The sequence below is a fragment of the Pseudomonas sp. JQ36 genome (assembly GCF_053851495.1).
On record NZ_CM132642.1, the window covers coordinates 5,635,001 to 5,692,671 of the forward strand.

Genomic DNA, 57,671 nt, shown 5'->3' on the forward strand with positions numbered 1-57,671 from the left:
GGTTCTGTATGGAAGGGCCATCGCTCAACGGATAAAAGGTACTCCGGGGATAACAGGCTGATACCGCCCAAGAGTTCATATCGACGGCGGTGTTTGGCACCTCGATGTCGGCTCATCACATCCTGGGGCTGAAGCCGGTCCCAAGGGTATGGCTGTTCGCCATTTAAAGTGGTACGCGAGCTGGGTTTAGAACGTCGTGAGACAGTTCGGTCCCTATCTGCCGTGGACGTTTGAGATTTGAGAGGGGCTGCTCCTAGTACGAGAGGACCGGAGTGGACGAACCTCTGGTGTTCCGGTTGTCACGCCAGTGGCATTGCCGGGTAGCTATGTTCGGGAAAGATAACCGCTGAAAGCATCTAAGCGGGAAACTTGCCTCAAGATGAGATCTCACTGGAACCTTGAGTTCCCTGAAGGGCCGTCGAAGACTACGACGTTGATAGGTTGGGTGTGTAAGCGCTGTGAGGCGTTGAGCTAACCAATACTAATTGCCCGTGAGGCTTGACCATATAACACCCAAGCAATCTGAATGCTCGAAAGAGACCAGATTGCGGTGTGTGAAGACGCAATGAACCGAAAGTTCGCGCTGCTCACAAACACCTGTATCACATACCCGATTTGCTGAAGCGAGGCCAACGTGCCACGAGTCAGTACCCGAATTTCTTGACGACCATAGAGCGTTGGAACCACCTGATCCCATCCCGAACTCAGAAGTGAAACGATGCATCGCCGATGGTAGTGTGGGGTTTCCCCATGTGAGAGTAGGTCATCGTCAAGATTAAATTCCGAAACCCCAATTGCGAAAGCAGTTGGGGTTTTGTTTTGCCCGCAGGAAAGTTCCTACAGCATGCGGTAGGCCCTTCCGGCTGTCACAGCCTGCCGACAGTGCTAAGGTTCTGCCTTGGCTTTTGTACTTTTCCAAGGAAGCTTTTATGCCGGACGCCTCGTCCCTCAACGCTGCATTCATGGTGGTTCAGAGCAATAGCCTGGACGAGCTGCGCAGCCTGGTGGTCAGCATCATGCGGCGTTACCCATTGGCCCCCTTGGAGAATGAAATCGCTCTGGTTCAAAGCAACGGTATAGCCCAATGGCTCAAACTGGCTTTGGCGGAAGATCCTGAAGAGGACGATCTCGGTGGTTGCGGAATAGCCGCTGCCATCGATGTGCAACTTCCAGGCAGTTTCATGTGGCAGCTCTACCGTATGGTCTTGGGCCGAGACGAAATCCCCGCCACATCCTTGCTCGACAAGGCTCCGCTGACCTGGCGGCTGATGCGCCTGTTGCCGCAAGTGATTGATCGCCCCCATTTCGAACCGCTACAACGCTTCCTCACCCATGACACCGACTTGCGCAAGCGCTACCAGTTGTCCGAGCGCCTGGCAGACCTGTTTGACCAATATCAGGTGTATCGGGCCGACTGGCTCGAGGATTGGGCCGAGGGCCGGCATCAGTTACGTAATGTTCGAGGCGAGATAAAGCCACTGGCTCCAGTCAGTTGCTGGCAGGCTGAACTCTGGCGTGCTCTTTTGGAAGATGTCGGTGAGCAAGGCATGGCCCAGAGCCGGGCCGGCGTTCATCAACGATTTATCGAGTGCATAAACTCCCTCGAACATGCACCAGCAGGACTACCCTCGCGGGTGATCGTGTTCGGTATATCCTCGTTGCCCGCCCAAGTGCTTGAAGCGTTGGCCGGACTTGCACGTTTCAGTCAGGTGCTGTTGTGTGTACACAACCCTTGCCGACACCACTGGGCCGATATCGTCGCCGACAAGGATCTGCTACGTCATCAATACAAGCGTCAGAGCCGCAAGAACGGCATGCCGGTCGTACTCGATCCTGAAACGTTGCACCAACATGCTCATCCGCTGCTCGCCGCCTGGGGCAAGCAAGGCCGCGACTATATCAACCTGCTCGACAGTTACGATGACCCCAACAGCTATCGCGCGGCGTTTCGTGACGGTCGCATTGATCTGTTCAGCGAAAATCAGCCACATAACCTGCTCAACCAACTTCAGGACGACATCCTCGAGTTGCGGCCACTCAATGAAACGCGCGAGCTCTGGCCTGCCGTTGACTTGACGCTGGATGGGTCAATCCGCTTCCACATCGCTCACAGTGCCCAGCGCGAGGTGGAAATCCTTCACGACCAGTTACTCGCACGCTTCAGCGCCAATCCGGATCTGCGCCCGCGCGATGTAATTGTGATGGTGCCGGACATCGACAGCTACGCGCCGCATATCCGGGCGGTATTCGGGCAGCTGGATCGACATGATCCACGCTTCATTCCATTTACCTTGGCCGACCAGGGCCAGCGGGGCCGCGATCCGTTGCTGATTGCTGTCGAGCACCTGCTGAAGCTGCCAGATAGTCGTTTCCCGGTGAGCGAGATCCTCGATTTGCTCGACGTCCCTGCGTTGCGCGCCCGATTTGGCGTGCAAGAGCGTGATTTGCCTACTTTGCATCGCTGGATCGAAGGAGCAGGCGTGCGCTGGGGAATGAACGCCGAGCAACGTGCGGGACTGGGTTTGCCGGATGAGCTTGAACAGAACAGCTGGCATTTCGGTCTGCGGCGAATGTTGCTGGGGTACGCAGTTGGCAGCTCCAGCGCCTGTGCCGGTATCGAACCCTATGATGAAATCGGTGGTCTGGATGCTGCGTTGATCGGCCCGTTGGTTGCCCTGCTCGATGCATTGGAACTGGCTCATCACGAACTCACTCAAGTCGCTCAGCCGAAGGTGTGGGGGCAGCGTCTGCAAATCCTGATGCAGCTGTTTTTCAAGGCCAGTAACGAGCACGACGATTATCTGCTCACGCAACTTGAGGAGTTGCGCGAAACCTGGCTGCAGACCTGTGAATCCGTTGGGTTGGTCGATGAATTGCCGCTGACGGTAGTTCGCGAAGCCTGGCTCGCGGGGCTGGATCAGGGGCGTCTGTCCCAGCGTTTTCTCGCCGGCGCAGTAAATTTTTGCACGCTGATGCCCATGCGGGCGATCCCGTTCAAGCTTGTCTGTTTGCTGGGGATGAACGATGGCGATTATCCCCGGGCGCAACCGCCACTGGACTTCGACCTCATGGGCAGTGACTACCGGCCAGGGGACCGTTCCCGGCGTGAAGACGATCGCTATCTGTTGCTCGAGGCGCTCCTGTCTGCGCGCGATCAGCTGTACATCAGTTGGGTCGGACGCAGCATTCGCGACAACAGTGAACGGCCTGCTTCAGTGCTGATCGGCCAGTTGCGCGATCACCTCGCCAGTGGCTGGCGGTCGCTCGATGAGCAACAGGATCTGTTGACCTCCATGACCGAGGAGCACCCCCTGCAACCGTTCAGTTCGCGCTATTTCCATGAAGGCGATCAACTATTCAGTTATGCCCGTGAATGGCAGGTTTTGCACCAGGTGCATGCGCCACAAGATGAGGCGGATCTACTCGCGCCCCATGTTCAGGAGGAGCCGCTGAGTCTGGCTCTTCTGCAGGATTTCTTGCGTAACCCGGTCCGGCACTTTTTCACGCAGCGCCTCAAAGTGTACTTCGAGGCCGCCGAGGCGCCCCTGGCTGACGAAGAACCGTTCGTGCTGGACGCATTGCAACGCTACACACTGAGCGACAGCCTGCTCGAAGCCGCACTCCGGCAGCCGGACAATATCAATCGGGCACTCGAAGATCAGGCGCGGCGTTTGCAAAACAGCGGATTGTTGCCCATGGCCGGCTTCGGCGAATGCCTGCAACGAGAGTTGATCGAGCCGTTACCGGACTTGCTGCAACGTTACCAACAACTTCTGGTGTTATGGCCGACACCATTGACCAGCGCGCTCCCCGTCAGTCTTGACTTGCAGGGCGTGCGTGTTGAAGGCTGGCTCGCCGGTTTGCATCAACGCGCTGACGGTGGCGTGTTGTCGGTCACGACCATTCCCAACAGCATCGGCTCGATCAAGAGTCGAAAATGGCATCGATTGATCAAGCCCTGGGTCAATCACCTGGTGGCCTGCGCCAGCGGACTTACCCTGACCACGGCACTGGTGGCGAGTGACGATACGCTGTTGCTTGAGCCGCTGGAGAAGGATCGAGCGGTTCGTTTTCTGGGTGATCTGCTGCTCGCCTGGCAGGCCGGCATGCGCCAGCCGTTACCGATCGCGGTCAAGACAGCCTTCGCCTGGCTCGCGCAGACTGATCCGCTCAAGGCTGAGGCGGCTGCCAGAAAAGCCTACGAAGGCGACGGCCAGACCAGTGACGGTGAGCGCCGTGAAAGCCCTGCGCTGTCACGCCAATTCGCCGACTTTGACGCATTGATTGCCGACGAAACATTCTCCGGTTGGTGCGACGCGTTGTATCGCCCCCTGTTTGAGGCGCCATGGCGCTCATTGGCCAGCGAAGGAGCGCGCGCATGAGTACCAAAACACCGCTGGCTCTGGCCTTCCCGCTGCACGGCAGTCAACTCATCGAAGCCAGTGCCGGTACCGGCAAGACCTTTACCATTTCTGCCCTCTATCTGCGGCTGATCCTTGGCCACGGCGGCGAATCGAGTGGCTTCGGCCGTGAGCTGCTGCCCCCGCAGATTCTTGTGGTGACCTTCACCGATGCCGCCACCAAGGAGCTGCGTGAAAGAATCCGTACGCGGCTGGCCGAGGCCGCGCGGTTTTTCCGTGAAGAAACCCCGGCGCCGGATGGCTTGATTGCCGAGCTGCGCGAGCAGTTTGACCCGGCACAATGGCGCGGTTGCGCCAATCGCCTGGACATCGCTGCGCAATGGATGGATGAAGCGGCCGTCTCCACCATCCACAGTTGGTGCCAGCGCATGCTGCGCGAACACGCGTTCGACAGCGGCAGCCTGTTTACCCAGTCCCTGGAAACCGATCACAGCGATCTGCTCGGTGAAGTGCTGCGCGATTACTGGCGACTGTTCTGTTATCCGATGCAGGGCGACGCGCTGAACTGGGTTCGCGCTAACTGGGGCGGGCCGGCAGCGTTGTTGTCACGAGTGCGCGGCCTGTTTGGCAGCGAGCGCGACAGTGATGACGGCAAGGCCCCCGCAGAATTGATCAATGAGTGTCTGCAAGAACGGCGTGCCGCGTTGCTCGAGCTGAAGATGCCGTGGCGTCAGTGGGCCGATGAGCTGCTGGTGATCTGTCACGAAGGCGTTGCGAGCAAAGCCGTCGACGGACGCAAGATGCAGGCGCGCTACTTCGAGCCCTGGTTCGAGAAACTCAAGGCGTGGGCCGAAGACGAGGCCATGGAGCAACTGGACATCGGCACCGGTTTCACCCGATTGACCCCTGACGGAATGGCCGAAGCCTGGAAGGGCCAGGCACCGAGTCATCCGGGTCTCGACGCGATGCCGGAGCTCAAGTCGAGCCTCGACGCGCTTCCCACCCCCGATGCCGCCGTATTGCAACATGCGGCGAGATGGGTGGGCGCGCGTTTTGAGGAAGAGAAGCGTCGTCGTGCGGAAATGGGTTTCGACGACATGCTGTTGCGCCTCGATGCGGCGTTGCAATCCGACAGCGGCGAGCGCCTTGCTGCGGTGATCCGCGAGCAGTTTCCGGTTGCTCTGATCGATGAGTTTCAGGACACCGACCCGGTGCAATACCGGATCTTCGAGAGCATCTACCGCATCGAGGACAACAGTCCGGAGACCGGTCTGTTTCTGATCGGCGACCCCAAGCAGGCGATTTACGCGTTCCGTGGCGCCGATATCTACACCTACCTGCGTGCGCGTCAGGCCACTACCGGCCGCCTGCATACGCTGGGCACCAACTTCCGCTCCAGCCATGGCATGGTCAACGCGGTCAATCACGTATTCGAGCGCGCCGAGTCCCGCGAGCAGGGACGCGGCGCGTTTTTGTTTCGGGAAAAAACCGGGGAAAATCCGGTGCCGTTCCAGCCTGTTGAGTCTCAGGGGCGCAAAGAGCGGCTGCAGATCGCCGGCCACGATGTCGCGGCACTGAATGTCTGGCACCTGTCGACGGATCAGCCGTTGTCGGGCGCATTCTATCGCCAGCAGTTGGCCGCGGCCTGTGCCAGCGAAATCACTGCATTGCTCAATGGCGGGCAAACCGGTGCGGCGGGATTTGTCCGCGACGGAGAAGACTTCAGAGGCTTGCGGCCCTCTGACATTGCGATTCTGGTGCGCGACGGCAAAGAGGCCCAAGCCGTACGCGCAGAACTTGCGGCCCGTGGCGTGCGCAGCGTTTACCTGTCGGACAAGGACTCGGTGTTCGCCGCCCAGGAAGCGCATGATCTGCTGTCCTGGCTCAAGGCCTGCGCGGAGCCGGATGTCGAGCGCTCTCTGAAGGCTGCGCTGGCCTGCATCACCCTCAATCTGCCGTTGGCTGAACTGGAACGATTGAATCAGGACGAGTTGGTCTGGGAAGCCCGGGTCATGCAGTTTCGTGGCTATCGCGAACTGTGGCGCAAGCAAGGTGTGTTGCCGATGTTACGGCGCCTGCTGCACGACTTTCACCTGCCGCAAACGCTGATCGCGCGCAGTGATGGCGAGCGGGTACTGACCAACCTTTTGCATTTATCGGAACTGATGCAGCAGGCTGCCGCTGAGCTTGATGGCGAGCAAGCGCTGATTCGTCATCTGGCCGAGCTTCTTGCGTTGTCCGGTCAGGCCGGCGAAGAGCAGATATTGCGTCTGGAGAGTGACGAGCAATTGGTCAAGGTCGTGACCATTCACAAATCCAAAGGGCTTGAGTATCCGTTGGTGTTCCTGCCGTTCATCTGCTCGGCAAAACCGGTGGATGGCAGTCGCTTGCCGCTGCATTACCACGATGCCTCCGGCAAAGCCCAAGTGACGCTTAAGCCGACTGCCGAATTGATCGCCCTGGCGGATGACGAGCGTCTGGCCGAGGACCTGCGTCTGCTCTACGTCGCCCTGACTCGCGCGCAACATGCCTGCTGGCTGGGTGTCACGGACCTCAAACGCGGTAATAACAACAGTTCGGTGCTTCATCTTTCGGCGCTTGGCTATCTGCTGGGTGGCGGCGCAAGGCTGGATGAGTCAACCGGCCTGAGCCGTTGGCTGCAGGATTTGCAACAGAACTGCACGGCCATCAGCTTGGGTGAGTTGCCTCAAGCCACTCAGGAGATCTACCGGCCCGAGCGCAACGAAGCGATCCTCAGCGCTACATTGGTGCCCAAGCGCAAGGCCAGCGAAAACTGGTGGATTGCCTCCTACAGTGCTTTGCGCATCAGTGACGTGTTGAGCGTGGGCAGCGATGAGGCGCCGGACAGCCCACAAGCGCAAAAACTGTTTGATGATGAACGTCTCGACCCGGATGCACCGCGCGAGATCGTGGCCGGTGGCGCCGATATTCATCGTTTTCCTCGCGGCCCGAACCCGGGCACCTTCCTCCATGGTCTGCTGGAATGGGCTGGAGACGAAGGTTTTGCCGTTCCTTTTGAAACGCTCAAGGATGCGATTGGCCGGCGCTGCAACCTGCGCGGTTGGGAGGGGTGGATCACTACGCTGAGTGACTGGCTGCAACACTTGCTCAAGTCGCCGCTGCCAGCAGGTGGCGGACAGCCTCCGGTGGTTCTCGAGCAACTCAGACAGTATCGCGTCGAGATGGAGTTCTGGTTCGCCAGCCACAAGGTCGATGTTCTCAAACTCGATGAGTGGGTGCGCCAGTACACCCACAACGGCGTGGCACGAGTAGCCGCCGAGCCAGTACAGCTCAACGGCATGTTCAAAGGCTTCATCGACCTGACCTTCGAACACGAGGGGCGCTACTACGTGGCCGACTACAAATCCAACTGGCTGGGTGTCGACGATGCGGCCTATACCGAGCAAGCCATGGAGCGCTCGATCCTCGACAACCGTTATGACCTGCAATACGTGTTGTATCTTCTGGCCTTGCATCGACAACTGAAGGCGCGGTTGCCTGACTACGATTACGATCGACATGTCGGTGGTGCGTTGTATGTGTACCTGCGCGGGACCCGGGCAGACAGTCGCGGCGTGTATTTTGCGCGGCCGCCGCGCGAACTGATCGAGCGCCTGGATCGCCTTTTCCAGGGCAAGCCTGAACCCAAGGCCGAACCCGCATGGGAACAGGGAGTCCTGCTATGAACCGTACCTTCGCCGATCTGCCATCGGCTATCGACAACCCGTCGAGCCTGGCGCCACTGACCAGTGCCTCGGATCTGCTGATCCTGCTTGATCGCTGGGTCGAGCGAGGCTGGCTTCGTTCGCTGGACAAGGCCTTTGTCGGTTTTCTGTACGAACTCGCGCCCCAGTCCGACCCACTGGTGTTGCTCGCTGCCGCACTGACCAGCCATCAACTGGGGCACGGGCATGTCTGCCTCGACCTGTTCGAAACCCTCAAGGCCCCGGATTTCGCCCTGTCTTTACCTCCCGAAGGTGATGTGCAAAGTGGTGTCTTGCTGCTGCCTTCGCAGTTGCTTGAAACGCTGGATGGCGCCCATTGGTGCAAGTCATTGGCGAGCAGCGCTCTGGTTGCCCTGGCTGCGGACAATAGCGAAGCGGCGCATCAGCGACCGTTGGTGCTGTCCGGCAAGCGTCTGTACCTGCGGCGCTACTGGGCATATGAGCGGCGTATCGATGCGGCGTTACGCACACGTCTGGCGCAAGGCGAAACGCCGCCCGATGACCTGCCCCAGCGTCTCGATGAATTGTTCGGCGCCGCCAGGCCGGGAGCAGTGATCGACTGGCAGAAACTCGCCTGCGCGCTTGCCACTCGGGGAGCCTTCAGCATCATCACGGGCGGTCCGGGAACCGGCAAAACCACCACGGTGGTGCGTCTGCTCGCGCTGCTCCAGGCGCCGGCGGTCGAGGCTGGTCAGCCGTTGCGCATTCGTCTGGCGGCGCCCACGGGCAAGGCTGCTGCGCGGTTGACCGAGTCCATCAGCCAGCAAGTGCAGTCGCTGAAAGTCGCTGAAGCCGTGCGCGAGAAAATCCCTTGTGACGTGACAACCGTGCACCGCCTGCTTGGCAGCCGGCCCGGTACTCGCCACTTCCGCCACCATGCCGGTAACCGCTTGCCGCTGGACGTGCTGGTGGTCGACGAAGCGTCGATGATCGACCTCGAGATGATGGCCAATCTGCTTGATGCCTTGCCATCACATGCGCGTCTGGTATTGCTCGGCGACAAGGATCAGCTCGCTTCGGTGGAGGCCGGTGCAGTGCTCGGCGATCTGTGCCGCGATGCCGAGGCAGGCTGGTATAACCCGCAGACCCGGCAGTGGCTGGAGTCGGTCAGTGGAGAGTCCTTGCAGGACAGTGGCTTGCACGAGGACCGCGACGGCTCGCATCCGCTGGCTCAGCAACTGGTGATGCTGCGCCATTCCCGACGTTTCGGTGAAGGCAGCGGCATAGGTCAGCTGGCGCGGCGGGTCAATCAGCAGTTGCCGGAGGAGGCGCGCCAGTTGCTGACGGCCGGTCACTACGATGACGTGTTTTCCCTGCCGCTCAAGGGCGAACACGATCACACGTTCGAGCGGCTGCTGCTCGACGGTCATGGGGAGGGTCCACAGGGTTATCGTCACTATCTGAATGTCCTGCGCCAACAACGGCCGCCAGCGGATAGACCGCTGGAGCATCCGGACTGGATCAACTGGGCGCGGGAGGTGTTGCAGGCATTCGACACCTTCCAGTTGTTGTGTGCCGTGCGCAAGGGGCCTTGGGGCGTTGAAGGGCTGAATCTGCGGATCACCGAAACGCTGGTCAAGGCACGCCTGATCGAGCATGACCAGCAATGGTACGAAGGCCGGCCGGTGCTGATGACCCGCAACGATTACGGTCTGGGTCTGATGAACGGCGATATTGGCATTGCCCTCAAGTTGCCCGAGCGCGAAGGCCCGGACGCCGGTAAACCGGTGCTGCGCGTTGCCTTTCCGCGTAACGACGGGCAGGGCGGTGTGCGTTTCGTGCTGCCGAGCCGGCTCAACGATGTGGAAACGGTGTACGCGATGACGGTGCATAAATCCCAGGGCTCGGAGTTCGCCCACACCGCGCTGATCCTGCCGGATGCCTTGAATCCGGTGTTGACCAAGGAATTGATCTATACCGGTATTACCCGGGCCAAACACTGGTTCACTTTGATCGAGCCCCGGGCCGGCGTGTTTGAAGAGGCGGTACAGCGCAAGGTCAAGCGCCTGAGCGGATTGATGCTGGAACTGGAGGAAGGTAGCGAGGCTCGGGAATGAAATAACCCGATGTTCGGTACCGATTACTGACCAACTGGTCAGCAGCTGCTGTCTCGCTGGTGTTACTGCGCTGTGCTATCGTTGCGGCATCATTTCGGTACGATCCAAGAGAATCCCTGCATGAAGGTGGCTGTCTGGGCGACAGAGCGCGTGGTTCGCTGCAAGCACGCATTGCTGGTCGGTCTGCTCTGTTTGCTGACAGGCGTTGCCATGGCTCAGCCACAAACGCCCGTGGGCATGGCCGAGCAGCGTGCCCAGTCGGTGACGCAGGTTGTGCTGGGCATCCTCAGTTACGCGCGCTGGCCGGTGGAACCCGCACAATTGCATCTGTGCATCGTCGGCCCCACCGAATACACCGATGACCTGGTCAAAGGCACCACGCAAGCCACTGGTCGTCCGGTCGCTGTGCGCCGACTGCTGGCCGACAACCCGGCGATCGTCAGCGAATGCGATGCGGTGTACATCGGCAAACTCACCGCAGATGAACGCAGTCGGCTGTTCACTTCATTGATCGGCCATCCGGTGCTGAGCATCAGCGAAGGTGGCGATCAGTGCACGGTCGGCAGCCTGTTCTGCCTGCGGGTCGGCGATCAGCAAGTATCCTTCGAGGTCAATCTCGACTCCGTCGCCCGCAGCGGCGTACGCATTCACCCAAGCGTACTGCAGTTGTCGCGCCGCAAACCGGCGGCACCATGAAGCTGTTTCGTTCCAGGAGCCGCCCCACACTGGGCTCGGTCATCGGCCGCGGCCATTTGATTGTCGCGCTGGTGGCCGTGACGATGGCCAGCGTGTCGCTGACCCTTCTGGGCGTTCTCGCACTGCGGGTGTACGCCGATCACAACCTGCACCTGATTGCACGTTCGATCAGCTACACCGTGGAAGCGGCGGTGGTGTTCAACGACAAGGACGCCGCCACCGAAGCGCTGGCCTTGATCGCGTCCACCGAAGAGGTGGCGGATGCCCAGGTGTTCGATACACAGGGGCAGTTGCTGGCGCGTTGGCAGCGGCCCGAAAACGGTCTGTTTTCCCAACTGGAAATGCAGGTTGCCCGGACCATTCTGGAAAAGCCGATCAGCCTGCCGATCGTGCATCAGGACCGTGAAATCGGGCGTATTCTGCTGGTCGGTCACGGCGGCAGCCTGATGCGCTTTTTGCTCAGCGGTCTGGCGGGGATCATTCTTTGCACCGCGATCAGTGCCTGGGTCGCGCTGTATCTGGCGCGCCGGCAGTTGCGCAGCATTACCGGCCCGCTTCGCAGCCTCGCGGCGGTGGCCCACGCCGCCCGCAGCGAGCGTGCGCTGGATCGCCGGGTTCCACCGGCGCAGATCGCCGAGCTCGACAACCTCGGCAACGACTTCAATGCCCTGCTCGACGAGCTCGAATCCTGGCAAACCCACCTGCAAAGCGAGAACGAAACCCTCGCCCATCAGGCCAGCCACGATAGCCTCACCGGTTTGCCCAACCGGGCGTTTTTCGAGGGCCGATTGGTTCGTGCGTTGCGCAACGCCGGCAAGCTCAATGAGCGGGTCGCGGTGATGTTTCTCGACAGTGATCGTTTCAAAGGCATCAATGACAACTTCGGTCACGCCGCTGGCGATGCGGTGCTGGTAGCGGTCGCCAATCGGATCCGCGCGCAACTGCGTGAAGACGATCTGGTGGCGCGGCTTGGCGGCGACGAGTTCGCCGTACTGCTCGCGCCGCTGCACAAGGTCGAAGACGCCGAGCGCATTGCCGACCAGATTCTCGCCAGCATGGACATGCCCATCGCGCTGCCGGGCGACACCAGTGTGGTGACGTCGCTCAGTATCGGCATTGCGGTTTTCCCCGATCATGGCGCCACGCCAAGTGCCTTGCTCAACGCCGCCGACGCCGCGATGTACCAGGCCAAGCGCCTGTCGCGTGGCGCTCAATTCACTGCCGGGTCGGAGAGCCCGGTCGTCAATCTGCAAACCAGGAGCTGATTCCGTGTTCACATTTCCCGCTCGATTGTTTTCCGCCTTGCTGATGATCGCCGTACTGGCGCTGACCGGGTGCCAGACTGCACCGCAAAAAGGCCTGACCCCGGCGCAGATCGCCGTCCTCAAGCAACAAGGCTTCGAGGCGACCGACGAGGGCTGGGAGTTTGGCTTGTCCGGCAAAGTGCTGTTTGGCAGCGATATCGAAAGCCTGAACAACCAGAGCACGGAAATCGTCGAACGCATCGGCAAGGCGCTGCACGGCGTCGGTATCGAGCGCGTACGCGTCGACGGACATACCGATGCCTCGGGCAAGGAAACCTACAACCAGCAACTGTCGCTGCGTCGGGCCAAAAGTGTGGCCAAAGTGCTGACCACCGTCGGCATGAAGGAAGAAAACATTCAGTTGCGCGGACTGGGCAGCAGCGAGCCGGTGGCGTCCAACAATACCCCGGCAGGACGCACCGAAAATCGCCGGGTGTCGATTGTGGTCAGCGCCGATTAATCGGCAAACCGCATCTCGCGGGTCTGCCCCATCAGCAGGCCCTGATTGCGCTCGGTCACCTCGCGGATGTAATCCCACAACAGGGTGATCCGCTTCAACTTCCTCAGATCCTCCCGGCAGTACATCCAGAACTGCCGGGTGATGTCGATTTCTTCGGGCAGCACTGGCAGCAGGCGCGGATCCTGCGCCGCGAGGAAGCACGGCAGAATCGCCAGTGAACGCCCTTGCTGCGCTGCGACGAATTGCGCGATCACGCTGGTGCTGCGCAGGTTTGCGCTGGCGCCGGGCAGCACGTTCGCCAGGTACAGCAGCTCCGAGCTGAACGCCAGGTCATCCACGTAACTGATGAATTGATGCTTGCCCAAATCGGCCGGGCGGCGGATCGGTGGGTGCTGGTCGAGATAGTCCTGGGTCGCGTACAGCTGCAAGCGGTAGTCGCAGAGTTTGCAGCACACGTACGGCCCATGCTCCGGGCGCTCCAGGGCAATGACGATGTCGGCTTCGCGTTTGGACAGGCTGATGAAGTGCGGCAGCGGCAGGATGTCCACCGAGATCGCCGGGTAGGCGTCGACGAAGTGGCTCAATTGCGGGGTGATGAAAAAGCTGCCGAAACCTTCGGTGCAGCCCATGCGTACATGCCCGGAAAGCGCCACACCAGAGCCCGAGACCTGCTCGCAAGCCATGTGCAACGTGCTTTCGATCGACTCGGCATAACCCAGCAGGCGCTGGCCTTCGGTGGTCAGCACAAAACCGCTGGTGCGTGATTTCTCGAACAGCAGCGTACCCAACGCCGCTTCCAGCGAACTGATGCGTCGCGACACGGTGGTGTAGTCGACGGCGAGCCGTTTGGCCGCGGTGCTGGCCTTGCGGGTGCGGGCGACTTCGAGGAAAAACTTCAGGTCGTCCCAGTTCAGCGACCCCAGGGAGGTGATGTTTTTTTGCATGATGGACGGGCTTATATGTGCGTTCTTATTAGAAGTTTGCACATCTATACTCCAAAAACAGTCCGACAACCAATTCGTGACACACGCCTCATCTCAAGGCGAACCCTTTCGCCTTGGCTCCTACGATAAAAACAAGTTTCGGAGACCAGCATGAACGCATCGCTTACGCCCAACGAAACCACGGTCCAGAAGGTCAAGCTGCTGATCGACGGCGAGTGGGTCGAATCGCAGACCACCGAGTGGCACGACATCGTCAACCCGGCGACCCAGCAATTGCTGGCCAAGGTGCCGTTCGCCACCGCCGCTGAAGTCGATGCCGCCATCAGCGCCGCGCATCGCGCGTTCCAGACCTGGAAACTGACCCCGATCGGCGCGCGCATGCGCATCATGCTCAAGCTGCAGGCGCTGATCCGTGAGCACTCCAAACGCATCGCCGTGGTGCTGAGCGCCGAGCAGGGCAAGACCATTGCCGACGCCGAGGGCGACATTTTCCGTGGCCTGGAAGTGGTCGAACACGCCTGTTCCATCGGCACTCTGCAAATGGGCGAGTTCGCCGAAAACGTGGCGGGCGGCGTCGATACCTACACTCTGCGCCAGCCGATCGGCGTGTGCGCCGGCATCACCCCGTTCAACTTCCCGGCGATGATTCCGTTGTGGATGTTCCCGATGGCGATCGCCTGCGGCAACACCTTTGTGCTCAAGCCTTCGGAACAGGATCCGCTGTCGACCATGCTGCTGGTGGAGCTGGCGATTGAGGCGGGCGTTCCGGCGGGCGTGCTCAACGTCGTGCACGGCGGCAAGGACGTGGTTGATGGCCTGTGCACCCACAAGGACATCAAAGCCGTATCGTTCGTTGGTTCGACCGCCGTCGGTACGCACGTTTACGACCTGGCCGGCAAGCACGGCAAACGCGTGCAATCGATGATGGGCGCGAAGAACCATGCCGTGGTGCTGCCGGACGCCAATCGCGAGCAAGCGTTGAATGCCTTGGTCGGCGCCGGTTTCGGTGCAGCCGGGCAACGGTGCATGGCCACTTCGGTGGTGGTGCTGGTCGGCGCGGCGAAACAATGGCTGCCGGACCTGAAAGTGCTGGCGCAGAAACTCAAGGTCAACGCCGGCAGCGAGGCGGGCACCGATGTGGGGCCGGTGATCTCGAAGAAAGCCAAGGCGCGGATTCTCGAGCTGATCGAAAGCGGCATCAAGGAAGGCGCCAAGCTTGAGCTCGATGGTCGCGACATCAAGGTGCCGGGCTACGAGCAAGGCAACTTCGTCGGCCCGACCCTGTTCTCGGGCGTGACCACTGACATGCAGATCTACACCCAGGAAATCTTCGGCCCGGTGCTGGTGGTGCTGGAAGTCGACACCCTCGATCAGGCCATCGCGCTGGTCAACGCCAACCCGTTCGGCAACGGCACGGGCCTGTTTACCCAGAGCGGTGCGGCGGCGCGCAAATTCCAGAGCGAAATCGACGTCGGCCAGGTCGGTATCAACATCCCGATTCCAGTGCCGGTGCCGTTCTTCAGCTTCACCGGTTCCCGTGGTTCGAAACTCGGCGACCTCGGCCCGTACGGCAAGCAAGTGGTGCAGTTCTACACCCAGACCAAAACGGTCACGGCGCGCTGGTTCGATGACGACAGCGTCAACGACGGCGTGAACACCACCATCAACCTGCGCTGAGGACTGGCCATGAAAATCGCATTTATCGGTCTGGGCAACATGGGCGCGCCGATGGCGCGCAACCTGATCAAGGCCGGCCATTCACTGAATCTGGTCGACCTGAACAAGACGGTGCTGGCGGAACTCAAGCAACTGGGCGGCACCATCCGCGCCTCGGCCCGGGAAGCAGCCGAAGACGCCGAACTGGTGATCACCATGCTCCCGGCGGCGGTGCATGTGCGTAGCGTCTGGCTCGGTGAGGACGGTGTGCTGGCCGGTATCGGCAAAGGCGTGCCGGCGGTGGATTGCAGCACCATCGATCCGCAGACCGCCCGCGATGTGGCCGCCGCTGCCGCCAAACAAGGCGTGGCCATGGCCGATGCACCGGTCTCCGGCGGTACTGGCGGCGCGACTGCTGGCACGCTGACCTTCATGGTCGGCGCCACCCCGGAACTGTTCGCTACCCTGCAACCAGTGCTGGCGCAGATGGGCCGCAACATCGTGCATTGCGGCGAAGTCGGCACCGGGCAGATCGCCAAGATCTGCAACAACCTGCTGCTGGCGATCTCGATGGTCGGTGTCAGCGAAGCCATGGCGCTGGGCGATGCACTGGGGATCGACACCTCGGTGCTGGCCGGGATCATCAACAGCTCGACCGGGCGTTGCTGGAGTTCGGAAATGTACAACCCGTGGCCGGGCATCGTCGAAACGGCGCCGGCCTCGCGCGGTTATACCGGCGGGTTTGGTGCCGAACTGATGCTCAAGGATCTGGGGCTGGCAACCGAAGCGGCGCGTCAGGCGCACCAACCGGTGGTGCTCGGCGCGGTGGCGCAGCAGTTGTATCAGGCGATGAGCCAGCGTGGGGACGGCGGGAAAGACTTCTCGGCGATCATCAACAGCTATCGAAAACTCGAATAGTTATTTCAGATCAGGAGTCATGCGTAAAGCAAGGCTCCTGAGAATCTGAGTGCGATATTGTGCCGTTAAATACTTTCTTCTAAAGAATCATTCAGAGTATTTATAAACCTGGAGACGGATGTCAGATTCAAGTCCTCTGCCTTGTCTAAGAAACTGTCGAGTTTTATCAGCGCTGGCGCAATTACTGGGTTGGTGGTGCATAGTGCCTCTTTTGCAGATATGAAACGCAGCAAATTTAAGCATAAGTGCTTGCCCTGAGGTGTTATTCCTCTATAAATCGAAAAAGCCGTTCCATTGGTTTCAATTCTAAAAAATCTGACATGGCTGTTGTATTCGTGGAAGCGAGGGTGGAAGAAGTCCTCAAAATCCGTAGGCCGGGGGTACGCGAGATCTGTGGGGCTAATATTTCCCCAAGCATGATCACCTTTTTTGCGATTACAGTCGGCACAACAAATACTGAGATTCCAATAGTAAAGTGAAAATTGTGGAAAGGTTTGTCTTGGTAAAATATGCTCGATGGGTTTAGCAGATCCATGGCTCAAAAGTAGCCTTCGGCAATAGCAACAACGGTGCTCTTGCTGTGGACTCAGGAAGTCACGGAATGCGGACTTGATACCTGCCCCATTCAAAGCAGATACGCCTTTTATTTTGGGAGTTGTATAGGCGGACAAAGCCGGCCAGTTATCAGCTTTATTTTTTTTTGAGTCTTTCGCCCAGTTTGTTAAAAGTTCTACGGTCTTGGATATGTGCTTTTTAGTGGCGTGCGATTTTTTTAAGTAGCTCTGGACTTCTTGTCTACGTGCATCTCGGCAGAGTAGCTCGGCTTTTAGCATGCCCTATTAAACCTCCAATTCGTTGAGACGAGACAATTCCTGGATCGCTAGTTTCGCCGAGGAGACGAGTGTTATTTGTGAGTGTGCTGAATAGCTCTTGGCAGGCTCCATTAGCTTTATTATTCTTATGATGTCGTCTAGTTCGGCGATGGCTGAGGAAAATACATCATTGAGTGGGTTTCTGCTGTTGGCTTGTTCTATAGCGTTGGAAACTAGTTGGGCGCAGCGCTCAGGAATTTTTCTGTTGTTTGGTGTGTGTGTTTTAAAATTATCAAAGAGAACACCCTCAACCGTCTTTTTTGATTCTATGGGAAGTAATTCCAGTTTTTGTTTTTGTGCGACAAAGCAAAAATCTTGGGGATAGTTGGCACTCGCTATCAATAATGGAGAGTGTGTCGCCACCACAAAGTCACATTTGAAAGAAGTTGAAATTTTTTCGAGTATAAAAGGTATCGAGTTCTGCCAGCTTACGTGCAGGCTAATTTCGGGTTCGTCAATAAGGAATGTAATGTCTTTTTGTGCGTAACTTAAAACTTTTACAATTAAGCTCAAAATTTGCTGTTCGCCTGAACTCAACTCTAAAAATGGAGTTACCTGGTTGTCGTCCGTCTCTCGCATTAATCCAAGCGTATGGCGCGGACTGGAATAAGTGAATACATCGGCATTGTCAATGGGGTCTGAGCTCAGGGGGAGAAGTATCGGTTCACGACCTCTTACTACTGTTTGCTTGTGCGGTCCGATCAAGTAGTAGTTTCCGGAAAATCCCAGTTCGCTTAGGATGCTGCTGAAGCAAATAAGCTTTTCTTTGTTGCAAAAAATTCCCTTGATGAGTTTGGCTAAGTTTGATGAAGACGAGCTTGTCGATTTGCTTCTGTTTTTTGCGCCAGCGTAGGTGAATGCTGGGTATCTGTAGGGCGGAGTTTTTTCCAGTGGAAATCTGTCAACCATGGCGAATGCTATTCCAACTGATCGTAGTTTAAGCTTGCACAGTTCTTCGACTAGATCGAAAAGTAACAAGCTTTTACCTTCCCCATTGTTTCCTATGACATAGATTCTTTTGTTGTTGTTGTTGTTGTTGTTGTTGTTGTTGTTGTTGTTGTTTGTTTTTTTCAGAAGTTTCTCTACAACTGGAGCAGGGTTGATCTTGGAAAGTATCTTGCTTTCTTTGTCGAGATCGCCAATATGGGATTTCGCAGCGAGTTTGTAGTCGTTATTCCTTATTTCATCTATTTCTACCTCTTTGCAAAGGCCGGGGATGTTTTTATACCCATCGCCGAACTCTCTTTCGAAAATATTGGATGCGATCTTGCTTGAGCGACCTGGTTGGTTTTCAAAGTGGTAAGCACCGCCCTGAGGCCATAGCTCTAGCGCCCAAGATTTTATAATTTCAGCAGAGAACTCCATGTAGCTAAAGTTCTCGCTCTTGTCTAGGCTGCGGAGTGCGGTAGCATCTATAAAAAGTATGGAGTTTCGGTGGTGGTGGGTTTTGTGGGATGTGACAAGTGCGGTTACCAATATCTGCTTTCCAGCTCGATTGAAACTGCTGAACTCGACAACTGCCAGAATTTTTCTACCATCAATCAATCGTTGGCGTAGGTCTCGAGTTATGCCCGGCTTTGTACAGTCAGTCCTAGGGACGATAGTGACAGCGATATCGTAGGAGGTTTTTTTAGTTATTTTTATTAAAGTTTCCAGCGCTGATTTCGGATGTTGGTCAGAAAAAATAAGAGACGAGCCTGTAAGCGGCGCAAAAGGGGGGTCGATAAGTACAAATTGCTTCTGTGGCGAGAAAATGCCCGACAGACTCTGTGTGGTTGTTTTTATATCGAAAGTTGAATATTTCAGATGTAAGTAAAATGCGGTCGAAGTATTGGTTTTTATGATGTCATAGAATTTTGATTCTAAGGACATGAAGTTGCTGCCGGCAGAGCGAAAGAAAAGATCTCCAGCAGTTGGATTGACTTCTGAGATGTAGTCGAATCCAGCTGTAAGTGGAGCTGCAAGATCCGCGGTAAGCGCAGAGTGTTTTCGGATTGCTAGTCCTTCAAATTCAATGGCTAGAGAAATTCCATAATCTAAAGTGTGGCGTATGAATTCATAGGGTAATTGTGCTACTTCGCTTTTTAGTTTGGTGAGCGTCTCTGGTCTGATTAGATCAGGAAGGTTTGCTTTGTAGTTGCAGTCGGGGAAGAACTCCTCAAGAGATTCAAGGAACTCCATCAGCGCTGGATATATGCTTTCGTGGTGGCACTCGTCAAGTTTTGAAGCGGCTATTGCATAGCGATCGTAGGTGAGTTCTTCCGATTGTGCATAATTATGGCGCACGGAGATCATTTTGGCCGACAGCAGAGGCAGTGTCAGCCGTAATATATCAATTGAATCGCGATTGTTGTTTTCAAGTGAGACGTTCAGTGACTTCCAGAATTTAATTGCGTTTTCTACTCGGAGATCTAGCATGTTTCAATCCGTTGAACGATAGGGAGGTATCAAACAGCTGCAGCTGGATAGTTCAGCTTCTAAAAATAGAAAGCGTAGATTATCTGACGATTGCCTCTTCTCCTAGGGCGGGAAGTGGCGATAAGGATTCTTTTCAAGCGATGTCCGTGGAGGAAAATTGTACCGTTGAGGGAGGGGGGCGTAATTGTTGGGGATTATGCTAAACGTAAGTGTCATCTGCTTCCATTGCATTGAGCGCCGGAGGAGGGTAGAAGCGAACCAAATGTATTTCAGCCAATTTGGTTCGCGATTAATTTGTCGGATTTTGAAGTCGGGAAGTACCGTTTTTTAGGCGAAGACGAAGTATTTGCGCACGGTCTCGACCACTTCCCAGGTGCCTTTCATCCCCGGTTCAACCACGAAGATGTCGCCGGCACGCAGGTGGATCGGCGCCATGCCATCCGGGGTGATGATGCAGTAGCCTTCCTGGAAGTGGCAGTACTCCCACTTCACATAATCGACCCGCCACTTGCCCGGGGTGCAGATCCAGGTGCCCATGATCTTGCTGCCGTCTTCGCTGGTGTAGGCGTTGAGGTTGACGGTGTGCGGGTCACCTTCGAGTTTTTCCCATTTGCAGGCATCGAGTACCGGCAGCGGGTGGGTATCGCGCAGAACGGTGATGGGGGCGGTCGCGGTCATGAGAACTCCGGGCAGTGGGCTGATGGCAAAGAAACCAAGTCGCACCCTATAGCGCCCGGTTGCCGCTCAGTTGTCTGTGCTCGACATCGAGCTGCTCAGAAACGCGCAAACCGTCAAAGGTTTTCCAGCGGGCATTCGACCCGCGCCCGTTCAAGGTCGATTTCGAAACCTTCCAGTTGCGCGTATTGCCGCGTCAGCTCAGCGATGCTGCTGTTGATCTCGCGTTTTTTTGCCTCGATAGCCTGTTGGGCCAGATCCCATGGCATGGCCTCGCCATGATGCGCGGCAAAAATCGTCTGCAATTCCCGGAGCCTGAAGCCCATCTCTTTTGCGCATTTGATGAAGATCAGCAGTTCGATGCTTTGTTGGTCGTAGAGGCGATATTTACCTTGGCGCCGGGGCGTGGGCAGCAGACCGATCGACTCGTAGTGGCGAATGCTTTTGATGGTGGTGCCGGCACGTTGCGCGGCTTGGCCGATGTACATAAAAGTCCTTTTTCAATGTGAAACCGTGCGGCGCATTATCGGCAGACTTAGCGGCGGGCGATAGCGTGCGCCTGTTGCAGCCAGCGCTGGCGCTGCCGGTCGCTGGACTTAAGCAGCGGGCCGAAGGTCAGCGTGCGCAGGGGGTTGATACCACAGAACTGCAGGGTGGTCTTGCGCACCTGATGCAGTCCCGGCATCCGGTAGATCCAGCGGTAATACCAGAGTGGCGTGTCCATCGTCACCAGCAAATGCGCGGTGCGCCCCTTGAGCAACTGATCGGGAAAGGGTTTGCCTTTTCGGTATTTGAAGGCGAATCCCGGCAGCAACACCCGATCAAAAAAACCTTTGAGCAGCGCTGGAATGCCGCCCCACCAGATCGGGTAGACCAGCGTCAGATGTTCGGCCCAAAGGATGTCGGATTGCGCGCGGCTCAAGTCTTCTTCCAGCGCTTGAACCTGTTGATACCCCTGGCGCAACACCGGGTCAAAAGCCATCTCTCCCAAGCGTAGCTGACGCACCTGGTGTCCGGCATCGAGCGCTGATTGTGCATAGCGCTCGGCGAGTGCGGCGCAGAAACTCGTCGCGCCGGGATGGCCGAGAATCAGCAGAATGCGTTTGCCCATGGTCATGCTCCTTGCCGTTGAACGCCAAGGATGAAGTCTGCCCCCCAGGGGAGAGTCAAGGCTTGCAGCAAGGCTTTGGCATAACCGGGCAGGACGCTGAAGTCCCGGGCGCAGAGCATCAGCGTGCGGCGGGCCCATGGCTCGTTGAGGGCGATGCTGTTGAATGAGCGCGGCGTCGCGCGTTCAATGGCCGCCAGCGGCACGATGGCGAGGCCGGCGCCTCGGGCGACCATGCGCAGCACCCCTTCGAAACCGTCGGCGCGGATCCGCACCTGCATGCGCGAGCCGCTGTGCAGCGCCTGTTCTTCGAGGTAGATCGCCAGCGCGCTGTCGGTGCTCAGACCGACGAAATCGTAGTGCAAAGCGGCGCTGAAACTGACCTCGGCGGCGTCGGCCAGTGGATGTCCGTGCGGCGCGATCAGTCGCAACGGGTCGTCGCGAAACGGATGGGTCTGCAGATCGGTGGTGTCCACTGCATCGGAGACGATGCCGATATCGGCTGCGCCCTGGCGCAAGGCGTGGATGATGCGGGCGCTGGGCAGTTCCTGCAGATCGATGTCGAGGTTGGGATGCTCGCGCAAAAAGTCCGCGAGCACTTCCGGCAGGTATTCGGTGATCGCCGTGGTGTTGCACAACAGTCGCACCTGTCCTTTGACGCCCTGCGCGTAGTCGGCCAGATCCTGCTGCATGCGTTCGGCCTGTTGCAGGAGGATGCGCGCGTGGTGGGCCAGTGCCTCGCCAGCGGGCGTCGGGCTCACGCCACGGCGGCCGCGCTGCAGGAACTCGGTGCCCAGCGAGGCTTCCATGGCGCGAATACGCGCACTGGCGGCGGCGAGTGACAGATGGCTGCGGGCGGCGCCGGCGGTGATGTTGCCGGCGTCGAGGATGTGCAGGTAGAGGCGCAGGTCGGTGAGGTCGAAGTGCATGGGGCCGCCTGTGGTTTTTGTGGTGTCTGGGCGGGCCTCTTCGCGAGCAAGCCCGCTCCCACAGTGGATCAGTGGTGAATCCAAAACTGTGGGAGCGGGCTTGCTCGCGAAGGGGCCATCAGCCGCAACGCAATTAACAGCCTCTTGTACCGGCAGAGGCAGCCTCAGTATATGGCAGATTTTCAGCGCACCCGCCAAAGCGCACAGTAGCGCCATGAACGCACTCGCAGATTTCTATCAAAACCTCGGCATGGCCCTGTCCCTGTTGGTCATCGCCACCTTCATCATGGCCGGGCTGGTCAAAGGCGTGATCGGCCTCGGCCTGCCCACCGTCGCCATGGGCCTGCTTGGTCTGGCTATGGCGCCGTCGCAGGCAGCCGCGTTGCTGATCATTCCGGCGACGCTGACCAATGTCTGGCAACTGGCGTTCGGCGGGCATTTGAAAGGACTGCTCAAACGCCTGTGGCCGCTGTTGCTGATGATCTTCCTCGGCACCGCCGTCGGCACGTTGTCGATCGGCATGGCGGGTGGGCATTGGGTGGTGCGTGGGCTGGGCGCGGCGTTGCTGCTGTATGCGTTGAGCGGGTTGCTGCTGCCAACGCTGCAGGTCAATCCTCGGCATGAACCGTGGCTCGGTCCGCTGTGCGGGCTAATCACCGGGGGCATCACTTCGGCCACCGGCGTGTTCGTGATTCCGGCGGTGCCGTACCTGCAGGCGCTGGGTTTGCAGCGCGATGAACTGGTGCAGGCGCTGGGCCTGTCGTTCACCTTTTCGACCCTGGCGCTGGCCGGCGGCCTGTTCTGGCGCGGCGCACTGGGCAGTGGCGAATTGAGTGCCTCGCTGCTGGTGCTGATCCCGGCGATGCTGGGCATGGGGTTCGGCCAATGGCTGCGTCAGCGCATCAGCGCCGTGCTGTTCAAGCGGGTGTTCTTTATCGGGTTGGGCGCACTTGGCGCCCATTTGCTGATCAGCGGCTAGCCGACGACGCGCTGAGCATGTCGATCCGACGGATATCGAAATCGCGCTCCAGATACGTCATGCGGTTGTCGAAAAACTCGCGCATGTGCGGCAGGTTCGAATGCACGTCCAGGTGCGCCTGGCTTTCCCAGATCTCGTAGAAGATGAACAGCGTCGGGTCTTCCTTGTCGCGCAGCATGTGGTACTCGATGCAGCCGGGCTCGGCGCGGCTCGGTTCGACATAGGCGCGGAACAGCGCTTCGAAAGCCTCGGCTTTCTCCGGGCGGGTCTTGGCGTGCAGGATGAAACCGTGGCGTTCACTCATCAAAACAACTCCTCAAATGCAGATGGCCGGGAATGCTATTGCAATAATCGGCATTCGATTCGTGCTTTTTGGTCAAATGTATTTTGCGCCGACGCGGCTTATTCCGCGCGAGATGGATGGTTAACCTGCCGCCATTCGTTTTCCCATCTTTCTCCAGCCCAATGGCTGTGCGAGGCGTTCTGATGAAAAAAGTGTTGTTGCTCAATGGTGGCAAGAAATTCGCCCACTCCGACGGTCGTTATAACGCCACCCTGCACGAAACCGCGCTGAGCGTGCTGGACCGCGGCGGTCTGGATGTCAAAACCACGTTCATCGACGAGGGTTACGACGTCGCTGAAGAAGTGGCGAAATTCCTCTGGGCCGACGTGATCATTTATCAGATGCCGGGCTGGTGGATGGGCGCGCCGTGGACGGTGAAAAAGTACATCGACGAAGTCTTCACCGAAGGCCACGGCAGCCTCTATGCCAGCGATGGTCGTACCCGTTCCGACGCGTCGCAGAAGTACGGCAGCGGCGGCCTGATTCAGGGCAAGCAATACATGCTGTCGCTGACCTGGAACGCACCGCAGCAGGCGTTTGATGACCCGAGCGATTTCTTTGAAGCAAAGGGTGTGGATGCGGTGTACTTCCCGTTCCACAAGGCCAATGAGTTTTTGGGCATGAGCGGGTTGCCGACGTTCCTCTGTGTGGACGTGATGAAGCGCCCGAACATCGAGAATGATGTGGCGCGGTATGAGCAGCATCTGAAACAGGTGTTTGGCCTCAAGGCTTGATGGATTTCAGGCTACTATCGAATGGCTTGGCCTGATCCTGTGGCGAGGGAGCTTGCTCCCGCTGGGCTGCGCAGCGGCCCTCGCTTTTACCTGAACCGCAGGGCAGCGCTTCGCACTCCAGCGGGAGCAAGCTCCCTCGCCACAATGAGTACGCATTCGATTAGAGAGTTTCCGTGAAAGCCAGATCCGATGAGTTGCAGATTTTCGTCTGCGTGATCGAGTGCGGTTCGATTTCCGCTGCTGCCGAGCAGGTCGGGCAGACCCCTTCGGCGGTCAGCCGCACCCTGTCGCGGCTGGAGGCCAAACTCGACACCACGCTGATCAACCGCACCACGCGGCGCATGGACCTGACCGAGGAGGGCAAGTATTTCTTCGAGCAGGCCAAGCTGATTCTCGATCAGATGGATGCGCTCGAAGAGCGACTGTCCTCACGCCAGCAGACCCCGTCCGGACGCCTGCGAATCAACGCCGCGTCGCCCTTCATGCTGCACGCCATCGTGCCGTACATCGACGAATTCCGTGGTCTGTACCCGGACATCCAGCTCGAACTCAACAGCAATGACCTGATTATTGACCTGCTGGAACAAAGCACCGACGTCGCCATCCGCATCGGCACTCTTGCCGATTCCACATTGCATGCGCGCTCGCTGGGTTGCAGTCCGCTGCTGATCGTCGCCAGTCCGGCCTATCTGGAAAAGCACGGCGCGCCGCAGCAGGTCGCCGACTTGAGCGAACACACCCTGCTTGGCTTCACCCACAACGAAGGCCTCAATCAGTGGCCGCTGCGTTACGTGCACGGTGACCGCTGGCCGATCACCCCGGCGATCAGCGCCTCCAGCGGCGAGACCGTGCGCCATCTGGCACTGGAGGGCCAGGGCATTGCCTGCCTGTCGCACTTCATGACCATCGACGACATCCGCACCGGGCGCCTCAAGGTTTTGCTGGCGGAATTCAACAGCGGTTACCGCCAGCCGATCAACGCGGTGTACTACCGCAACTCGCAACTGGCGCTGCGTATCCAGTGCTTCCTCGACTTCATCCAGAGCAAACTCGCGGCGTACGCCAGTGCGGATTTCAAGGGTTGATTCGTGATCCCTGCGCAACAGTGATTTGGGCGAGGGCGGGTTTTTCCATCGGGGTGACCGGTCGATACTCGCTGCATCACTTATTCACGCAGGGAGTTTCTCCATGAACGTATTCATCACCGGCGCTGCCGGTTTTATCGGCGGCTCGATCGCCACCGGTCTGGTCCAGGCCGGGCACCGTGTCACGGGCCTGGTGCGCAGCGCCGAACAGGCCGATGAGCTGAAAGCTTTGGGCATCACCCCGGTGATCGGCACCCTCGAAGACAGCACATTGCTGGCTGAACAGGCCCGCGCCGCCGATGCGGTGATCAACGCCGCCAGCAGCGACCACCGCGGCGCGGTCGAGGCCTTGCTCGATGCCCTGCGCGGTTCGAACAAAGTGTTCCTGCACACCAGCGGTTCGAGCATCGTCGGCGATGCCTCGGGCGGCAAGTCCAGCGACGTCATCTACTACGAAAACAACCTGCCGGAACCCACCGTCGACAAGGCTGCCCGTGTGGCCATCGACAACCTGATCCTCGCCGCCGCGCAGGACGGTGTTAACTCGGCAGTGATCTGCAACACCCTGATCTACGGCCACAGCCTGGGCGTCAATCGCGACAGCGTGCAGTTGCCGCGTTTGCTCAAACAAGCGCGCAATAGCGGTGTGGTGCGCCATGTCGGCACTGGCCAAAACATCTGGTCCAACGTGCACATCGACGACGTCGTCGCCCTGTACCTGCTGGCGCTGACCAAGAACGTGCCCGGCACCTTCTACTTTGTCGAGAGCGGCGAAGCCTCATTCATCGACATGACCACCGCCATGGCTCAGGCCCTCAATCTTGGCCAGCCACAAGACTGGCCGCTGCAAGACGCCGAAGCCGAGTGGGGCTACGAAATGGCCAACTACGGCCTCGGCTCCAACAGCCGCGTACGCGGCAAACACGCCCGTGAATTGCTGGGCTGGGCGCCGAAGCGCACGTCGGTGGTGGACTGGATTCGTAACGAAATGGTGTGAGTTCACGTTGCACCGCGTGAAGCCATTCGCGAGCAAGCTCGCTCCCACAGGTTGACCGCATTCTTGCTGAAAGAATGCAATCAAACTGTGGGAGCGGGCTTGCTCGCGAAAGCGGCGTGTCAGTCAAACAATCGTGTTTTGACACACCACTATCGCGAGCAGGCTCACTCCTACAGGGCTTTGGGTTTGCGCGAGAGCCATGTAAATCCCGCCCCTCAATTTTCATTAATCGCGACAAGACATACCCGGCAGCGACACGCCTTACCTCTCCACGAAAATTACTTTCATGCGGTTTGAAAACTCGATCTCGAAATGATTTATGAGTTTCACAACCCATTCGAACGTGACCCTTTCGAGGAGTACCGCATGACGCCTTTCTTCGGCTATTGGCTGCTGATCTATGCCGCCGTCGCCATCATCGCCTTGATCGTGCTGATTGCGCGTTACCGGCTCAATCCGTTCATTGTCATCACCCTGATTTCCATTGGTCTGGCGCTGGTGGCGGGGATGCCGCCGTCGGGCGTGGTGGGGGCGTATGAGGCCGGGGTGGGCAAGACGCTGGGGCATATTGCGCTGGTGGTGGCGCTGGGGACGATGCTTGGCAAGATGATGGCCGAGTCCGGCGGCGCGGAGCAGATGGCCCGCACTTTGATCGAGAAGTTCGGCGAGAAGAACGCGCACTGGGCGATGGTTTGCATCGCGTTTCTGGTCGGCTTGCCGCTGTTCTTCGAAGTCGGTTTTGTATTGCTGGTACCCATCGCCTTCACCGTGGCGCGGCGGGTAGGCGTGTCGATTCTGATGGTCGGCCTGCCGATGGTCGCCGGTCTGTCGGTGGTGCATGCGCTGGTGCCGCCGCATCCGGCGGCGATGCTCGCGGTGCAGGCGTATCAGGCCTCGGTCGGGCAGACCTTGCTGTATGCGATTGCGGTCGGTATTCCGACGGCAATCATCGCCGGGCCGTTGTACGCCAAATTCATCGTGCCGCGTATTCAACTGCCGGCGGATAACCCGCTGGAAAAACAATTTCTCGACCGCGAACCGCGCGACAAGCTGCCGGGTTTCGGCATCACCATGGCGACTATTCTGTTGCCGGTGGTGCTGATGCTGATCGGTGGCTGGGCCAACCTGATTTCCACGCCGGGCAGTGGTTTCAACCAGTTCCTGTTGTTCATCGGCAACTCGGTGATTGCGCTGTTGCTGGCGACCTTGCTGAGTTTCTGGACGCTGGGCATCGCCCAGGGGTTCAATCGTGAATCGATCCTCAAATTCACCAACGAATGCCTGGCACCGACCGCCAGTATCACCTTGCTGGTCGGCGCCGGCGGTGGTCTGAACCGGATTCTGGTGGACGCCGGGGTCACCGATCAGATCGTCGGTCTGGCCCACGAATTTCACCTGTCGCCGCTGATCATGGGCTGGCTGTTCGCCGCGTTGATGAGGGTAGCCACCGGCTCGGCCACCGTCGCGATGACCACAGCTTCCGGCGTAGTTGCCCCGGTCGCCATCGGTCTGGGGTATCCACACCCGGAATTGCTGGTGCTGGCGACCGGTGCCGGCTCGGTGATCTTTTCCCACGTCAACGACGGCGGCTTCTGGTTGATCAAGGAATACTTCAACATGACGGTCGCGCAGACGTTCAAGACCTGGACCGTGCTTGAGACTTTGATCTCGCTGGTCGCTTTCGGTCTGACCGTCGGCCTTTCTTATTTGCTGTAACCGGAGCCAGTCGCCATGGATATCCTTTATCAGATCCGCGCCCGCCAGGACTCCTTCAGCGCGGGCGAGGGCCGCATCGCCCGGCTGATGCTCGACGACGTCGGTTTTGCCGCCTCCGCCAGCCTCGAACAGCTGGCGCAACGGGCCGAGGTCAGCACCGCCACGTTGTCGCGTTTCGCCCGCACGGTGGGCTGCCGCGACCTGCGTGATCTGCGCCTGCAACTGGCTCAGGCCAGCGGCGTTGGCAGCCGTTTTCTCGACCCGGCGGGCACACCTGAACAGTCGGCGTTCTACGGGCAGATTGTCGGCGATATCGAAACCACGCTGCGCCAGCATCTGGCCGGGTTTGACGAATCACGCTTCGCCGATGCGGTAAAAATGCTCGGCCAGGCGCGGATGATTCATGCGTTCGGCATGGGCGGTTGCTCGACCCTGTGCAGCGACGAGTTGCAGGTGCGCCTGGTGCGCCTCGGCTACCCGATTGCGGTGTGCCACGACGCGGTGATGATGCGCGTCACCGCCGCCAGCCTCAATGCCGAGCAAGTGCTGATCGTCTGCTCGCTGACCGGCATCACCCCGGAGCTTTTGGAAACCGTCGAACTGGCGCGCAACTATGGCGCGCGCATTCTGGCCATCACCCGCGCCGACTCGCCGCTGGCCGAATTGGCCGACATCGTTCTGCCGCTGCAAGGCGCGGAAACTTCGTTCATCTACAAACCGACGGCGGCGCGCTACGGCATGCTGCTCGCCATTGATGTGCTTGCGACCGAGCTGGCGCTGGCCAATCCTGAAGACAATCAAGAGCGTCTGCGGCGGATCAAACTCGCCCTCGACGAATACCGTGGCGGCGACGATCACCTGCCGCTGGGAGACTGAGATGCTGTACGACACGCTGATCCGCAACGCCACCGTCATCGATGGCAGCAACACGCCCGGCTACCGCGCCGATGTGGCGATTCTCGACGGGCGTATCGAACGTATCGGCGACTTGCACGATGCCCGCGCCACGGAGGAAATCGACGCCGCCGGCCGCGTGCTCGCCCCGGGGTTCATCGACGTGCACACCCACGACGACACCGTGGTCATCCGCCAGCCGCAGATGCTGCCCAAGCTCAGCCAGGGCGTGACCACGGTGATTGTCGGCAACTGTGGGATCAGCGCCTCGCCCGTGACGCTGAAAGGCAATCCGCCGGACCCGATGAACCTGCTCGGCAGCGCGGCGGCGTTCGTCTATCCACGTTTCAGCGATTACCGCTCGGCCGTCGAGGCGGCGAATACCACGTTGAACGTCGCCGCACTGGTCGGCCACACCGCACTGCGCAGCAATCACCTCGACGACCTGTTGCGCACCGCCACGCCTGACGAAATCGCCGCGATGCGCGAGCAATTGCGTGAAAGCCTTGAGGCCGGCGCGCTCGGTTTATCCACAGGCCTGGCCTACGCCAGTGCCTACAACGCCTCCACCGACGAAGTGAAGCAACTGACCGAAGAACTGACGGCATACGGCGCGGTGTACACCACCCACCTGCGCAGTGAATTCGAACCGGTGCTGGAGGCGATGGAAGAAGCGTTCAGCATCGGCCGTCACTCACAGTCCCCGGTAATCATTTCCCACCTCAAATGCGCCGGTGTCGGCAACTGGGGGCGTAGTCCGCAGTTGCTCGCATCGCTGGAAGCAGCGGCGAAAACCCAGCATGTGGGCTGTGACTGCTATCCCTACGCGGCGAGCTCTTCGACGCTGGATCTGAAGCAAGTCACCGATGCCCACCGCATCACCATCACCTGGTCGACGCCGCATCCTGAAGTCAGCGGCCGCGACCTGATCGACATCGCCGCCGAATGGAGCGTGCCACTGCACGACGCCGCCAAACGCCTGCAACCGGCGGGCGCGGTGTACTACGGCATGGACGAGGCGGACGTCCGAAAAATCCTCGCGCATCCGCTGTCGATGGTCGGTTCTGACGGACTGCCGGAAGACCCGTTCCCGCATCCACGCCTGTGGGGTGCTTTCCCACGAGTGCTCGGACATTTCAGTCGTGATGTCGGACTGTTTCCGCTGCACACCGCCGTACACAAGATGACCGGTCTGTCGGCGGCGCGATTTGGCTTGAAAGAGCGCGGCGAGATTCGTGAAGGGTATTGGGCGGATCTGGTGTTGTTCGATCCTTTGACGGTGCGCGATGTGGCAGATTTCACTGATCCGCAGCGGGCGGCGCAGGGGATTGATGGGGTGTGGGTCAATGGTGTGTTGAGTTATTGCGACGGGCAGGCGAATGGTCGCAGGGAAGGGCGATTTCTGGCACGCGAAGGTGATCTGCGCGAAGGATTTCATTGATGGTGATGGCGCCAAAAGATCGCAGCCTGCGGCAGCTCCTACAGGAGATCGCATTCCAATGTAGGAGCTGCCGAAGGCTGCGATCTTTTGATCTGCGTCTCATAGTGGCACTCTGAGATTAAAGAATGTCGAATCCAAGCCGAATTGCTGACATCCAGCCCAGCTAAACTCTTGGGCCAACCAGTCAGGGAGCACCCCATGAGCTTCGGCAAAACCACCCCGATCCTGCGGATCTTCGATGAAGCCAAGGCGTTGGAATTTTACGTCGACTTCCTCGGCTTCAAGATCGACTGGCAGCATCGTTTCGAAGCGAACTTCCCGCTGTATCTGCAGGTGTCGCGTGGCGAGTGCGTGCTGCACCTGTCCGAGCATCATGGCGATGCGACGCCGGGCTCGGCGTTGCGCATCGAGACCGACGAGCTGGAGGCGTTTCAGCAGCAACTGATGGCCAAGGAATACAAGTTCTCGCACCCGCAGATTCAGGCGATGCCGTGGGGCAGTCAGGACATGACCATTGCTGATCCGTTTGGTAATCGACTGGTGTTTACCAACGCGATCAGTGTTTGAGCTGAGAAGAGCCCCTCACCCTAACCCTCTCCCAGAGGGAGAGGGGACTGACCGAGGTGTCTTGCGCTGTACATCGACCTGAATGATCCGCTGCGATTGTGCATTCACAGCAGCATTTTCAGGTCGGTGTGTCTCGCGAGCATCCCTCGATCGGCCCCCTCTCCCTCCGGGAGAGGGTTGGGGTGAGGGAAAAAGATTCACGCCATACAAAAAAGCCCGCTGCCAAACCACTAAGGTTTTGCCGCGGGCTTTTTCGTTACTCGGTTGGCACTAACTGATCCAGCACCCGATTGACGGCGATTTCCGCCACCATCACTACTTGCGCGATGCCTTGCAGGGTCTTGCGGTGCGAGCCTTCCAGCAGCCCGGCGAAGTCGTTGAGCATCACGGTGGCCGAGCCGAGGGATTCGCAGGCATCGGCCAGCAACGGTTCGGTGCCGCTGGCCGGATTGGCCATGTAAAGGCGATTGGGCTGGTACGGGGTGGCCATGATGGCGGGTCTCGGTGGGCCGAGGTAGTGGTCGAGGGCGCGCTCGGCGGCTTCGTGGAATTTCCTTGATTCGGGGGATTCGTAGGGGGAGGCCGGACCGGTGTCCGGTGGGTTTGGCGTAACTTTGAACATAGGCTGTGTTCCCGTCATTGAGCGCCAACCCCTTTGCTACTAAACGAAAGGGTGGCAGCTGTACGCAGGTTAGTAGACCGGGGAACTCAGCTTAAGCCGGCGCGCCGAAGCGCCCTACGTACAGCCACCATCAAGCTCAGGTACTCAGCACCTGTGATGAATGTACGACCAACCGAATTACCTCGGGCTACTAAACCCGATCACTGGAAATCAGTGACGGACTCAAGTTACCGACGGGCTCCAGGGCGCACAAGCCGGCGGATTCTGGCTTAGCCGTAGGCAGCGGCGCAAGGATTTGTGGGTGGTTTCGCGTAACGCTGAGTGTCTTTAAACACCTGCGCTAAAAGTGTTTATTGCGTTATGGCGGCTGGCCTCATCGCGAGCAGGCTCACTCCTACAAATGATCTTCAGTGAACGCAGATTTTGTGTTCCGCACGACTCACTGTAGGAGTGAGCCTGCTCGCGATGGCGCCAGTCCTGTCACCCCCGATGCATCTGCCGAAACTCCCCCGGCGGCATCCCGCGCCGGCTCTTGAACGTGCGATGAAACGACCGCGGCTCGGTAAACCCCAGATACTGCGCAATGTCTTGAATCGGCAACGTGCTGTTGAGCAAATAATGCTCCGCCAGCTCCTGACGCAAATCATCCAGAATCTGCTGATACGACGTCCCCGCCTGATGCAACTGGCGCTGCAACGTGCGCACCGACACCGCCATTTGCTCGGCCACCTGTTCCTTGCGCGGCAAGCCTTCCTTGAGCAACTGGCGCAGGATGCTTTTGACCCGCTGTTCCAGCGACGCATCCTCCAGCGTCGCCATCAAGCCCATCGCGTGTTCTTCCAGGGTGCGCAGCAATTGCGCATCGGCCTGACGCAGCGGTAATTGCAGATACGCCAGCGGCACGATCAGCGCCGAATACGCCTGCTCGAACAGCACTGGGCAATCGAAAAACGCTTCGTATTGCGCCTGGCTGGCGTCTGGCGGGCACGGATGTTCCAGCCACACGGCGGCGGGTGACATCTGTGTGTCGGCGATCCAGCGGGCATATTGCAGCCACGAGCCAAGAACGTTTTCCACCAGATGCCGGCGGATGCGCGGGCGCTCGTAGCGGCACGTCCAGATCAGGTGCACGTGGCCATCCTTCACTTCGGCGCGGCTGACGCCCATGTCGCCCACCAGTTTTTCGAACGGCATGATCCGGCTCATCGCATCGCCCAGGGTCGCGCAGTTCATGGTGATGTAACCGAGCACGCTCCAGGAATTGGGCAGGACGAAGTTCGCGGCGTTGAGACCAAACAGCGGATCGCCCGAGTGCTCGCAGAAATAATCGAGCAGGCGCTCATGGGTTTCGCCCGGCAGGCGCAGGCTGTTGTCGCTCAGTTGCTGCGCCTGCAATCCGGCTGCCGCCAGCGCCGGCTCGATGGTCATGCCCAGTTGCTCGGCATGGCGCACGTATTTGAGCAGTGGCGGAACCGATGTGAAGCCGAGCGATTGCATGATCCGAATCCCTTGATCAAGGCCTGCGTGAGCGAATGAATGCCTGAAAGGTAATTTGAAACCCCGACTAAAGTAAATGGCTGGCACTTGCGCGACGTTTGACTCAATTGGCTACTCGAACTGGCCGGATGCGACCGTGACACTTTTTGGCCGCTGACTAGTATGGAGGCCTGCCACATCACTGATCAGACTGCATAAGAAGGACACACGCATGCGACGCTGGAACGGCTGGGGAGAGGCAACCACGGTGGTCGAACTGCCGGCCCAGGGCGCGAGTTTTCTCCATGAACGACTGGGGGCCGGGCACGTGTTGCCCGATGCCACGCTGGAGGCGGCATTGGCGCGGGTGCCGCTCTCGCGGCTGGCGGCGCACGCCTTGTACAGCGTTGATGCCCATGATCGTCTGCTGCACGCCCGGGGCCAGAGCCTGCCGGACTGGCTGGCGTTGCGCGAAGGCGCGCTGGGCAACTATCCCGATGCGGTGGCGTTTCCCGAAACTGCGGAGCAAATCCGCCAATTGCTGGCGCTCGCCCATGAGCAGGACCTGTGCCTGATTCCCTACGGCGGTGGCACCTCGGTGGCCGGGCACATCAATCCTCCGGATTCGGCGCGACCTGTAGTGACCGTGTCGCTGGCGCGGATGAATCGCCTGATCGACCTCGACGAGGCCAGCCAGTTGGCGACGTTCGGCCCCGGCGCCAGTGGCCCGCAGGTGGAAAGTCAGCTGCGCGCTCGCGGTTACACGCTGGGGCATTTCCCGCAGTCGTGGGAGCTGTCGACGCTGGGCGGATGGGTCGCCAGTCGCTCCAGCGGTCAGCAGTCGTTGCGCTATGGGCGCATCGAGCAATTGTTCGCTGGCGGCACCCTGGAAACTTTCGCCGGGCCCTTGGAAATTCCGACGTTCCCAGCCTCGGCGGCGGGGCCTGATCTGCGCGAAGTGGTGCTCGGTTGCGAGGGCCGTTTCGGGATCATTTCCGAGGTCAAAGTGCGGGTCAGCCCGCTGCCGGCCGATGAACGTTTTTACGGAGTGTTCCTGCCCAGTTGGAGCAAGGCGCTGCAAGCGATTCGCCAATTGGCCCAGGCGCGGGTGCCGCTGTCGATGCTGCGGCTGTCGAACGCGGTGGAGACCGAAACCCAACTGGCGCTGGCCGGGCATCCGCAGCAGATCGCCTGGCTGGAAAAGTATCTGAACCTGCGGGGCGCCGGTGAAGGCAAGTGCCTGCTGACCTTCGGGGTGACCGGCAACCGTCGGCAAAACGCGCTGTCGCTGAGCCAGGCGCGGCAGCATCTGAAAGCCTTCGGTGGCGTGTTTACCGGTACGTTGCTCGGCAAGAAATGGGCGCAGAACCGCTTCCGTTTTCCCTACCTGCGCGAGAACCTGTGGAACGCCGGTTACGTGGTCGATACCCTGGAAACCGCCACCGACTGGAGCAACGTCGACCACCTGCTCAACCTGATCGAAAACAGCTTGCGCGATGCCTTGGCGGCGCAGGGTGAACGGGTGCATGTGTTCACCCATCTGTCCCACGTCTACGGCGAAGGTTCGAGCATCTACACCACTTACGTGTTTCGCCCGGCGGCGAATTATCCGGCGACGCTGGCGCGCTGGCAGGCGCTCAAGCACGCGGCCAGCCAGACCATCGTCGACAACCACGGCACCATCAGCCACCAGCACGGGGTCGGCAAGGATCACGCGCCGTACCTGCCGCGCGAAAAAGGCGCGCTGGCGATGGATACCTTGCAGGCGCTGAGCAAGCACTTCGATCCGGCCGGGCGCCTCAACCCCGGCACGCTGTTGCAGGAGTGACGGCCATGCACCCGGACTGGAACGCCGCGTGGCGCCAGCAAACCCTGCCGACATTGGCCGACGCAAGCTGGGACCTGATCGTCATCGGCGGCGGCATCAGTGGTGCCGGCATCCTGCGCGAAGCGGCGCGGCGTGGCTGGCGTTGTCTGCTGCTGGAGCAACGGGATTTCGCCTGGGGCACCTCCAGCCGATCATCGAAAATGGTTCACGGCGGTTTGCGTTATATCGCCAAGGGCCAGTGGCGCTTGACCCGTGACTCGGTGCGCGAGCGCCAGCGCCTGCTCGACGAAGCGCCGGGACTGGTGGAACCGATGAGTTTCATGATGCCGCACTATCGCGGCGGCTTTCCCGGGCCGCGTGTGCTCGGTGGCTTGTTGTCGGTTTACGACGCGTTGGCCGGACGCCGCAGCCATCGTTTTCATGACGCGCAGCAACTGCGTTTTCTGGCGCCGGGGGTGAAGGAAAATCACCTGCTCGGCGGCACCTGTTTTGTCGATGCGCTGACCGATGATGCACGACTGGTGATGCGCGTGTTGCGCGAAGCGCGGGCTGATGGCGCGGTGGCGCTTAACGGGGTGCGCGTCGAACATCTGCTGCGCGAAGACGGTCGGGTGTGCGGGGTTCAGGTCGAAGATTGCGAGGCGGGCGGGTCGTTGCAACTGCGTTGCGGCGTGCTGGCGGTGGCGACCGGGGCATGGGCTGAGCGCCTGCGTTTGCCCGAGGCACCGCGACAACTACGGCCATTGCGCGGCAGTCATCTGCTGCTGCCGGGCTGGCGTTTGCCGGTGGCGCAGGCCTTCACTTTTTTGCATGAGCGCGACCGGCGGCCAGTGTTCGTTTTTCCGTGGGAAGGGGCGACGGTGGTTGGCACCACCGACCTCGATCATCGCGAGAATCTGGATCAGAGCGCGAGCATCAGCGCCGACGAACTCGACTATCTGCTGGCGGCTTGCATGCAACAATTTCCAGGTGCCGAAGTGACGGCGAGCGATGTGCTGTCGACCTGGTCCGGCGTGCGTCCGGTGGTGGGCAGCGCGGCGGGTGCACAGCAAGGCAAGCCGTCGAATGAAACCCGTGAACATGTGCTGTGGCAGGAGCCGGGGTGCGTCACGTTGGCTGGCGGCAAACTGACAACGTTTCGCCCGCAGGCCATCGAAGTGCTCAAGGCCTGTGCCGACATGCTCGGTCGCAGTTTCGAAGATCACGGCGCCGCCGTTTTTGCCGCCGTAGCGCCACTGCCGATCCCCGGACTCAGCCCGCAACAGTGGCGACGTCTGGCTGGACGCCACGGTCGCGACCTGCCGCGACTGGCGCAGTTGATCGCCGAGTTGGGCCACGAAACGGTCGGCAACACCGACACCTTGTGGGCAGAACTGGCCTTCGCCTGTGAGGCGGAAATGGTGCTGCACCTCGATGATCTGTTGCTGCGCCGCACCCGTCTGGGCCTGTTGCTGGCGCACGGTGGCGAAGCGCATTTCGCCGCCCTCCGCCAACTCTGCCAGCCCCGCCTGGGCTGGGACGATGCACACTGGCAGCAAGAACTGCAGCGTTACCGGGCGTTGTGGCAACGCCATCACGGTCTGCCGGATGCCACGCCTTGATGCCCCTTGAAGAGAGCGCCATGGATAACCACTCGAACAAGCGCTACCTGCTGGCGATCGACAACGGCACCCAGAGCGTGCGCGCATTGCTCTTCGATTTGCAGGGCAATCTGCTCGGTAAAGGCAAGGTCGAGTTGCAGGCGTACTACTCGACGCAACCGGGCTGGGCCGAGCAGGACCCGGAATATTACTGGGCGAAACTCGGCGAGGCCTGCCAGCAGGTGTGGGCGCAAACCGGGATTGATCGCTCGCAGATTGCCGGCGTCTCACTGACCACTCAGCGCGGCACGGTGATCAACGTCGATGCTCAGGGCAAGTCTCTGCGCCCGGCCATTCTGTGGCTCGATCAGCGTCAGAGCGAAGTCGAGGGCGGGATCAAGGGACCATGGGGCTGGCTGTTCAAACTGGTCGGCGCGCAGGCTACCGTGGATTATTTTCGCGCGCAGGCCGAGGCCAACTGGATCGCCAGACACCAGCCTGAAGTGTGGGCGGCGACCGACAAGTTTCTGCTGCTCTCGGGGTTTCTCACTCATCGTCTGTGTGGACGCTTTGTCGACTCTGTCGGATGTTGCGTCGGCTATCTGCCGTTCGACTTCAAACGCCTGAAATGGGCCGCGCCCAGCGACTGGAAATGGCAGGCGCTGGCGGTGCGTCCGGAGCAATTGCCGACCTTGCACAAGCCCGGCGAAACCCTCGGCTACATCAGCGCTGAGGCCAGCCGCCACACCGGGATTCCCGAGGGCTTGCCGCTGATTGCGGCGGGTGCTGACAAGGCCTGCGAAGTGGTCGGTGCCGGCGTGGTCGATACCAGCACCGTGTGCCTGTCCTACGGCACCACCGCGACGATCACCAGCACCCGTTCGCGCTATCTGGAAATCGTCCCGTTGATCCCGCCGTACCCCTCGGCGGTGCCGGATCAGTACAACTGCGAGGTGATGATTTACCGCGGATACTGGATGGTCAGCTGGTTCAAGAACGAGTTCGGCCTGCGCGAGATGCAGCAGGCGCAAGAGCAGGGCATCGAGCCCGAGCAACTGTTCGATGCGCTGGTGAATGCGGTGCCGCCGGGGTCGATGGGGCTGATGCTGCAACCGTATTGGTCGCCGGGGATTCGCGAGCCGGGTGTCGAAGCCAAAGGCGCGATGATCGGCTTCGGCGACGTGCACACCCGCGCGCATATTTACCGGGCGATTCTCGAAGGGCTGGCATATGCGTTGCGCCAGGGCCTGGAGAATATCGAGAGGCGTTCGAAGGTGTCGGTCAAGCGTCTGCGGGTGGCCGGTGGCGGTTCGCAGAGCGATGCGGCGATGCAGCTGACGGCGAATATTTTTGGCCTGCCGGCGGAGCGTCCGCATGTGTACGAAGCGTCCGGGCTGGGCGCGGCGATCTGCTGTGCGGTGGGGTTGGGGTTGTATGCGGATTTCCCCACGGCAATCGCCGCGATGACCCGCGTCGGGACGGTATTCACCCCGCAGCCCGAGGCACAGCAGGTCTATGAGCGTTTGTACAAAGAGGTGTACCTGCGCATGTATCGCCAGCTCAAACCGTTGTACCAGAGCATCCGCAAAATCACCGGTTACCCCGCTTAACCAGACACCAGAAATCCCTTGTGGGAGCGGGCTTGCTCGCGAAGGCGGTGTGTCAGCTTGCACATGAGGTGACAGGCAAACCGCCTTCGCGAGCAAGCCCGCTCCCACAGGGGAACAGTGATGCTCTCGCTATTGTGCACATGGCGCTATCGGAGACTTTTTCTGGTGAGATCGGACAGTGTCAGCGCCGGGGGCGGTTGTTAGGCTCAACCCCCACAGCACCTCCAATAAGAATTAAAAGCAATGAAGCTGACTTTTCTCCTGTTGCTGCTTTGTGCAACGGCCCCGACAGCGTGGGGCTGGTCGAACCACACGGTGGGCAGCTATCTGGCGTTGCAGGAATTGCCGGCGCTGCGCGATGCGCCGCCGGTCGAGGTCGAGCCGCTGGAGCGTTTTCTCGCCGAGCAATACCCGGCCGTGGTCGCATTGCTGGAGCAACAGGAAAGCTTCGCCCCTGAACACTTCACCCAGTACCCGCCGCGCCCCGACCATCTGAAGCTGCCCGCCGTACCAAGCGACAATCTGCGCCACGATTTTCTCACCGCGTTGCGGCTCAATCCGCGCATTCATCTGGCGATGGTCATTCAGCCGCTGCCGGGCCAAGACCTGCCCGAGCGCGAACATCTCAGTGCCGATCAGGTGATGGTCGAGCAGACGCTTTCGCCATGGAATCGTCAGCGTTTCATTCGCGTGGCGGACGGCGAGAAAGTCGCGGCGCTGGCGGTACTGGCGACCGCTGCTGATGAGCCGGATTACGGTCACGACATAAACCTGTTCAGCGATAACCCCGGCGAGGTCGGCGCGCTGTATGGCTTCGGCCCGCAGCCGTTTGGCGATGCGCGTTTTCAGTACAGCTCGCAGGCGCCGTTCCACATGGGCTTCTTCCATGAAAGCGCGGTGGTGTATGCCGCTGCCGGATTTCTTCAGCGCAGTTGGCCGGACTGGCGCGCTTATCAGTACTTGGGCCTGGCGCGTTTGGCGTTCGCCTCCGGCCATCCTTATTGGGGTTACCGGTTCCTTGGTTGGGGCGTGCACCACGTGCAGGACCTGACCCAGCCGTATCACGCCAAGCCGCTGCCCGGGGTCGAACTGCCGAGTCTGTTGCTGCTGGAGGGCAAGGCGCTGGCCGGTTTTGCCGATGACAAACAGGCGTCCATCGAGCGCGTCGCCACTCGCCATATGGAAATCGAGAAGTATCAATCGACCTGGCTGCGCCGCGTGCTACGTGCCGGTCAGGCGCATCCGATGCTCGCGGCCTACGCCGATGTCGCTCAAGACCAACAGTATCCGCCGTACTCGGTGGACTACTTGCGCGACGTGGTCAGCGCCGAGTCGGTCGAGGACTCGACAGCGTTCGATGAAGCCATCGGCCAGTGGCTGGAGACGGCTCCGGTGACCAGCGATTTCAGCAGCGGCAATCAGTTGCAGCGCGAGACGTTCGAGCATCCGGCACTCAATCAGCAGCTGTTCAAACTGCTCGGCCATTTCGGCGCGCACAGCCGGATTTATGTCCGTGCGGGACTGGCACCGTAGCCATCGCGGCCACGCAAAAAACAATAAGAACAAGGAGGAACCCATGATCAACACTCGATTGCGCCTCACCGGCGTGGCACTTCCCGGTGTCGGCCTGGCAGGCCTGCTGCAACTCTGCGCGGTGGATGCGGTGCAGGCTGCCGAGTTCAGCGTGCTGGACAATCAGGTCACCGGCTCGATCGACACGACCCTGTCCTATGGCCGTTTGTGGCGGGTGCAGGGCCGCGACAAGAACAACGATGACGTCAACACCAACGACGGCAATCGCAACTTCGACACCGGGCTGGTTTCCGAGGTGTACAAGATCACTTCGGAGCTGGAGGCCAACTACCAGAACTACGGGATGTTCCTGCGCGGCACCGCGTTCTACGACACCCAGTTGATGGACAAACGCAACGATTACTACCGCAACAACAACCCGGCGCAGCCGAGCCAGAGCTATCCGCAGGACGACCGCTTCACCAGTCAGACCCGCGACATCGCCGGCAGCCGGATCGAGATGCTCGACGCCTATGTCTACGGCAATTGGGACGTGGCGCAGATGCCAGTCACCGCGCGGGTCGGGCGTCAGGTGTTCAACTGGGGCGAGGGGCTTTTCTATCGCGGCGGGATCAACACCACCAACCCGGTGGACGCGGCGAAATACCGTTTGCCGGGGGCCGAGGTCAAGGAAGTGCTGATGCCGGTGGAGGCCTTGAGTTTCAACATCGGCCTCAGCGATTCGCTGACCCTGGAAAGCTTCTACCAGACCAACTGGAAGGAAACCCGCATCGACCCGGTCGGCACTTTCTACTCGCAGACCGACCTGTTCGCCGATGGCGGCAACACCGGTTACAACAACTTCAGTGGCACCGCGCTTGATACCCCGGTGCCGGGCTTCGGCAACGTCATCGGCTTGTACAGCGCATTGGGTAACAACCCGTTGCTCAGTCCGGTTTTGCAGACCACTGGCCTGTACGCCAACGGCGTGACGCCGGCCTACGGCAATACGCTGAAAGTGGCGTCGGTCGGCAAGGACTACAACGCGCGCAACGATGGTCAGTTTGGCTTTGCGTTTCGCTACATCGCCGAACAGCTCAACAGCACCGAGTTTGGTTTGTACCTGGTCAATTACCACGCCAAGGAGCCGACCATTGCTGCGGATCTGGGTGGCTACAAAGGCATCGACATGAGCGCACTGACCAACCTGCTGGCCGGCGTCGCGGGCGATCAGGCGGGTGCGCTTGCCAATGGTCTGGCCACTGCGGATGTGATGGGCAACATCCAGGCGCATCGACGCTACGCCGAAGACATTCGCATGTACGGTTTCAGCTTCAACACCACGCTGGGCGAGGCCTCGGTGTTCGGTGAAATCGCTTATCGGCCGAACCTGCCGATCGGCGTCGCGGCCACCAACGATCTGATTGGCGACCTGGCCAACGGTGCGGCTGTCGCGGTGACGGGCCAGTCGATCAACGTCGGCGGGCAGATGGTCAACCTCAACAGCGAGATCAACAACGCCGAGCGCGTGGAAGCGTTCAACACCTCGTTGGGCACTATTTACAACTTCGGCCCTACGGCTTCGTTCGATTCGCTGTTCGGCATCTTCGAACTGGCCTCCGAACATCTGCGCGGCAGCAGTCTGCAATACACAGCTTATGACGGGACGAACCGTTACTACGCCGGCACCGGTAACTATTCCTATGTCTCGGGCGGTGATCGTGACGATCAGGTCAACCGCGATTCCTACAGCTATACGGCGATGCTCAACGGCACCTGGAACGACGTGTACGCCGGAGTCAACGTCTCGCCTTACGTCGTCTACAAGGATGACTTCAAGGGCAACAGCTATCAGGCCGGCAACACCATCGAAGGTCGCAAGGCCTACACCCTGGGGATCAAGGCCAATTATCAGAACAAGCTCGAAGCCGAACTGCAGTACACCGAGTTCTATGGCGGGGGGCAGAACAACGGCATCCGCGACCGCGACAACGTCGGGTTCAACCTCAAGTATTTCCTTTAAGGACTACACGCAGATCCATTGTGGGAGCGGGCTTGCTCGCGAATGCGCCGTGTCAGTCACCGTTATTTCGAATGACACACCACCTTCGCGAGCAAGCCCGCTCCCACAGGGGAACTGCGGTGTCCTGCAGACCTCACACGGAGATCGATCATGTTTTACCCATCACGATTCAGCAAAACCATGTTGGCGCTGGTTCTGGGCCTCACCGCCGGCAGCGTCCTCGCCGCCATCACCCCGCAACAAGCCGAACAACTGAAAACCACCCTCACGCCCCTGGGCGCCGAGCGCGCCGGCAACGCCGCCGGCACCATTCCGGCCTGGACTGGCGGCATCACCCAGGCGCCCGCCGGCTACAAACCGGGCCAACATCATCCGGACCCGTTCGTCTCGGACAAGCCGCTGTTCACCATCACCAAGGCCAATCTCGACCAGTACAAGGCCCACCTCAGTCCGGGCCAGATCGCCCTGTTCAACAGCTACCCCGACACGTTCCAGATGCCGGCCTATCCGTCGCGTCGTTCAGGTTCGGCGCCGCAGTGGCTTTATGACAACACCTTGAAGAACGCGACCTCGGCCAAACTGCTGGAGGGCGGCAGCGGATTCGCCGATGCCTACGGCGGTGTACCGTTCCCGGTGCCCAAGGACGGCATCGAAGTGCTGTGGAACCACATCACCCGTTATCGCGGGATCTACGTGGTGCGTCGTGCTTCCGAAGCCCCGGTGCAGCGCAACGGCAGCTTTGCACTCGTCACCTCGCAGCAGGAAGCGCTGTTCAACTTCTACCGCCCGGGCGGGCAGTACGCCGACCTGAAAAACATCCTGTTCTACTACCTCGCTTTCGTGAAAAGTCCGGCGCGGCTGGCCGGTGGTGCGGCGCTGGTGCACGAGATGCTCGATCAACTCAAGGACCCGCGTCAGGCCTGGGTCTACGACGCCGGCCAACGCCGCGTGCGCCGCGCGCCGAACCTCGCCTACGACACGCCGATCGCCTCATCCGATGGCCTGCGCACCGCCGACGACACCGACCTGTTCAACGGCTCGCCGGATCGATACGACTGGAAGCTCAAGGGCAAGCAGGAAATCTACATTCCCTACAACAACTACAAGGTCGGCAGTCCGGACGTGAAGTACGCGCAACTGCTGACCCCGGGCCACCTCAACCCACAATTCACCCGCTACGAGCTGCACCGCGTGTGGGTGGTCGAAGGCAATCTCAAACCGGGCGCGCGGCATGTCTATTCCAAACGCGTGCTGTTCCTCGACGAGGACAGCTGGGGCGCGGCGCTGGTCGATCAATACGATGGGCGAGGGGAGTTGTGGCGGGTGTCGATGGCCTACCTGAAAAACTTCTACGACCTGCCCACCACCTGGAGCGCACTGGACGTATTCCACGACTTGCAGGCCCGCCGTTACTACGTGCAGAACCTCGACAACGAAGAAGCCTCCACCGTGGACTTCTCGCAACCGGTACCGGAAGACGCGTATTTCATGCCGTCGGCTTTGCGCCAACGCGGGACGCGCTAGAGGCGTATCACAACCTCTGTAGGAGCTGCCGAAGGCTGCGATCTTTTGACTTTGATTTTAAAAACCAAGATCAAAAGATCGCAGCCTGCGGCAGCTCCTACACAAGGCGGGTTGCCCGCGATTGGATTTACGCTTTGGCGCTGACTGAAGGTCAGACGCGGAAATGGCTGACCATCTGTTGCTGTGAGAATGGCTGTTCGGAAGATTGCCCGGTGTGAGCCAGAACGGATGTGCTAGCCTGCAATCAATGATTTCATTGATTGCGGGAGGCATCATGGCCAGCATCACCATTCGAAACCTTGATGAGAAGCTCAAGGAACAGTTGCGTATCACCGCAGCACACAACGGCCACTCCATGGAAGAAGAGGCGCGCCTGATTCTCGGTCGAGCCTTGGCAACAGTTGATCGCGCCGGCGGACTTGGAAGCCGGATACGCAACAGGTTCAGTGCAAACGGCGGAGTTGAACTTGAATTGCCAGAGCGCTCAGAGAAAGCCACCGGGGTGGATTTCTCCGAATGATAGTGCTCGATACCAACGTGCTTTCAGAGTTTATGCGTATTGAACCTGAAGCCAGAGTGCTGGCCTGGGTCGATGCGCAGCCCGCCATGGATCTGGCCATCAGTGCGATAACGGTGGCTGAGATACTCCACGGCATCGCCCGACTTCCCTCAGGCAAACGCAAACAGAATCTTCAAGCCCATGCGATGGCTATGTTCGAGGAGGACTTCGCGGGACGCATTTTGCCGTTCGATGCGCATGCCGCTGTCGAGTACGCGGCACTCGTCGCAGATTGCGAAGCAAAGGGGCGGACGGTGTCGATGGCTGATGCTCAGATAGCCGCAATCTGCCGGGCTCATGGCGCGGCAGTCGCCACGCGTAACGTGAAGGACTTTCAGTTCTCGGGAGTGGAGGTGATTAATCCGTGGGAGGTGTGAGCGGTGGGGCAGTGAGTATGGGCTTGGGCTGACTGGGCTGACGCCATCGCGAGCAGGCTCGCTCCTACAGGGGATTGGCGTAGTTCACATGATCTGTGTTCAACGCATTACCTGTGGGAGCGAGCCTGCTCGCGAATCGATCTTTCGTTCAGCGCAGAGGTGAAGATCAGACGCGGAAGTGGCTGACCATCTGCTGCAACTGGCCACCCAGGCGTGCCAGTTCCACGCTGGACGCTGCGGTTTCGTCGCTGGCGGCGGCGGTCTGTTCCGACACGTCGCGCACGTTGATGATGCTGCGGCTGATTTCTTCGGCCACGGCGCTTTGCTGCTCGGCCGCGGCGGCGATCTGCTGGTTCATCGACTGGATGTTCGACACCGTGCGGGTGATGTTTTCCAGGGAGTCGCCAGCCTTGCGGGTCAGGGCCACGCTGCTGTCGGTCAGGGCGCGGCTGTTGTTCATCACGGCAGCGACTTGCTGGGTGCCGTTCTGCAGACCGGCGACCAGGCCTTCGATCTCTTCGGTGGATTTCTGCGTACGCTGGGCGAGACCACGGACTTCGTCGGCGACCACGGCAAACCCACGCCCGGCTTCACCGGCACGCGCCGCTTCGATTGCGGCGTTGAGCGCCAGCAGGTTGGTCTGTTCGGCCACGGCCTTGATCACGTCCATGACGCTGCCGATCTTGTCGCTTTCCTGTTGCAGCACGCTCATGGCTTCGGTGGAGCGCACCACTTCACTGGCCAGACGTTCGATCTGCGCGATGGCTTCGTTGACCACCTTGTCGCCTTCACGGGCCTCGCCGTCAGCGGCGGCAGCAGCCTGCGAGGCTTCTTCGGCGTTGCGCGCGACTTCCTGCACAGTGGCGGTCATCTCGTGCATGGCGGTGGCAACCTGATCGGTCTCGACCTTCTGGCTGTTCACGCCGGCGCTGGTCTGCTCGGTCACGGCCGAGAGTTCTTCGGCGGCGCTGGCGATCTGGGTGACGCCGTCGCGGATGCCGCTGATCAGGTCGCGCAGGGTCACGCCCATGCGGGCGATGCCTTGTTGCAGCACGCCGAGTTCGTCGCGACGGGTGACCGTGACGTTCTGGGTCAGGTCGCCGCTGGCAATGCGCTCGACCACGGCCAGGGTTTCTTGCAGCGGACGGGTGATCTGACGGGTGATGATCACCGCGGCAATCACACCGACCAACAGCGCCAGCAGGGTGCTGATCAACTGGAAAGTACGAGCCTGGGCGCTTTCGATATCGCGGCGGTCGAGCTGGATCTGATACAGCTGCTCGCTGGTGGTGACGATGGCAGCACCCTGATCGGTCATCTCTTTACGCGCCTGCACCGCTTCGCTGTTGGCGTTCTTGTACGCCTGCAACGCGCTGCGGTAGTTGGTCAGAGCGGTTTCCAGCTGACGCAGGGCGTCTTGCTGGGTGGCGGCGAAATGCACGTTCAATTGCTTGAGGGTGGCGATCGCTGCGTCCAGTTGGCCAACGGCTTTCTGCTCGGTTTCGGCGTTGGTGGTGGCGGTGTAACCGCGCACTTCATAGCGCGCGAGGATGAACGCTTCCTTGGCCTGGCTGATGGCCTGAAACTGCTCGAAGCGCTGCTCGCTCATGTCCATTTGCTGCACGCGCTTGCTGATCGTTTCGATCAGGTTGTAAGCGGTGTCGGCGTTGGTGCCCATCACGTCGCGGGCGCTGTTGCCGGTGCGGTAGGCGTTGCGCATCTTGTTCAGCGAGGTCTGGTATTCGGCGATGGTCGCGGCCTGCTGCTTGAGCAGCTTGACGTTTTCCGGACTCTTGAACTTGTTGATCAGCGCCTGTTGTTGCGCGGCGAAGCTTTCGAGGGTGGTTTGTACATTCTGCGCGGCGGTTTCGTCGCCGTTGGTCAGCATGTACTGCAGGCGGACCACGCGCAGCTTGGTCAGGCCGGCGTTGAGCTGGGTGATGTCGCTCATCCAGTTGCTGCGGTCAATCAGGCCGCCGAGGCTGGTCCAGCCCGTCAGGGCCAGCACGCAGGTCAGGGCCAGGACCAGGCCGAAGCCCAGACCCAATTTCATGTTCACGCTGATGTTGCCGAACCAGCTATTCATCACAATTCCTCCAGGAACGTAGAGCTACTTGATCGTCGGTCAGGCTGGAAGATTGTTGTTTTTTTGAGCCAGCAAGGGTGTTAGCAGGTCTTTATCGGCCGCAAATACGAGAGCTGAAAGGTTTTTGTCCGACGGAATTTGTAACAAGAGCGCCTCAAGACTTTTTTCACATGCGTTTCACTCGTCACTTACGCCCGTCTCTCTACCCTCGCCGCATCGAATTGACTGTGATGGATGCCGACGAGGCGGCCCGATGTGGAATTGAGATTGAGTCTGTTCGGCGTCAAACGCACGATCTCCCTGAGCGGACTGGCGCGCTATCGCGACAGTTGGGTGGTGCTTGGCGCGTCGCTGCTGGTGATTCCGCTGACCCTGTGGCTGCTCGCCCCGGCGGCGGTGCCGGACCTGGCCCATGGCAATGTGTCCGGCGACCGCGCGCTGGCGGCCGGGTGGGCCAAGGGCGACATGATTGTGCTGGTGCGTCACGTCGAACGCTGCGATCACTCGCCGGCGCCGTGCCTGAGTGGCGATGATGGCATCACCGACCGCTCGCGCAGTGTCGCAGTCGGTGTCGGCGCTCAGTTCGAGCATCTGGGCCTGAATAACGCCGATATCTATAACAGCCCGATGCTGCGCACCGTGCAGACCGCCGGTTACATGTTCAACCGCGCGGCCAGCGAAGACTGGCTGATCAGCTGCAAGGGCCACATCCTGCAGGAAGCGCTGGCTCACAAGCTCCCGGGGCGCAATCTGATCCTGGTGACCCACAGCGAGTGCATGGCGGAGCTGGAAAAGGACTTGAATACACCGGTTTCTGACCCGGGCTACGGTTCCTCACTGTTTGTGTCTGTCGCAAACAAAGCGGATCCGCGGGTGCTTGGTTTTATCGAAGCCTCCGACTGGCATTCAGTGACCACCCAATGAACTGACGTTGCCTTCCCGTCAGCCGAAACAAAACCCGTCAGTGACGGCGGGTTTTTTATTGTCTGGCGCGAATGTCGTCAGTAGCCGACGAAGTAGTACGCCTGGCGCCCGACCATCATGGTCTTGAGTATTTTGAGTGGCGCGGCGGGTTCGCTGTCTGCCGAGATCACCGCGACGTTGGCGGGCGAGGCGCTGAGGAAATCGTGCAGTTGCGCGTCGGTGTCTAGCCCTTTGAGCACGCTTTGGGTGTAGAACACGCTGGCACCGCCGACCCGTTCATTGGCCTGAAACAGCGCGACCTGCTGACCGTTGGCCCGCAGGCTCTGAATATGTTGGGTCAACGGCAGGAACGACAACTTCTTGTCTGCGTTGGGCAATGCCCACTGCGCGGCGCCGAGGTAGCTGGCGATCACCACCGTGAGCAATCCTGCGGCAATCGCCTGACGATGACGGGCGACTTTTCCGATGAAGCGGTCGGCGGTTTCATGCGCCCGCAAGCGATCGAACAACACTCGCGCGTACTCAGCAGCGATCACCGCCGCGGCCGGGGTCATCGACATCAGGTACACCGTGCGTTTGCTCGAGGCCAGGGTCAACATGATGAACTGCGCGACGATCCACAGACTGAAAAACAGCAGATAGCGGTTGGCCTTCAATTCTTTGCGGAAATGCCACAGGCCCAGATACACCAGAATGTTCCACGGCAGGAACGCTTCCGGCAGTTTGGCCAGATAGTAATAGAACGGCTCGTAATGCCCGGCCTCGACGAACGAGCCGCTGAAGCGGCCGACGCTGTTGGTCAGCAGCACTTCAGCGACAGCGTGCGAGCCGCCGCGCTGATAGAGCACGGCGAGCCAGATCAGCAACGGAATCAGACCGACTGCCGTGAGCAGGCCGGGACGCAGCCAGGCGCCGAGCTTCAGGTGTTTGTCGATCAGGTTGTCGGCCAGCAGGTAGGCGAAGATCACCACCCCGGGCATCGCCAGGCCGAGCACGCCTTTGCTCAGGGTGGCGATGGCGATCCCGACGATAAACAGCAGCGAGTTACCCGCGTTCGCTGCGCGTTGCGCCTGAAAAAACGCCAGTAGCGCCGTGCTCACGCCGAGCGCCAGCAGTGCATCCTCACCGACCCCGCGCACATTGCTCCAGTAACTGGCCATGGTCGCCAGCAGAATTCCCGCCGTCCACGCGACCGCTTTCGGCCGACCGAAACGGCGCAACATGCCGTACAGCAGCATCACGCTGAACAATCCGGCCACCGCCGACGCCAGCCGCACCGCCCACGGCGAAACGCCGAACACGCGCATGGCGCCGGCGTCCAGCCACAGGCTCAGCGGGGGTTTTTCCAGAAACGCTTCGCCGAACAAACGGGGCGTCACCCAGTCATCGTCCAGATGCATCTCCATGGCGATCCCGGCGACCCGGGCCTCGGTGGAGCCTTGCAACTGGTGGTTACCCAAAGCGAAAAAAAACAGCAGGGCGGCGAGTAGAAACAGCGAAGTGGCAGCGCGCGGCATAGGGTTCAGGCAACCGGAAAGAGCAGGAGCCTTGAGCATACTTCGCCAATGCTTAACAAATTGTGAAACTCACTTCAGTTGTCGCGACCAACGCTTCTCCGGCGTTTCGAACAACGGATTGACCAGCGCTGTCAGCACGTGATCCTGCCAGCGTCCGGCGATGTTCAGGTACGCCTTGGCATAGCCCTCGCGCTCGAAACCCAGACGCTCCAACAACCGCGCGCTGCGCTCGTTGCCGGGCATGTAATTGGCCATGATCCGATGCAGGTTCTGCGTGTCGAACATGTAACCGATGCCCGCCTCCAGACCCTCCTGCATGAAACCCTGACCCTGATGCGCGTGGTCAATGTGATAACCCAGATAACACGCCTGAAACGCACCGCGAATGATCCCGCTGAAATTGCACGCGCCGATCATCTGTTGGCCATCCGGCGTCAGCAGGGCGAAATGCATAGCCAACCCGGCTTCGTAGGCACTGGCCTGAATTTCAAGGCGTCGACGAATCTGCTCCGTGGAAAAATATTCGGTGGTGCGGATCGGCGACCACGGCGCGAGGTGGCGCTGGTTGCGTGCATAGAAGTCACTTTCCAGCTCGGCCTGTTCCGGGGCGAGGATGGCGAGCGTCAGGCGTTGGCAGGGTAGGCTCAGCAGTGACATCGGGTGCTCCGGCGGACAGGGTCGAGGGACAGGATTGATCACGGGGCGGAAAAAAACAAACTGCGCTGGCGTCCTGTAAATTTCTTTGGTTGAGTGCACAGGGTTATCGACTGCGGCATTTCCGGGATTGGAGGAACAAGCAATGGAATTTGCATTGACGGTGAATGGGCTGGCGTTGTGTGTTCGGGCGCCAGACCTGGCGCTTGTCGCTCCGGTGCGCGAGGCGCTGAACGCCAGTTACCGCGAGCATGCGCCGTTTCTCGAGTGGGCGGTTGAACACACCAGTGAGGAGCGGGCGCTGTCGTCCATGCTGCAAGCGCGGGATGATTTCGCCAGCGAGACCGGTGAGCGGCGCTTATTCATCGTGACTGAAGACGGACAAGCCGTCGTTGGCTGCATCGGCCTGGTGCCGCGTCGACGCAAGCGCTATGTCGTCGGTTATTGGGCCAACAGCGCGTTTGCCGGCAAGGGCTACATGCGTGAAGTGCTGCTGCAACTTGTCAGGCGCCTGCCTGAGTTCACCTTTTACCTGACCACATCGTCGGCCAACAGCCGCAGTCAGCGTCTGGCTGAAGCGGCGGGGTTTGCGCTGATCAGGGTTCACCCGCAGGTGCGGCAATCGTCACAGCACGGCGTGCAGGACACTTGGGTGTATCGCTTCGGCAGCAAACGCCAGGCAAAAAAAAGCCCGCGGGAGAGCGCGGGCGAACCGTAGTTTCTTGAATGAGCGAGCGGACTGTACCGTGTTGATCGAAGCGGGGCAGTGAAGAAAAATTCATTTCGGCAGCGAGCGCTCTGCAACGCCTCAGGGCAGGTGATCTGCGGCGAAATCGGCATGACGAGCCAGATCATTTCAGAACTCGGAGACCTTGTCCTCGCGCAAAATCCACCCGGCTTCACCCGCCACCAACTTGTACTGAACCTGACGCATCTTCCCCGTACGCCCCGCGCCAGCGTCGGCACTGTCATACACCGGGAAGCGTTGCACCAGTGAGTTTTCCACCACGGCATACGAGTCCTCGCCTTGATAACCCTCGGCGGTTTTCGGGTTGTCGCTGACCGGAGGCAAGTAGATTGCGCTCAGAGATTTCTTGTTGTTGGCTGAATAGGCGATCAGCTCGCCCGGCAGGCCGCGCCCGGGCGAGCGGGTGAAAACGTAGAGTTCGGGGGAGCCGTCGTTATTAATGTCGGCGACTTCGGCGCGCACCACATCACCCGTGAGCGCCTGGCTGATGACCGAGTTGTCGATCTCCAGCCCCTTGGGAGCGATGCGCAGCGTCAGTTTGCCATCGACCTGCTCGGTGCTGACGTGAAAAGCGATGCCGTGTAATTCCAGCGTCTGATCGAATGGCTGTTGCCGGCTGATGGCATCGCCATTGACCAGCCTCAGCGACAGCTCGTAGTTGGCCACTTCATTACGCCGTGCGGCGTTGCGCATGAGGTAGACCTGAACCGTGTACTCGTCATCGCTGGGCAATGGACCGAGGAAGTGATTGCCCATGACCGAGCCGTTGAACAGCGCGTAATCGGCTCCCTTGGCGAGGATGTTGAAGTAGGCGGAGGTGTTGGACGGTTTGAAATCGACGGTCAGTATCTGGCCGGCCTTGGCGTTGAATCTGTACTGCGCGGTCTGGTCACCCTTGATCGACTGTTTGCGCTGGACGCTGTCGGCGCTGGCAGTGAACGCGATCGGTTCGACGCGCACAGTGGGGGCAACGGCCGCATGGACGGACAAGGAAATCAGCGCGGCCAGCGCTACGGCAATCCAGCTCTTCATCTTCAACTCCATTGCATCTCGATGTTCGCAGCATAGAGCCTGCGTCGAGCGACCGCCCAGAGATTGCGCGGATTAAATGTTGCTGGATTTGAGCACGTGCCAGAGGAGGTGTTCCCTGACACGAATCAGCTGTTCACATAATTCTCACCTGATTTTTGCCGTGATAGGTGCCGGTATTCAGCGTTAATGGCCGTGGGGGTATGGATTTATCTGATGGAAAACCATGTTCATGAGCATCAGCACGAACCGCTTGAGCATGATCATCGGCATACAGACGATGAGCATCATCAACATACGCATGGTTTTGAGTGGGATGGGGTGGAGCCGCATAGTCATCGGCATGTGCATACGCCGATGCGGCACAGGCATGCGCATTTTCCGGATGTGCATCATCGGCATGGGCATTGATTGAAACTCTGAAGTCTGTCGATTGATGTCATTGTGATATCGTCTCTGTCGATTTCTTCAGTCTTTCATTCGAGTCATTCCATGAAACCAATTTTCCTGTTGTTGCCCATTGCGGCCCTTTTTTCTGCTTTCAGCGTTGCCGCTGCACCTTCGCCGGTGGCGTCGTTTGCCGCTTGTGACGATCACTCCCTGGCAGTCGTGCAATCGCCTTTGTTCAAGGATCTGGTGCCGAGCACTGTCGAAAATGGCCAGATCAAATTGTCCGGCGGCACCAAGAGCGATATGGGGCAACGCTGGATGTTCGCCAAGCCGGTCGAAATTGACGGCATGTCGTTGACCGGCTTCTACGCCGAAGATACAGACCTGATGGGCACTCGCATCATCAGTTGGGGGTTCTACGCCAAACAGACGCCGAATGAACTCCACACCCAGTTGGAAAAAGCGGGCGGGCCGCGTATGGACATGTCGCAGGGACTCTACGCACGCGCGGAAATCTGGTCCCACGGCAAATCCAACTGGCAGCCGGAAGACCCATCCGCAACGGCGGGCAAGCTGGTTGTCGACAGTGCCGAGCGCGTGTTCCTGATCGAGCCTGCTCCGCAAGAGCTGACGACTGGCAGCAAGGGGATGTTTACCTGCTCGATTCAAGGCAAGGTCAATGAGGCTATGCTCAAATCCAGCCGCCCGGATCTGCTCAGCGCGGTTCATTGATTTTGATGAATGCGGGTACGAAAAAGGACGACATCGTGTCGTCCTTTTTTGTGAGTAGGCAGAGCATTGCCAGGGTTATCGAGTTTGATCGCTTGCAAGCTGTGGGTTTGCGTGCCCGGTTTGGCGGATGTCCAGATGCGACAAAGCCCGCACAAGGCGGGCTTTGTCGTCGAGAGTTGGTGGAGCCGGGGGGATTTGAACCCCCGTCCGCCAGTGCTCCGCTGTCGGTACTACATGCGTAGCCGTGTCTATTAAGTTAACCCTCAGCGACCCGACGGGCAGGGTGCTTTGGGCGAGTTGTGTAAGTTTTAGCCGCTTCGTCCACAACGTACTGCACGGCGATTCTGTTCTATATGACAATCATTTCGGGTTTACAGACATCCCCTGATGATTGCTGGGCCCGAAGGCACCAGGAGTGCATGTCAGCTGCAATTAAGCAGCGAGAGCAGCACCGTATTGGTCGTCATTGGCAACTATAAGAAGTTGCAACAGTGGATTTACGACTTCTGTTACCAAGTCGGCATGCACCTAAAGTTTCGTCACCGGCGTCGAATCCTAATCGGCCCCGAACTCATTGCCTCGTACATCAGGTGAGGCAACAAGCCTGCGCAGTGTACGCCAATCAGACCCCAAGGCCAACCCGAAGGTTGGCTTTGGGGTTTTGATCAGTTGTTGGTACCGCTAGCTTTTTGCAGATCCAGTTTGGTTTTCGAGGTTTCTGCAACGCAGTCGTCGATTTTGCCTTGGGCTTTTAGCGCCTGGGCTTTGCTCAAACTGGTTTCAGCAATCTGGGTTTTTTCCGGCGACGCTGCCAGCTGGGCCTTGAGATTGTTGATCTCTTGGATATTGGCATCGCACAGGTCGGCAGGCTTTTCGGCGGCGAACGAGGTGGAGGCCATCATCGAGGCAGTAACGAACAGACCTAACAGTACAGAACGTTTCATGTGTATCTCCTTGAACTGAGGGATCCAGACTGCGCTGGCCGTCAGGACGGGCAACCGAGTGGAAGAAAAGCCCCGATTTTCGGGGTCTGTTCTGTGGACTACGGTCGCACGCAAGGGTTCTATTTTTCTTCAGCAGGCCTTGGCCCGGGTCACCCGATCCACCAGATAGACCAAGCCGTGATAGTCGATGCCGCCGTGTTGCGTCAGGCCGATCTCACAGGTGCGGCTGGTGGAAATGCCTTCGCTGCAATGCTGCACCGCGTCCTTGAGTGTGCGCAGCGAGTGGCTGTTCAGCTCCGGGGTGGTGAAGCCCTTGTCGCCGGCAAACCCGCAACAATGAATGCCTTCCGGGATCACCACGGTCTTGCTGCATTTGCGCGCCAGATCGATAAGCGCCTGGCTCTCGCCCAGATGCTGCGTGCTGCAGGTCACGTGAACCGCAATCGGTGCCTCTTGCGGGGTGAACTCCAGTCGATCAAGAAGATGCGTACGGATGAAGCGCACCGGGTCGTACAGATCCAGGCGAACATTTCCCACGTCCTGCACCAGACGCAAGGTGCAGGGGCTGGTGTCGCAATAGATCGGATCGAGCCCGCCACGACTGGCATGGAGGAGGGCGCTGATCAGTTCCTGACGCTTGTGTTCGGCTTGCTCGGCGTAGCCTTTGGAGGCAAACGGCTGACCGCAGCAGAGGTTGTCCTGATTGTCCGGGAACACCACTTGGTAACCGGCCTTTTCCAGCAAACCACGGGTTTTGTCGTACAGCGACATCTGCTCCTTGTCGCCCGCTGCCGGGCCCATCACCCGTGAAACGCAGGCCGCCAGATACACCACGCGTGGACGTTGATCCGACACGCTCGGGCTGAAACGAATGGCTTTTTCCGGTTGCGGCATCGCGTTGGTCCACAGCGGCACCTGGCCTTTGGAAAAGCGCGACAGGGTTGCCGACAGCTTCGCCAGACGCGGAGCGCCGAGCAGCATTCGTGCGCCGTTGGCCACGTGCAGGGTGAAGCGTGCGCCTTGCAGGGTCTTGGCGAAATTTCCTGCGATCCAGTCAGCGGTTTTCTGATGCGTGGCGTTACGGGCGCGGAGCTTTTTCACCAGTTCGCCGGTATTGATGCCTACGGGGCAACGCTGCGCGCACAAGCCTGTCGCGGCGCAGGTTTCAATGCCTTGGTATTCGTAGGCTTGTTCCAGCTCGGTGGTGTCAACGCCGGCACGCTTCTTCGCCTGAATGTCACGCCAGATCACGATGCGCTGGCGCGGGCTGAGGGTCAGGCCTTTCGACGGGCAGACCGGTTCGCAGAAACCGCACTCGATGCATTTATCGACAATCTCGTCAGCCGCCGGCAGCGGCTTCAGGTGCTTGAGGTGGATCTGCGGATCTTCGCTGAGCACCACGTCGGGGTTGAGGATGCCGTTGGGATCGAGCAGGCGTTTGAGCTGCCACATCAACTGATAGGCATCGCTGCCCCACTCCAGCTCAACAAACGGCGCCATGTTGCGCCCGGTGCCGTGTTCAGCCTTGAGCGAACCGCCGAACTCCACCGCCACCAGTTGCGCTACGTCGTCCATGAACGCCTGATAGCGTGCGACTTCTTCCGGACTGTTGAAGCCTTGGGTGAAGACGAAGTGCAGATTGCCTTCCAGTGCGTGTCCGAAAAGGATCGCTTCGTCGTAGGCATGTTTGTCGAACAGCTCGATCAGGCGATTGACGCCAATAGCCAGTTGTTCGACGGGGAAGGTCACGTCTTCGATGATCACCGTGGTGCCGGTTTTGCGCACTGCGCCGACGGCGGGAAAGGTGTCCTTGCGGATGGCCCAGAGCTTGGCGTTCTCGGCCGGATCTTCAGTGAAATCGACCTGCTTCTCCACCGGGAAACGGGTCAGCGAAGCCATGATCTGCGCCAGTTGTTCCTGCAGCAAAGTGGAAGAGGCGGCGCGGGATTCGATCAACAGGGCGCAGGCATTATTCGACAGATGCTGTACGAAATCCGGCATGCCCGGTTTGTCCTGCACCGAGCGCAGACTGCGCCGATCGAGCAACTCTACGGCAGACACCGGTTGGCTTTTCAGCACGGTGACCGCGTTGCAGCAGGTTTCCACATCCGGGAACACAATCAGAGCCGAGGCCTTGTTCGGGTGGTCGATCACCGTGTCGTAGGTCACCGCGCTGATGAAGCCGAGGGTACCTTCGGATCCGACCAGCAGGTGGCTCAAGATATCCACAGGATCGTCGAAATCCACCAGGGCGTTGAGTGACAGTCCGGTGGTATTTTTCAGACGGTATTTGTGGCGAATTCTCGCAGCCAGTTCAGCGTTGGCGCGGGTCTCGCGGCCCAATGTCGCCAGACGCTCCAGCAGATCGCTGTGGCTGACGCGGAAAGCGGCGATGCTGGCGGCGTCTTCGGTGTCGAGACGGGTGCCGTCGGCGAGTACCAGACGGATCCCGGCCAGTGTGTGATAGGTATTTTGCGCGGTGCCGCAGCACATCCCGCTGGCGTTGTTGGCGACGATGCCGCCGATCTTGCAGGCGTTGATCGACGCCGGGTCCGGGCCGATCTTGCGCCCGAACGGGGCCAGCCACGCGTTGGCTTGCGCGCCGATCACACCGGGCTGTAGACGGATTTGCAAGCCTTGATCGCGAATCTCGCGAGCGTTCCAGTTATCCCCCAGCACAATCAGCACCGAATCGCTGATTGCCTGCCCGGACAAACTGGTGCCAGCGGCGCGGAAGGTGACCGGGACTTGATCGCGCTGGGCCAGTTTCAGCAGCGCCACCACTTCGTCTTCGGACTCGACGCGGATGACCAGTTTGGGAATCAGCCGATAAAAACTGGCGTCGGTGCCGAAGGCCAATGTCGACAGCGGATCGTCGAAGCGGCGACCTGCTGGAATCAGTTGCTGCGCATCACGCAGGAAATTCACCGGAAGCGTCATTGGTCCTCCAGGATCAGGACCACCAGATCTTTCGGGCCGTGAGCGCCGTAGGCCAGCACTTGTTCGATGTCGGCGGTTTTCGACGGGCCGGACACCAGCAGCGCATTGGTCGGCATGCCTTGGGCCCACTCGAATTCCTGTTGCACCTGATAGAAGTTGTCGCGGATTTCACTGGCCTTGAGCAGGGCGAAATGCACCGGTGGCACCAGGCTCATCAACCGCGGTTCTTCACGGGTGGGCCAGAGAATCAGGCTGCCGGTGGCGGCGATGGCACCGAGGGTGCCAGTAAGGCTGGCCGGGGTGTCGTTGAACAGCTCGGCTTTCCATTCTTCCATCGGCCGGTTGTAGGACTTCAGTGCCGGCAGATCAGGATTGGTCGCCCAGTGCTGTGTGATGCGCTGCCCGTGGGGTGTAGTCGGTGCGATCAGCAGGCTTGGCAGTTGGCGATCACCCAGCAATTGCGCGAGCAGCGCGGGCCAGTCTGCGCCGGTAGTCAGATGGATCTCGGTGTGCACCGCTTCCATCAGTTTGCGCAGTTGCGGGATACGTTGCTCGGCGCTGTAGGTGTAAGGCTGAGTCACCAAGTCGACATCGAAGTCGTCGGCAATCGGCGTGGTGCCGGTCAGACTTTTCCGTAGCTTGGCGAGGATATTTTGCTTGGCGCTCATCAGCGGTCTCCCTGTTTGCCCAGATGCTCGCGGGCCATGTCGTGCAGTGAGCGGGCGGCGGGTTTTGGTGCGCTGTGGTTTTGCGTCCACGGGCCGACATTGCTCGGGGTCAGGGCGCGCAGGCGCGTGGCGAAGAAACCGAACAACCGATACAGCGTCGGCGAGCTGTTGAGTTTCGCCCAGGCGTTCCAGATGAGGCGCTCCTTGCGCGAATATTTGCTGCCCTGGCCGCGCATTACTTGATGCGGACTGTCCGGAGCTTTGACGTTTTCTTCGCGCAGGCGCCGCAGGATCGCAGGGATCGGAATTTTCACCGGGCACACTTCACCGCAGGCACCGCACAACGACGAAGCGCTCGGGTGATCCGGGACTTTCGCCAGACCGACCATGTGCGGGGTGATGATTTTGCCGATCGGTCCCGGGTACACCTCGCCATAGGTGTGACCACCGACGCGGGTGTAGACCGGGCAATGGTTCATGCAGGCGCCGCAGCGGATGCAGTTGAGGGTCTGGCGCAGTTCGCTGTCGGCGAAGGCCTGGCTGCGACCGTTATCGAGCAGCACCAGATGCACTTCCTGCGGGCCGTCGAGTTCATGTTCCTTGCGCGGGCCGGAGATCATGTTGACGTAAGTGGTGATCGGAATGCCCAGCGCCGAGCGGGTCAGCAGCGACAACAGCGGCACCACGTCGCGCAGGTTTTCCACGACCTTTTCGATGCCGGTGACGGCGATGTGCACCGGCGGCACGGTGGTGGTCATGCGTCCGTTGCCTTCGTTTTCCACCAGCAGCAGGGTGCCGGTTTCGGCCACGGCGAAGTTGACGCCGGAAACGCCGATGTCCGCTTCGAAGAATTTCTGCCGCAGGACTCTGCGACCGATCTGAATGAGTTGGTCAACGTCCTTGGTGTACTCCACGCCAAGTTTGTCGTGGAACAAGGACGCGACCTGACCGGCATTCTTGTGGATCGCCGGCATAATGATGTGTGAAGGCTTCTCGTGGTCGAGCTGGACGATGTATTCCCCCATGTC

Annotated in this window: 45 protein-coding genes, 2 rRNA genes, 1 other RNA gene and 2 pseudogenes (2 of these 50 running past the window's edge); 30 read left to right on the plus strand and 20 right to left on the minus strand. The window is 59.8% G+C overall.

The window, feature by feature from the left end; genetic code table 11:
- The 8 genes from ACS4NR_RS25390 to ACS4NR_RS25425 form a co-directional block, all read left to right on the plus strand.
- Positions 1–506: ribosomal RNA gene (locus ACS4NR_RS25390) — 23S ribosomal RNA — on the plus strand (it extends 2,386 nt beyond the left edge of the window).
- Positions 507–659: 153 nt separating this feature from the next.
- Positions 660–775: ribosomal RNA gene (gene rrf / locus ACS4NR_RS25395) — 5S ribosomal RNA — on the plus strand.
- A gap of 154 nt (positions 776–929) precedes the next feature.
- Positions 930–4,382 carry an exodeoxyribonuclease V subunit gamma gene (gene recC, locus ACS4NR_RS25400; RefSeq protein WP_456018629.1) on the plus strand — a complete coding sequence of 1,151 codons (3,453 nt, stop codon included), beginning with the start codon at positions 930–932 and terminating at the stop codon, positions 4,380–4,382.
- Entirely contained in the window at positions 4,379–8,068 is a 3,690-nt protein-coding gene (recB, locus tag ACS4NR_RS25405) for an exodeoxyribonuclease V subunit beta (RefSeq protein WP_456018630.1), read from the plus strand. Before recC ends, recB begins: the two co-directional genes overlap by 4 nt.
- Positions 8,065–10,164 carry an exodeoxyribonuclease V subunit alpha gene (gene recD, locus ACS4NR_RS25410; RefSeq protein ID WP_456018631.1) on the plus strand — a complete coding sequence of 700 codons (2,100 nt, stop codon included), beginning with the start codon at positions 8,065–8,067 and terminating at the stop codon, positions 10,162–10,164. Before recB ends, recD begins: the two co-directional genes overlap by 4 nt.
- Before the next feature lie 120 nt (positions 10,165–10,284).
- Positions 10,285–10,860, plus strand: coding sequence for a YfiR family protein (locus ACS4NR_RS25415; protein ID WP_095139866.1), 576 nt, complete (start codon positions 10,285–10,287; stop codon positions 10,858–10,860).
- The gene (locus tag ACS4NR_RS25420) at positions 10,857–12,125 is read left to right on the plus strand and encodes a diguanylate cyclase domain-containing protein (RefSeq protein WP_253148867.1); all 1,269 of its coding nucleotides are present in this window, start codon (positions 10,857–10,859) and stop codon (positions 12,123–12,125) included. The genes ACS4NR_RS25415 and ACS4NR_RS25420 overlap by 4 nt, the downstream gene beginning before the upstream one ends.
- A gap of 43 nt (positions 12,126–12,168) precedes the next feature.
- Entirely contained in the window at positions 12,169–12,624 is a 456-nt protein-coding gene (locus ACS4NR_RS25425; RefSeq protein ID WP_177440039.1) for an OmpA family protein, read from the plus strand.
- Here ACS4NR_RS25425 and ACS4NR_RS25430 read toward each other — a convergent pair.
- A complete protein-coding gene (locus ACS4NR_RS25430) occupies positions 12,621–13,568 on the minus strand; it encodes a LysR family transcriptional regulator (protein ID WP_007962101.1) in 948 nt (315 codons plus the stop codon). The genes ACS4NR_RS25425 and ACS4NR_RS25430 overlap by 4 nt on opposite strands.
- A gap of 150 nt (positions 13,569–13,718) precedes the next feature.
- On the opposite strand from ACS4NR_RS25430, the gene ACS4NR_RS25435 reads away from it, so the two are divergent.
- The gene (locus ACS4NR_RS25435) at positions 13,719–15,245 is read left to right on the plus strand and encodes a CoA-acylating methylmalonate-semialdehyde dehydrogenase (RefSeq protein ID WP_456018632.1); all 1,527 of its coding nucleotides are present in this window, start codon (positions 13,719–13,721) and stop codon (positions 15,243–15,245) included.
- Between the two features lie 9 nt (positions 15,246–15,254).
- Positions 15,255–16,142, plus strand: a complete 888-nt coding sequence (gene mmsB, locus ACS4NR_RS25440; protein ID WP_456018633.1) for a 3-hydroxyisobutyrate dehydrogenase — start codon at positions 15,255–15,257, stop codon at positions 16,140–16,142.
- A 65-nt stretch (positions 16,143–16,207) separates the two neighbouring features.
- On the opposite strand, the gene ACS4NR_RS25445 is transcribed toward mmsB, so the two are convergent.
- From ACS4NR_RS25445 to ACS4NR_RS25470, 6 genes are all read right to left on the minus strand, one after another.
- Positions 16,208–16,975 carry an HNH endonuclease gene (locus ACS4NR_RS25445; RefSeq protein WP_456018634.1) on the minus strand — a complete coding sequence of 256 codons (768 nt, stop codon included), beginning with the start codon at positions 16,973–16,975 and terminating at the stop codon, positions 16,208–16,210.
- A gap of 6 nt (positions 16,976–16,981) precedes the next feature.
- Positions 16,982–19,432 (minus strand): AAA family ATPase, encoded by a 2,451-nt coding sequence (locus tag ACS4NR_RS25450; RefSeq protein WP_456018635.1) that lies wholly within the window; start codon positions 19,430–19,432, stop codon positions 16,982–16,984.
- Between the two features lie 327 nt (positions 19,433–19,759).
- Positions 19,760–20,110 carry a cupin domain-containing protein gene (locus tag ACS4NR_RS25455; RefSeq protein ID WP_003221437.1) on the minus strand — a complete coding sequence of 117 codons (351 nt, stop codon included), beginning with the start codon at positions 20,108–20,110 and terminating at the stop codon, positions 19,760–19,762.
- A gap of 113 nt (positions 20,111–20,223) precedes the next feature.
- Entirely contained in the window at positions 20,224–20,595 is a 372-nt protein-coding gene (locus ACS4NR_RS25460; protein WP_086793657.1) for a MerR family transcriptional regulator, read from the minus strand.
- Between the two features lie 47 nt (positions 20,596–20,642).
- Positions 20,643–21,218, minus strand: a complete 576-nt coding sequence (locus tag ACS4NR_RS25465) for an NAD(P)H-dependent oxidoreductase (protein ID WP_456018636.1) — start codon at positions 21,216–21,218, stop codon at positions 20,643–20,645.
- 2 nt (positions 21,219–21,220) lie between these two features.
- Entirely contained in the window at positions 21,221–22,144 is a 924-nt protein-coding gene (locus tag ACS4NR_RS25470; RefSeq protein WP_456018637.1) for a LysR substrate-binding domain-containing protein, read from the minus strand.
- Between the two features lie 214 nt (positions 22,145–22,358).
- On the opposite strand from ACS4NR_RS25470, the gene ACS4NR_RS25475 reads away from it, so the two are divergent.
- Positions 22,359–23,123 carry a sulfite exporter TauE/SafE family protein gene (locus ACS4NR_RS25475; RefSeq protein WP_456018638.1) on the plus strand — a complete coding sequence of 255 codons (765 nt, stop codon included), beginning with the start codon at positions 22,359–22,361 and terminating at the stop codon, positions 23,121–23,123.
- Here ACS4NR_RS25475 and ACS4NR_RS25480 read toward each other — a convergent pair.
- Complete coding sequence (locus ACS4NR_RS25480; RefSeq protein ID WP_027614144.1) at positions 23,113–23,427, minus strand: putative quinol monooxygenase; 315 nt, start codon at positions 23,425–23,427, stop codon at positions 23,113–23,115. The two genes, ACS4NR_RS25475 and ACS4NR_RS25480, sit on opposite strands and share 11 nt — an antisense overlap.
- A 182-nt stretch (positions 23,428–23,609) precedes the next feature.
- Here ACS4NR_RS25480 and ACS4NR_RS25485 point away from each other — a divergent pair, with 182 nt between their 5' ends.
- The 7 genes from ACS4NR_RS25485 (at position 23,610) to ACS4NR_RS25515 (ending at position 30,900) form a co-directional block, all read left to right on the plus strand.
- Positions 23,610–24,200, plus strand: coding sequence for an NAD(P)H-dependent oxidoreductase (locus ACS4NR_RS25485; RefSeq protein ID WP_095139858.1), 591 nt, complete (start codon positions 23,610–23,612; stop codon positions 24,198–24,200).
- A 173-nt stretch (positions 24,201–24,373) separates the two neighbouring features.
- Positions 24,374–25,285 (plus strand): LysR substrate-binding domain-containing protein, encoded by a 912-nt coding sequence (locus ACS4NR_RS25490; protein WP_456018639.1) that lies wholly within the window; start codon positions 24,374–24,376, stop codon positions 25,283–25,285.
- 103 nt (positions 25,286–25,388) lie between these two features.
- Entirely contained in the window at positions 25,389–26,282 is an 894-nt protein-coding gene (locus ACS4NR_RS25495) for an NAD-dependent epimerase/dehydratase family protein (RefSeq protein ID WP_456018640.1), read from the plus strand.
- Positions 26,283–26,648: 366 nt separating this feature from the next.
- Complete coding sequence (locus tag ACS4NR_RS25500) at positions 26,649–27,998, plus strand: GntP family permease (RefSeq protein ID WP_456018641.1); 1,350 nt, start codon at positions 26,649–26,651, stop codon at positions 27,996–27,998.
- Between the two features lie 15 nt (positions 27,999–28,013).
- Positions 28,014–28,874, plus strand: a complete 861-nt coding sequence (locus ACS4NR_RS25505; RefSeq protein WP_456018642.1) for a MurR/RpiR family transcriptional regulator — start codon at positions 28,014–28,016, stop codon at positions 28,872–28,874.
- Between the two features lies 1 nt (position 28,875).
- Positions 28,876–30,333 (plus strand): N-acyl-D-amino-acid deacylase family protein, encoded by a 1,458-nt coding sequence (locus ACS4NR_RS25510; protein ID WP_456018643.1) that lies wholly within the window; start codon positions 28,876–28,878, stop codon positions 30,331–30,333.
- Positions 30,334–30,531: 198 nt separating this feature from the next.
- Positions 30,532–30,900: a glyoxalase superfamily protein gene (locus tag ACS4NR_RS25515; protein ID WP_095139854.1), complete on the plus strand. Its 369-nt coding sequence runs from the start codon at positions 30,532–30,534 to the stop codon at positions 30,898–30,900.
- Between the two features lie 256 nt (positions 30,901–31,156).
- On the opposite strand, the gene ACS4NR_RS25520 is transcribed toward ACS4NR_RS25515, so the two are convergent.
- Together ACS4NR_RS25520 and gliR are read right to left on the minus strand one after the other, a co-directional pair.
- A complete protein-coding gene (locus ACS4NR_RS25520; protein ID WP_095139853.1) occupies positions 31,157–31,522 on the minus strand; it encodes a DUF6124 family protein in 366 nt (121 codons plus the stop codon).
- Positions 31,523–32,002: 480 nt separating this feature from the next.
- Positions 32,003–33,019: an AraC family transcriptional regulator GliR gene (gene gliR, locus ACS4NR_RS25525; RefSeq protein WP_456018644.1), complete on the minus strand. Its 1,017-nt coding sequence runs from the start codon at positions 33,017–33,019 to the stop codon at positions 32,003–32,005.
- A gap of 211 nt (positions 33,020–33,230) precedes the next feature.
- Here gliR and ACS4NR_RS25530 point away from each other — a divergent pair, with 211 nt between their 5' ends.
- From ACS4NR_RS25530 to ACS4NR_RS25565, 8 genes are all read left to right on the plus strand, one after another.
- Positions 33,231–34,826 (plus strand): FAD-binding oxidoreductase, encoded by a 1,596-nt coding sequence (locus tag ACS4NR_RS25530; RefSeq protein ID WP_456018645.1) that lies wholly within the window; start codon positions 33,231–33,233, stop codon positions 34,824–34,826.
- A gap of 5 nt (positions 34,827–34,831) precedes the next feature.
- Positions 34,832–36,427, plus strand: a complete 1,596-nt coding sequence (locus ACS4NR_RS25535) for a glycerol-3-phosphate dehydrogenase/oxidase (RefSeq protein WP_456018646.1) — start codon at positions 34,832–34,834, stop codon at positions 36,425–36,427.
- A gap of 20 nt (positions 36,428–36,447) precedes the next feature.
- On the plus strand, positions 36,448–38,016 hold the full coding sequence (locus ACS4NR_RS25540; protein WP_456018647.1) for an FGGY-family carbohydrate kinase: 1,569 nt from the start codon (positions 36,448–36,450) through the stop codon (positions 38,014–38,016).
- Between the two features lie 243 nt (positions 38,017–38,259).
- Complete coding sequence (locus ACS4NR_RS25545; RefSeq protein ID WP_456018648.1) at positions 38,260–39,549, plus strand: phospholipase; 1,290 nt, start codon at positions 38,260–38,262, stop codon at positions 39,547–39,549.
- Positions 39,550–39,592: 43 nt separating this feature from the next.
- Positions 39,593–41,551, plus strand: a complete 1,959-nt coding sequence (locus ACS4NR_RS25550) for a DUF1302 domain-containing protein (protein WP_456018649.1) — start codon at positions 39,593–39,595, stop codon at positions 41,549–41,551.
- Positions 41,552–41,701: 150 nt separating this feature from the next.
- Entirely contained in the window at positions 41,702–43,075 is a 1,374-nt protein-coding gene (locus ACS4NR_RS25555) for a DUF1329 domain-containing protein (protein WP_456018650.1), read from the plus strand.
- Positions 43,076–43,349: 274 nt separating this feature from the next.
- The gene (locus ACS4NR_RS25560; RefSeq protein WP_095139845.1) at positions 43,350–43,595 is read left to right on the plus strand and encodes a FitA-like ribbon-helix-helix domain-containing protein; all 246 of its coding nucleotides are present in this window, start codon (positions 43,350–43,352) and stop codon (positions 43,593–43,595) included.
- A complete protein-coding gene (locus tag ACS4NR_RS25565) occupies positions 43,592–44,011 on the plus strand; it encodes a type II toxin-antitoxin system VapC family toxin (protein WP_166496122.1) in 420 nt (139 codons plus the stop codon). The genes ACS4NR_RS25560 and ACS4NR_RS25565 overlap by 4 nt, the downstream gene beginning before the upstream one ends.
- 166 nt (positions 44,012–44,177) lie before the next feature.
- Here ACS4NR_RS25565 and ACS4NR_RS25570 read toward each other — a convergent pair whose 3' ends face one another.
- Both ACS4NR_RS25570 and ACS4NR_RS25575 read right to left on the minus strand, forming a co-directional pair.
- Entirely contained in the window at positions 44,178–45,041 is an 864-nt protein-coding gene (locus ACS4NR_RS25570) for a methyl-accepting chemotaxis protein (protein ID WP_371260362.1), read from the minus strand.
- A gap of 42 nt (positions 45,042–45,083) precedes the next feature.
- Positions 45,084–46,097: pseudogene (locus tag ACS4NR_RS25575) on the minus strand (methyl-accepting chemotaxis protein); the annotation flags it as partial.
- Positions 46,098–46,352: 255 nt separating this feature from the next.
- On the opposite strand from ACS4NR_RS25575, the gene pmrG reads away from it, so the two are divergent.
- Entirely contained in the window at positions 46,353–47,021 is a 669-nt protein-coding gene (gene pmrG / locus ACS4NR_RS25580) for a lipopolysaccharide core heptose(II)-phosphate phosphatase PmrG (protein ID WP_204896247.1), read from the plus strand.
- Between the two features lie 77 nt (positions 47,022–47,098).
- On the opposite strand, the gene ACS4NR_RS25585 is transcribed toward pmrG, so the two are convergent.
- The gene (locus tag ACS4NR_RS25585) at positions 47,099–48,577 is read right to left on the minus strand and encodes an ArnT family glycosyltransferase (protein WP_456018651.1); all 1,479 of its coding nucleotides are present in this window, start codon (positions 48,575–48,577) and stop codon (positions 47,099–47,101) included.
- A gap of 30 nt (positions 48,578–48,607) precedes the next feature.
- Positions 48,608–49,195, minus strand: a complete 588-nt coding sequence (gene rimJ, locus ACS4NR_RS25590; protein ID WP_456018652.1) for a ribosomal protein S5-alanine N-acetyltransferase — start codon at positions 49,193–49,195, stop codon at positions 48,608–48,610.
- A 142-nt stretch (positions 49,196–49,337) separates the two neighbouring features.
- On the opposite strand from rimJ, the gene ACS4NR_RS25595 reads away from it, so the two are divergent.
- The gene (locus ACS4NR_RS25595) at positions 49,338–49,910 is read left to right on the plus strand and encodes a GNAT family N-acetyltransferase (protein WP_456018653.1); all 573 of its coding nucleotides are present in this window, start codon (positions 49,338–49,340) and stop codon (positions 49,908–49,910) included.
- A 138-nt stretch (positions 49,911–50,048) separates the two neighbouring features.
- On the opposite strand, the gene ACS4NR_RS25600 is transcribed toward ACS4NR_RS25595, so the two are convergent.
- The gene (locus ACS4NR_RS25600) at positions 50,049–50,972 is read right to left on the minus strand and encodes a hypothetical protein (protein ID WP_456018654.1); all 924 of its coding nucleotides are present in this window, start codon (positions 50,970–50,972) and stop codon (positions 50,049–50,051) included.
- Positions 50,973–51,149: 177 nt separating this feature from the next.
- Between ACS4NR_RS25600 and ACS4NR_RS25605 the strand changes: the two are divergent.
- Together ACS4NR_RS25605 and ACS4NR_RS25610 are read left to right on the plus strand one after the other, a co-directional pair.
- Positions 51,150–51,380, plus strand: a pseudogene (locus ACS4NR_RS25605) (EamA/RhaT family transporter); the annotation flags it as partial.
- A gap of 33 nt (positions 51,381–51,413) precedes the next feature.
- Positions 51,414–52,091: a hypothetical protein gene (locus ACS4NR_RS25610; RefSeq protein WP_346651670.1), complete on the plus strand. Its 678-nt coding sequence runs from the start codon at positions 51,414–51,416 to the stop codon at positions 52,089–52,091.
- 177 nt (positions 52,092–52,268) lie between these two features.
- Here the strand turns inward: ACS4NR_RS25610 and ssrA are convergent.
- From ssrA to ACS4NR_RS25635, 5 genes are all read right to left on the minus strand, one after another.
- Positions 52,269–52,658: a transfer-messenger RNA gene (gene ssrA / locus ACS4NR_RS25615) on the minus strand.
- Positions 52,659–52,756: 98 nt separating this feature from the next.
- Positions 52,757–53,035 carry a hypothetical protein gene (locus ACS4NR_RS25620; protein WP_456018655.1) on the minus strand — a complete coding sequence of 93 codons (279 nt, stop codon included), beginning with the start codon at positions 53,033–53,035 and terminating at the stop codon, positions 52,757–52,759.
- Between the two features lie 129 nt (positions 53,036–53,164).
- A complete protein-coding gene (locus tag ACS4NR_RS25625) occupies positions 53,165–55,975 on the minus strand; it encodes an FAD-binding and (Fe-S)-binding domain-containing protein (RefSeq protein WP_456018656.1) in 2,811 nt (936 codons plus the stop codon).
- A complete protein-coding gene (locus ACS4NR_RS25630; protein ID WP_456018657.1) occupies positions 55,972–56,643 on the minus strand; it encodes a LutC/YkgG family protein in 672 nt (223 codons plus the stop codon). Before ACS4NR_RS25630 ends, ACS4NR_RS25625 begins: the two co-directional genes overlap by 4 nt.
- Positions 56,643–57,671: the 3' portion of a LutB/LldF family L-lactate oxidation iron-sulfur protein gene (locus tag ACS4NR_RS25635; protein ID WP_456018658.1), read on the minus strand. Its footprint extends 426 nt past the window's final position; 1,029 of the gene's 1,455 nt are visible here — the last part of the coding sequence; its start codon lies beyond the right edge, outside the window; its stop codon occupies positions 56,643–56,645. The genes ACS4NR_RS25630 and ACS4NR_RS25635 overlap by 1 nt, the downstream gene beginning before the upstream one ends.

Coding starts and splice junctions, on each gene's coding strand:
- ACS4NR_RS25480 (WP_027614144.1), bottom strand. CDS start 23,427: ATGAGTGAACGCCACGGTTTCATCCTGCACGCCAAGACCCGCCCGGAG.
- ACS4NR_RS25485 (WP_095139858.1), top strand. CDS start 23,610: ATGAAAAAAGTGTTGTTGCTCAATGGTGGCAAGAAATTCGCCCACTCC.
- ACS4NR_RS25565 (WP_166496122.1), top strand. CDS start 43,592: ATGATAGTGCTCGATACCAACGTGCTTTCAGAGTTTATGCGTATTGAA.
- ACS4NR_RS25585 (WP_456018651.1), bottom strand. CDS start 48,577: ATGCTCAAGGCTCCTGCTCTTTCCGGTTGCCTGAACCCTATGCCGCGC.
- recB (WP_456018630.1), top strand. CDS start 4,379: ATGAGTACCAAAACACCGCTGGCTCTGGCCTTCCCGCTGCACGGCAGT.
- ACS4NR_RS25550 (WP_456018649.1), top strand. CDS start 39,593: ATGATCAACACTCGATTGCGCCTCACCGGCGTGGCACTTCCCGGTGTC.
- ACS4NR_RS25510 (WP_456018643.1), top strand. CDS start 28,876: ATGCTGTACGACACGCTGATCCGCAACGCCACCGTCATCGATGGCAGC.
- ACS4NR_RS25435 (WP_456018632.1), top strand. CDS start 13,719: ATGAACGCATCGCTTACGCCCAACGAAACCACGGTCCAGAAGGTCAAG.
- ACS4NR_RS25450 (WP_456018635.1), bottom strand. CDS start 19,432: ATGCTAGATCTCCGAGTAGAAAACGCAATTAAATTCTGGAAGTCACTG.
- ACS4NR_RS25455 (WP_003221437.1), bottom strand. CDS start 20,110: ATGACCGCGACCGCCCCCATCACCGTTCTGCGCGATACCCACCCGCTG.
- ACS4NR_RS25460 (WP_086793657.1), bottom strand. CDS start 20,595: ATGTACATCGGCCAAGCCGCGCAACGTGCCGGCACCACCATCAAAAGC.
- ACS4NR_RS25500 (WP_456018641.1), top strand. CDS start 26,649: ATGACGCCTTTCTTCGGCTATTGGCTGCTGATCTATGCCGCCGTCGCC.
- ACS4NR_RS25415 (WP_095139866.1), top strand. CDS start 10,285: ATGAAGGTGGCTGTCTGGGCGACAGAGCGCGTGGTTCGCTGCAAGCAC.
- mmsB (WP_456018633.1), top strand. CDS start 15,255: ATGAAAATCGCATTTATCGGTCTGGGCAACATGGGCGCGCCGATGGCG.
- ACS4NR_RS25560 (WP_095139845.1), top strand. CDS start 43,350: ATGGCCAGCATCACCATTCGAAACCTTGATGAGAAGCTCAAGGAACAG.
- ACS4NR_RS25470 (WP_456018637.1), bottom strand. CDS start 22,144: ATGCACTTCGACCTCACCGACCTGCGCCTCTACCTGCACATCCTCGAC.
- ACS4NR_RS25495 (WP_456018640.1), top strand. CDS start 25,389: ATGAACGTATTCATCACCGGCGCTGCCGGTTTTATCGGCGGCTCGATC.
- ACS4NR_RS25540 (WP_456018647.1), top strand. CDS start 36,448: ATGGATAACCACTCGAACAAGCGCTACCTGCTGGCGATCGACAACGGC.
- ACS4NR_RS25530 (WP_456018645.1), top strand. CDS start 33,231: ATGCGACGCTGGAACGGCTGGGGAGAGGCAACCACGGTGGTCGAACTG.
- ACS4NR_RS25420 (WP_253148867.1), top strand. CDS start 10,857: ATGAAGCTGTTTCGTTCCAGGAGCCGCCCCACACTGGGCTCGGTCATC.
- rimJ (WP_456018652.1), bottom strand. CDS start 49,195: ATGTCACTGCTGAGCCTACCCTGCCAACGCCTGACGCTCGCCATCCTC.
- ACS4NR_RS25465 (WP_456018636.1), bottom strand. CDS start 21,218: ATGGGCAAACGCATTCTGCTGATTCTCGGCCATCCCGGCGCGACGAGT.
- ACS4NR_RS25430 (WP_007962101.1), bottom strand. CDS start 13,568: ATGCAAAAAAACATCACCTCCCTGGGGTCGCTGAACTGGGACGACCTG.
- ACS4NR_RS25545 (WP_456018648.1), top strand. CDS start 38,260: ATGAAGCTGACTTTTCTCCTGTTGCTGCTTTGTGCAACGGCCCCGACA.
- ACS4NR_RS25595 (WP_456018653.1), top strand. CDS start 49,338: ATGGAATTTGCATTGACGGTGAATGGGCTGGCGTTGTGTGTTCGGGCG.
- ACS4NR_RS25425 (WP_177440039.1), top strand. CDS start 12,169: ATGATCGCCGTACTGGCGCTGACCGGGTGCCAGACTGCACCGCAAAAA.
- ACS4NR_RS25535 (WP_456018646.1), top strand. CDS start 34,832: ATGCACCCGGACTGGAACGCCGCGTGGCGCCAGCAAACCCTGCCGACA.
- ACS4NR_RS25630 (WP_456018657.1), bottom strand. CDS start 56,643: ATGAGCGCCAAGCAAAATATCCTCGCCAAGCTACGGAAAAGTCTGACC.
- recD (WP_456018631.1), top strand. CDS start 8,065: ATGAACCGTACCTTCGCCGATCTGCCATCGGCTATCGACAACCCGTCG.
- recC (WP_456018629.1), top strand. CDS start 930: ATGCCGGACGCCTCGTCCCTCAACGCTGCATTCATGGTGGTTCAGAGC.
- ACS4NR_RS25515 (WP_095139854.1), top strand. CDS start 30,532: ATGAGCTTCGGCAAAACCACCCCGATCCTGCGGATCTTCGATGAAGCC.
- ACS4NR_RS25475 (WP_456018638.1), top strand. CDS start 22,359: ATGAACGCACTCGCAGATTTCTATCAAAACCTCGGCATGGCCCTGTCC.
- ACS4NR_RS25555 (WP_456018650.1), top strand. CDS start 41,702: ATGTTTTACCCATCACGATTCAGCAAAACCATGTTGGCGCTGGTTCTG.
- ACS4NR_RS25625 (WP_456018656.1), bottom strand. CDS start 55,975: ATGACGCTTCCGGTGAATTTCCTGCGTGATGCGCAGCAACTGATTCCA.
- ACS4NR_RS25600 (WP_456018654.1), bottom strand. CDS start 50,972: ATGAAGAGCTGGATTGCCGTAGCGCTGGCCGCGCTGATTTCCTTGTCC.
- ACS4NR_RS25445 (WP_456018634.1), bottom strand. CDS start 16,975: ATGCTAAAAGCCGAGCTACTCTGCCGAGATGCACGTAGACAAGAAGTC.
- ACS4NR_RS25520 (WP_095139853.1), bottom strand. CDS start 31,522: ATGTTCAAAGTTACGCCAAACCCACCGGACACCGGTCCGGCCTCCCCC.
- ACS4NR_RS25570 (WP_371260362.1), bottom strand. CDS start 45,041: ATGGGCGTGACCCTGCGCGACCTGATCAGCGGCATCCGCGACGGCGTC.
- gliR (WP_456018644.1), bottom strand. CDS start 33,019: ATGCAATCGCTCGGCTTCACATCGGTTCCGCCACTGCTCAAATACGTG.
- ACS4NR_RS25505 (WP_456018642.1), top strand. CDS start 28,014: ATGGATATCCTTTATCAGATCCGCGCCCGCCAGGACTCCTTCAGCGCG.
- ACS4NR_RS25620 (WP_456018655.1), bottom strand. CDS start 53,035: ATGAAACGTTCTGTACTGTTAGGTCTGTTCGTTACTGCCTCGATGATG.